Source organism: Roseinatronobacter thiooxidans (assembly GCF_001870675.1).
Taxonomy (GTDB): domain Bacteria; phylum Pseudomonadota; class Alphaproteobacteria; order Rhodobacterales; family Rhodobacteraceae; genus Roseinatronobacter; species Roseinatronobacter thiooxidans.
Genome location: NZ_MEHT01000018.1, coordinates 170,241 through 227,911, shown reverse-complemented (window position 1 = coordinate 227,911; position 57,671 = coordinate 170,241). Strand labels below are relative to the sequence as shown.

The following is a 57,671-nucleotide window of genomic DNA, read 5'->3' as shown; positions in this document are numbered from 1 at the left end:
GGCAATACGCCTGAAGAACCTGTGCCTGGTGCTCCAGATCGAGCTTCTGATCATGGCTCGCGACGCGCGCATATGCGACAGTTTTCCGGGATACGGCATCAGCCTTGCGGTAAAGCTCTGGCTGTAGGCGTGCGAGGTCATACCGGCGCTTTCCGCCCTTGGTAATCATGTCGGGCTTTAGCCGGCCACTCTCATCCCGCCGCCGAAGCGTGAGAGGCGTAACGCCGATGGCTTTGGGTGCCTCACCTATACCGACAAGTTTTATCATAAAATGATAATAAAAGATATAAAAAGATAAAGTCAATAGAAAACTGGTATAGCCCGCCATGAGATGCGGCGTCAGCGTGCGTCTGATGGCGAGTTTCCAAATTTGCGCAGGCATTAACAAAGCCAACTCCCGCAAACCCTTTCGACCGCTCAGTCTGTCTGATGAATATCGAGCCACTCTTAGGAGAACTGGCTGGCGAAGGTGAATTGGGTCTAGATAGCGGTGTTAGTTATCAAGAAGCAAAAAGCTCGGATAACCACTCGCTACTAAAGAAACATACACGAAACGTGTTCCTCAGAGGGCAGCTGATGCACAGAAAAAAGTTTAACAAAACCACGATGTCGATGTTAATCGCCATCTGTATGGTCCCGCAGGTCTTACCGGCAAATGTTGCTGCAGACACACTGATGTTCAATGCAAGTTGGGGTTTTGATAGTCCCGGGAACAGATCAGCCCGCGCCAATGCGCTAGATCTGGAGTTGCGCAAAAAGGGTGGATTTTACGACAGTTTCCAGACGAATATTCTGTATGATGGAAACACATTTATCACCTATGACTGCACGGGTTCGAATGCACGCGCAACCGGAACAGATTCTGTAACATCAAGCGATGCGCGCACGTCTTCACCCTCGACAGGTTCCGAGCTAGCGCTCGACGCGACATCGCGCGGAAACGAGTCTGACATAAGAAGCAGCAATGGACACGGATCTCCCGCGAGTGAGCAGGCGAATGACGGTGACGTCCGCTCGGTCGTCAACTCGGATTTTACCAACATAACCGGACCACTCAATGCCAGCGGTGGGGTGACAAACCAGACCAGCAGAACATCGCAAAACAATTCGGGTGCCGTGAGAGCCAATTCTGAGGGTGGGGTTGGCTGTAATTTCTTCACTCACGATCAGACTGCCGAGAAGCGTCCCCAGCCATGAACATGTTGAGTGTGAGAGCTTTGAAACGAAGCTGTATGGTGATGGCCTGTGCGATCACCCTCTCGGGTTGCGCAATGACAGGAGAGACGGTTACGCGAGGAATAGGCGAAGAGCCGATCCTCTCGGGGCCGCCAGTGACGCGCAACACTACGCCGGTTGATCCGGCATTCGCGTGTTTTGCCGAACAGATCAAGCGGAACGGACGTCGGGGTGTCCGCATGGCTGTCGGCGAGGTTCGTGACCTCACCGGGAAATACATTGAAGCTGAAGGCGGCAGTGTGATCACCCAGGGCGGGGCGCATATGGTGATGTCGGCGCTTGGTAAATTGGACAACTCGATTGTCCTTGTCGAACGGGTTGCCTCGGATATCGCTGAAAGAGAACTTGCCTATATGGATCGCCGTCAACTTGGCGATGGCGGGGTGCATGAGGTTCCCGGCGAAGAGGATACCGTTCCCTGGCTGCCCTATTTTGGCGGAACCATCCTGCGATCGGATTACTTTATCGTCGGGGCCATCACCGAGTTGAACTGGAACCTGTCCTCTAGCGGCATTGAAGGTCGGATCAGTGGTTTTGGCGGGCGCTCACGCAACATGACCATGAATGTGGCTGTTGATCTTCGGATCGTGGACACAAAAACCATGGAGGTCGTGGGCACAACAAGCCTTCAAAAGCAAATCACAGGGCGCGAAGTGGGTGCAGATGTATACCGCTTCTTGGGTGATTACCTGTTCGATCTGAACACAGGCCAGCGCATGCAAGAGCCTGTGCAACTGGCTGTGCGCACCACGCTGGAGCTGGCTGTGCTGGAACTGGCGGGCAAGGTGACAAGGTCTGATCCTGCGCGCTGCGTGGCCCAGGCCGATGCTCTTGTCCTTCAGCAGATCAACGCCGAACAACCTGCACCTCCGCGCTGGCTGCCACGCTCGCAGCTGGCAGCAGGAGGGGGCGCATGAATAACCACGCGAGGGACACAGGATTACTGTCCATAGCCCGCCGCGTGTCACGGAACAGAGCTGTCACATTCTTGGCAGTTTCATGGAGGCGCATAGGCGCGTGTCCGCAATGGACGACCACAACGCAACAGGAGATAAATCCATGACTATCAGACAGACGCGCAGGACGGGCCAAGTTGCCCGACTGCTTGGCGGGGCCAGTATCGCAGTATTGGTGGCCTACGGGCCGGCCATGGCGCAGGTGGTGAACATCACCATCGACAGCACGGTTCCCACACCAGGAGATGCCTTTACTGCAGCCAATGTGACCGGCTTTGATACAACCGCAAACAACACGCAGGAAAGCCGCGCAGCAGTTACAGCGTCAATCGCGGGTGGTGCCTTGACCACCAGTGATACGGGCACTGACGGTAGCTCTGTAGATGTGACAGAGAACCAATTTACTGCCAGTGCGCAGGGCAACCTGTTCACCTTGCAAACGCAAAATCTTGGCAACGTTGGATCGGGCACGCTTGGTGTTCTGACCGGACAGTTTGCTGATGCAACAGTGTCTGCAAACATTACAGGGACAGATGCAACTGTCACTGGAACTGCAGCGGCGTTGCAATCATCGCTTGATGCCAGCAACAACACTTTGACAGCGCGAACCAGCATCAACCAAGCGTCTACGGTGTTTTCCGATGACATTTCGGCGGATCTCGCTTCGCAATTGGCCCAGTCCAATCAATCCTTTGCTGTTGGCACAAACACACCTGAAACACTGACTCGCGGCAATTTCGATGCTCAACTGCTGAATGTGACAGGCGGCGGCAGTGTTGTTGCCAACACCCAGGCTGTCGCAGAAACTGCTTTGGCGTCCAGCGCGCTGATTGATGACAGTGACATCCTAATCGCTGTAACCGGCGTTGCAACCGGCAGTGCCCTCAGCGTTGACAACAACGAGCTGCGCGCCACACTGACTGGAAACCAAGGCGTGACCGGCACGGATGTTTCGGTAGATACGCAGTTCAACTCTTCTGCGGGTGTGTTCAGCCAGCAGCAGATTGGCGCTGGTGCTGGTGATGTCACACTCAGCGCAGGCGTGACCGATTCCGTCCTCGCGGTGTCGCTGACAGACGCGACGAATTCGTCGCTGACTGTTGACGAAAACGTTATCGGCGCACAGGCACGGGGCAATGTCGCCACTTTGGACGGCAATGGGCTGAACGGCCTTGGCAACGAAGGCACTTTCCTGAATGTCAGCGCAAATGACATCACAGCGGCAGGCGTTGCTGGCGGCGTGATCTCGGTAGACAATGCTGGAACGCTGAGCTTTAGCGATGGTGCCACTGCAAGCAGCAGCTTTGGCTTTCTTGCGGCAACACAGCAGGCCGTCGAGAGTGCAGCAAACGGTTCCATCACTGCGACCAACAGTTCAACCGCGCTGAGTGTCTCGGCAAGAACTGTCACCAACTCGGCGATCAATGTCGATGACAACACTTTCTTTGCCATTGCCTCTGCCAATACCGGCGGAACAGGGATCGATCTGAGCGCAACCAGCGTGACCGCATCTGCGGGTCTGGCCAGCGACCAGAGTCTGATCAACACCGGTGTGTCCGCGCTTTTGGGCACGAGCGGCGTACCAGCAGCTTTGACGGCCACTGCAACACTCGATATCAGCGATTCCAGCATCACGCTGGATGACAACATCTTTGTCACAGAGGCGAGCGGCAACACGGGCCGCACCAGCTTGACAGCAAGCGCTGATACCACGCTGCAATCAAGCGACACAAATGACAGAGGGACAGCGGCGCTGGATTTCACAGCCGGGACTGCAACGGCTGCGGCCACTGATTTTGGCACGATCGCCAACCAGTCTATCGATGCTAATTCCGATATCAACGCGCAGGGTTTCACAAGCCTTGGTGTTGTTGCCGGGGCGGATTTGGACGAGGACGATAACGGCAACATCTCTGGCAGCACGCTATCCGTTTCTGACAACGCTCAGAACAGCACTGCAAGTGGCAATACCTTGACCAACCGCATCGCGCTTTCGGGGAATGTTGTTGGGGTTGAAGACCCCGCAGACTTTGCCGACAACGAGGCTGTAACTACCTCGCTTGGGTCTTTGCAGCAGCTCGGCTCTGACGTTACGGCTGGGTCCAATACGAATCTTTCGATCACGCAAGATGGATTTGGGTCAGAATCTCTGACAGATGCTATTGTCTCATCTTCTTTGTTGATCGATGGCAATGACAACCGTGCCCGCGCAACAGGTAACACTGTTGATAGCATCGTCAGCGTAACCGCCGACACAGCTATCATCGGGGCAGATGCCACAGCGGCCACCGCCACGGCGACGACTGGTGCGCCTGCGACATTGACCGCAGGAGGTGGCACAACCCTCAGCACCGGGCAGTTCAGCACTGGCGATGTTATCAGCGCAACTGGTGTGTCCACTGCGCAGATTGCTGGTGATGACTCAGGCGATTCCACACGCAGCATTGTGGGATCGACAGCCTCTATCAGTGACAACATCACAACAGGCACGGCCATTGCCAATATTGGCACATCCAGCATTGTTTTGGATGCCGGAACAGAACTGACAAGCAATGCCGCACTTGCTGCACAACAAGGCAACAGTGCCGATGTTACAGCAACGGCGACGAGCGACTTTGGCAATTCTGCTCTTACGCCATTAGAAAGCGGTATTGAACTTACTGGTGATGTTGCAAACAGCACTCTGGCCATTGACAACAACACAACGCTTGGCACGGCGATGGGTAACATCGCGACAAATGCGCTTTCTGTCACCGCTACAACAATTGATCGTGCAGATAGTACGGCCGAAGGCAGCACCGTTCTAGGGTTCACTACCGCAACAACTTTTGCAACTGGTGCAGATTTTGCAGCGCTGAATCTTCAAACACAAACCGGCGACATTCTTGCCGATGTCGACAATTTCGGCAATGTTGCTGTCGTTGGGACGTTGACAGACAGCAGTGCTTCGCTTTCGGGCAATGCGCTGCAAGGCGATGCGATGTCGAATGATGCAACCAACCGCATCACACTGGATGGCAGCGCCGGGATCACTGACACCACAACCGCTCTTGGTTCGGTGCAGACATCTGTCGGCACCGTTGGCACAGATCTGGACGCAAATTTCCAGATTGTGGCCGATGGGTTGACAACATCTTCGGCAGCGATTGATGGCAATCAAGGCTTCGCGGCGGCAACATCTAATCGTGTTGTCAATGAAGTGTCGCTATCTGGCAATTCAATCAGCGGTGAAGCGACCACCTTCGCCGATGTTGGCGTCACACTGGAACCGCAAGTTGGCTCGCAAGCATTGGCAGACACAAGCCTGTCCAGTGTTCAGACCAGCTTGAGTGGTGTCACAACAGACAGCACAATCGTGGGCCGGATTGGACTTGACACATCCCCCGTTACCGGCAGCAGTGCCTCTGTCAGCGACAACTTCGCCCGCGCCTTTGGTATGGGGAATGAAGGGGTCAACCGTCTGGGGATTGACGCAGATACCAGCTTTGCAGGCACAACCGCACTGACGGGAACGCAGGTGCAGATTGGGGCTGTCAGCGCGTCCGCCTTGGTGGATGCTGATATCATAACCGATGCCGGTGCTTCGTTGACAGGCAGCTCTGCCGCGATTGACAGTAACGTTGCCTTTGCCCGGACTATGGGCAATGATCAGACCAATGCTCTGACAATCGACGCGACAACGATCAGCGGGGTAAGTGGCAATGGAGATACAGGGAGTATCGTTGCCCTTGGGGACCCGACCCTGCCTGACCCGCCCGCTGTTCTTGCCGTTGACCGCGAGTTCACCGGCGATAACATTGTTTCCAACTTCCAAGGTTTGCGTGGCGATGTGACAGGCTCCGCCACTGTGGACGGCGAGATCGTCATTCCGGCGAACATCCTCAACAGCAGCGTTTCGGCCAGCGAAAATATCGCGCAGTCGAATGTCACGGGCAACCGCGGCAATAACCTGCTTGATCTGAATGCCGCAACCTCGGTTACCGGCGTGTCAACACTCGCATCAGAGCAAGGTGGTCGTGCGCCAGGTGCCGAGACCAATATCGTCTCATCCACCGCGACGCTGAACTTCGATATCGATCAGGCTGCGACTACCACAGTCACAAGTGGTGCGCTGAATGTTGATGGAAATGTCGGCTTCTCCAGCGCCTTCGCGAATGATGTGACCAACCGGCTTAACGTCAGCGGCACAAGCGTTGTGGGCCGGAATGATGAACTGTCGGTGGCAGGTATCAGCGCTACGGGTGTAGTAAGCGGTGATGCGGATAACCTGCTGGGCAATTTCCAGTCTCGCAGCAATGAGCAGGCAGTGAACAGTACAGCAACACTGACAGTGGATCTGCTAGGGTCGTCGACGCCTGATGGCACGGCTGACTCGCTGGGCACGAGCAGCGTGTCGGTTCGGGACAACTTCCTCGACTCGACCGCGACCTCGAACCGGGCGCGCAACACGCTGGTGCTGAATGCCGACACCGCACTGACCGCTGGTGGCGCTGTGGTGAACAGCCAGGTCAGCGACAGCCCGGTGACCTCGGATGTCCGGCTGCGGGCAGGCGTGGGAAGTGATAACTTCGGCAACGTGGCAGGCTCGTCTATTGCGTTGCAGGACAACACCGGTATCGCCCGGGCCTCGGGCAACGACGCGGTCAACGTGCTCAACGCGCGCGGCGGCACCGGGATCACCGGTGTGGCCGGGTCCGCTGGCGCCACGTTTGGTGTTGACGCCATGGGCGATCCGGCTCCCGGTGTGCTGAACGCCTCGGGCACCTTCGCCATGGCGAGCAACCAGGTGAACACCGGGGCCGTCAGGGCGCGGGCCGGGTTTGATGGGACCGACACCGAAAGCCTCTTCGAGGCCCGGACCGGCACGCTCACCGGCTCCTCGGTGGCGATCGGCGGCAACCGTCTGGTGGCGGATGCGGTGTCTAACCGTGTCGAAAACCGTCTGACGGTGAACGGCTCGCCCAGCTCTCAGGACGTAACCACGGCCATCACCAGCCGTCAGGTTGCCACTGGTGCCGTGACCTCGCGGGTTGACAGCACGCGCTTGGCAAGTCTGAACGGTGCCGTGAGCAGCAGCTCAGTTGGCCTGAACGGCAACACGCTGAGTGCATCGGCGGGCGGCAACATCGCGACGACGCGTTTGATCCGCGACTGACCACTGCCACGGAGAGGGGGCGCTGCCCTGCACCCTCTCCAAACTTGGGGTGGCGGTCTGGTGTTGTCCGTCCAGTATACACTGCCACCCTTTTTTAGCTGCATGTGCCGTCAAAAGCTTCACGGCACATGCACTTTCCAAACAACGCGCGGCCTTGCGGCTTCAGGAGCAATCAATTCATGTCACAAGATACCGGTTTTCTTCACCGTGTTTACCTAGCAACCTTGCTTGGTACCGTCAGTTTCGCGGCAATTTCACTGGCCTCTGCAGCGCAGAGCCAGACAGTTAATCTTTCATCAGATGCAAATGGGTTTTCCGTGGCAGATGTGCTTAATCGTGGCACAATTTCCATCAACGCTCAGACATTCGATGACTCCATTACGGCAACCATCCTCGACGGTGCGCTGCAGCAATCCTCGGGTGGGGCAGTCGAGAACAGTTCTGTTGTAATTGAAGACAACCAATTGCTCGCCCGCGCTTTCGGGAACCAGTCCGACATGCAGGCCCAGTTGCTGGGATCTGGTGCAAATGGGCGTCTTGGTTTGCTCAGCGGGCAGGATGCTCGCGGTGCAGTGACAGCGAATGTCAATGGCTCAACGCTTACCGCAGAGATCACGACGACAGATAATGCAGCCGGGTCATCATTCACCGCGTCTGCAAACCGGCTCGAAGCTGCGGTAACGGTCAATGAAGCGCGCTCTGTTTTTGCTGATAATGTTTCTGCCGAACTTGTTGCCCAACTGGCAAACGACACTACTGCTTTGTCGACCGTGAGTCTGATCAGTGGATTGGGCGCCCAGCTTGTCGACGTTGACGGCGGCAGCAGTGTTGTGGCTAGTTCACAGGTGATGCGCGATGATGCACTTACATCAAGAGCCACGGTAAATGACAATACCATCGATGTTGATCTGCGCGAGGGCGCACAAATTTCAAATGGCTCCAACAGCGCGCTGTCTGTGGATGGCAACATCCTGCGCGCCACGCTGACGGGCAATACCGCAGTAGCCGGCACCGATCTGTCGGTTGATACGCTGTTCCAAGGGTCGGCTGCGGTTCTGAACCAGCAGCAGATTGGCGATGGAAGCGATGCGATTAATCTGCGGGCAGAAGCGAACAATTCTGCGCTGCGCGTCGATCTGGGGACTGTGACCGACAGCGCTGTGTCGGTGGCCGACAACCGGATCGGTGCTTCGGCAAGTGGGATCGTGGGGCGCAACGGCTCCGGGCCCGGGACGTTCCTGAATGTAGAGGCCAATCAGATCAATGCGGCGGGCGGTGAGGCGTCAGTGTCCTTTGGCGCAGCCGGTGAACTGAACCTCGACGCGTCCTTCGTGCTCGGCACCCAGCAGCTGATCGTCGGAGATGCTGGCGATACATCGGCGATCACCGCACAGGCACTTCGGTCCGGTCTGACCGTGCTGTCGCGGGGCGTAGAGGATTCGGCGCTGGATGTAACCGGCAATACGCTATTTGCGACTGCCGGGGGTAACGAAGGAGGTTCGGAGATCCAGATTTCCGGAACCTCAATCAATGCCAGTGCTGCGCTTGGCAACGAGCAGCGCGTTACCAACACCAGCATCCGCGCCACTCTTGGGAATGGGGGGGCGCAGACGGAACTGTCCGCCACGGTCGAAGGGCAGCTTACCGATTCCAGCATCGCTGTGGATAGCAACCTGTTGCTGGCGCAGGCAGAAGCCAATGTCGGGCGCAACCTGCTGTCTGTGGACTCCGATACAGTGCTGACGCGCACCAGCCCGAACAATCGAGCTGTGATAACGAACGATGACGATGTGGCACGCGGAGGATTGGTTCTGGCCAGTTCGCAGGAGTTTTCGGGTTCAGCGTCTGTCCTGTCTGCGGCCGCTGACAGCGCGCTGTCTGTGACGGTCGGACAGGGTATCGTCGGTGCCATTGGCGGCAGCAGCGTTTCCATCTCCGACAACACCCAGATGGTCATGGCCGAGGCCAACCAGATCGTGAATGCGCTGGAACTTTCGGCGCTTTCGCTCGGAGAGGGTGTCGAAGCGGCAACGTCGATCCTGTCCAACCGCCAGGATGTCGATGTCGACGCGATCACGGCGACTTCGGACCTCACGGCGAGGCTGACCCAAGGGACACCAGTTGTCGGAACTGACCGGATCGCGGGCTCGTCGCTGTCCGTTGATGGCAATGAAAACCGCTCGGTGGTCATGGGGAACGAGGCAGGCAATCTTCTGAGCCTTACTGCCGATACGGTGATCGTGGGCAATCTCGGACAAGAATCTCGGGCAAACTTCGAAGGGAACTTTCCTGTTCTGGCGACATCAGTCCTTGCAAATCGGCAGTCGCTGGAGGCGGACACACTCATCGCTACAGCGACGACTGGCGTGGCGCTTCTAAGTGAGGCAAACATTAACGCTTTCACCAACGGGAGCGACCTTTCGTTAAGTGATAATCGGACCATCGCGGGTGTGACCGGGAATGCTGCGACCTCGCGGATAGAACAGGACGCGGGCACAGCGTCGGGGGCGACGGCTGCCCTGCGCAATCTGCAGACCGGTACCGCAGATGCTACAGCCACAGCTAACGGCAGGTTTGAGCTCAGTATTCGCGGCAATGTGGAGAACACATCGCTTGCAATTGACCGGAACCGTCTGTTTTCGTCGGTGACAGGGAATACATCGCAGAGCACCATTACGGCATCTGCGACGTCATTCGACACTCCGGCGGGCTCCATCGATTATAATGCGCGTTTCGATGGTACAACTGTAGTTGGCCAGGCTCGAGCAGATTTTGCGCTCCTAAGCGATCAGGCTCAGGGTGGCAACCTCGCGGCCAATACTGAAGTGGAAGCGACACTTTTAGTTCAGGGGGCAAGTGGTGGACGGAACTTCACTGGCACCAGCGCGTCCATTGATGACACGCTGGCACGGGCAGATGCGCTGGCAAACGAAGCAGTAAACCGGCTTGACGTCGAAGCCGATGCTGATGCCAACAATGTGACAGGTGCAATCGCGTCGCGGCAACAGTCCACCGATGGAATCAGCGCGGCGGTAACAACCGTGGGTACCGACTTCACTCTGCAAAACCGCGGTAGTCTGACCGACTCCAGAATGTCCATAGACGGGACTTCCTTCATTGCCAGGGCAGGCGCCAACACAGTCGAGAACCAACTCAGTTTCGAGGCGGTATCGCTGACAGGGGCGACTTTGCAATCTGGTTTCAACGCTCTTGGCGCACGGCTAAACTTGGCAGACGATTTGGTGCTGGCCCGGTCGGACGCTAGTATCGCTAACCTACAAGACAGTGGCTCCAGCGTAACTGCAACGGCCAGGTTTGAAGCAGCGGCGAATACACTCGTCGACAATTTGTTACGCTCCAACGCGTCGGTCAGCCGCAGTGCTCTTCAAGCCCAAGCTGCTGGCAACCGGGCAAGCAATCTGGCCGAAATTTTTGCAGATGGATCGGTGACGGGAACCTCCGCTGTGGCGAATGCACAGATCAGCAGAGAGTCAATTATCGCCCTGAGTGACGCCATTGTTCGCATCCGCGTGAACGTCAATCAGTTTGATATTGGCAACGCACTTGACAACAGCGCCATCGCGATTGATGATAATATCGCGCTTACTAGAGCCACTGGGAACATCGCCACCTCGGCGCTGCAGGTCAACGCCACGTCGATCGCTGGGATCTCGGACACCTCGAATATCACCGATATCTTAGTGCCGGACGGCGGGACCGGGAATGTACGGGCGCGGGCAGATTTCGTTGTAGCATCTCAGCAGCTTACGACTGGAGCAGTCTCCGCAGGAACCGATAGCACGCAGTTTGACATGGGACTTCGCCAACTTGTTGCGGGCAATATCTTGGCAAGTGCGGCATCGATCTCGGGCAATATTGGCCAGTCAGTGGCAAACGCCAACCAGGCGACCAATTTGGTCGATCTGGCTGCGGCCACAGAAGTCAGTGGGACGGCGGCTATTGTAAACGATCAGAGTGGCTCTGCTGCAGTCGATGCAAATTTCGATCTCATTGCTGTTCTGAGACAGGACCTGAGCGCGAGCAATCCGGAGCCACAAGTTTCCGCAAGCTCCATCGCTCTTGACGATAACCTGTCGATTTCGGTGGCGCGCGGTAATGATGCAGTAAATAATGTGTCCGTGGCTGGGGCTTCTGTCAGCGGGCGCGATAACACAACGTCTGTGGGCGCGACCGGAAGCACGCTGAACGGGGCAGGGAACGCCCTGCTGGCCAATACCCAAAACCGGACGGCGGGACAGGGCATCACCGCTTCGGCTTCGATCCGGGCCGATGCCCTACTGACCTCAATAAACACAGGTGGCGACCCCGTCGATACACCCTCCAGCCTGACCGACAGCAGCGTGTCCATCTCTGGGAACTTCGTGGATTCGACCGCATCAGCCAACCGGGCGCGCAACACCATGGTTCTGAACGCAGATACTGCGCAGCGTGCTGGCGGCGGGATCGTGACCTCGCAGGGAAGCGACAGCGACGTCACCTCTGACGTGCGGATCACAGCGCGCGCAGGGTCGGATGCGTTCGGGGACATTAGCAGTTCCTCGGTGGCGCTGAACGCAAATATCGGCGTGGCACGCGCAACCGGTAATGAGGCTGTTAGTCGGATGAACGTTCAAGGCGGGACTGCTGTGATCGGGCAGGGCGGGTCAGGAGGAAGCGCGAGCTTCACCGCCAGCCCCGGCGCGCTGAACGCGGCGGGTGACTTTGCTTTGGTGTCGAACCAGGACAACAGCGGTGCAGTTATGGCAAGCGCCGGTGACACCATTGGTGACCGCAGCCTGATCTCGGCCACTACGCAGGGTGCGCTGCTTAACTCCTCCGTGAGCGTGAGCAACAACGCGTTGGTTGCCGATGCGACCTCTAACCGCGCCGATAACCGTATGACCGTTTCGGGCCGGCCTGCCTCAGAAAACGTGACTGTCGCAGTAGCCAGTCGTCAGGTTGCGACAGGCCCCGTGACTGCGCAGGTAAATTCCGGGCGGATGGCAAGCGCCTCGGGTGCGATCACTTCGAGCGCTGTGCGGGTGAGTGGTAACCAGTTCAGCGCAGGCGCTACGGGCAATGTGGCAACCACGCGTCTGACGCGTGACTAAGCAATGTGAGGCCGGGCCGGGAAATCTGTCCGGCCTCACTGTCGACCGGGGGCAAGGACATCCTTCGGGTATCTCAACTGCATCAAAATTTTTCCGAACCAATCGGAAGACACTAGAAAAGGGTAGACAATGCGAAACTCAATCCTGCGGAACGTCTCTGCACTGACACTTATCGGAGCACTTGCTGTTCCATCCCTCTCATCCGCGGCTGATGTGGATGGGAATTACGCGCTTAGAGGTGTCGGCTCTGCGCAATGTTCAGATTATACTGCCGCGCTGAGCGGAAATGGCGCAACGGATGCTCAGGTGTATATTGCTTGGCTCGCGGGCTATATTACTGCACGCAGCCGTCTCGCCGACGAGACATTTGATGTTCTTCCGTTGATTGCAGGGGCTGATGTGGCCGGGCTGATGAACGTCATCTGTACACAGAACCAAGATTCGACTTTTGAAAGCGCCATTGATGCAGCCATACGCCTGTTCGAGCCTGCACGTGTGGTTTCAGACTCGCCACTGCTGGAACTCACGCATGACAACCGGACTGTCTTGGTCCGCCAATCAACCTTCGAGCAAGTACAGAGTGCACTTTCTGCGCAGGGGTTCTATACTGGTGCCATCGATGGTGCATATGGGCCGGGCAGCCGCTCTGCAATCACAGCCTTTCAGGAAAGCCGCAATCTTGCACAATCAGGTCTGCCAGATGCAGATACTTTGGTTGCACTGCTTCTGGGAGCCGAGTGATGACTGCAATCAGCATAAAAACAGGTAGCGGAGGGCGCGATGTTTGAACGTGCCGTAGTTCTGGATAAGCAAAAACATCAACACCTCCGATTTCAGGAGGTGAGCTCCTTCAAATATGCAAGCTCTACAACCGCTGCGCCAATTGCGGCATCCGAATTCTCAAAGGTCGCTCGCGAGTTTCCAATCGCTTTTGCCCGCGAAGGTCGCTTTCTACCCGTCGTCTTCTTGGGGCTACATCAGGGTCGCAACAGCTGTGTCTCTGAGGATGGTCGCTGGACCGCAGACTACATTCCTGCGCACCTGCGGCGGTATCCCTTCGTGCTAGGCGATCAGGGCAATGGCGAAGATTTCTTCGTCATGGCAGACTTGCGCGGGCTCTATAGCGGATTCGAAGGCGAGCCGGTGTTTCCTGAGGATGGAAACTGGAAAGATGGTGTGCTGGGTCGTGCGGAACAGTTTCTGATTTCCTTCGAGCGCGAATTGAAGGCGACGCAGGAGCTGGTGCGCCCATTGCAGGACGCAGATGTTTTGGTCAACAAGACCATCACATTGAGTCGCGCAGATGAGATTGTGGCGCGTGTCAGCAATGTCTCTGTTGTTGACCCTGACCGGATTGCCGCGCTCGATGATGCAACCTTGGCAGCTTGGGTGCGAAGTGGCTTGATGCGTCTGGTTCATTTGCATATCGAGAGCCAGAGGAATTGGGAGCGTTTGGGCTGATATCCTAGGCGCGCTGTCAGCAGACCGCCCTAGGTTATTAGGTAGCCACGTATATGACACGCAAGATTGGCCTTGGGTCAACGCATTTTCTGCGGCCCATTATGATGGTCAGTTGCGCCATCAGTCCGCTGCTTGCACCAGCAGCGGACGCAGATTCTATTTTTGTTGGATCGCGTGTTGGGAGCGGGGATACAATCACTGTACTACAGGAATTTCGCGACGCATCTATCGAGAGCCAGACTGACGGCGCCTTCCGCATCCGTCTCACCGACCCCTCTATGCCGCTAGGTCTTGAGGGGGCGGGGGTTTCGGTGATGGAAAATTTGATTGAGGCGGGTGCAACCGCCAACAGATACTCCCGCAGGGTATTTGTGCAGACGCTAGCTTCAAAGCCCCCCACTCAGTCCTTTCTCGCGCGTGCGTCAGAAGTGAGTATATACGGCGCCAAGCCTGAGGAAGACGTGCTGGGTGGGCACGCGCTGTTCTCGACCCAACATGTTGACGTAAGCACTGCGGCGCAACAGATTTCCGCGCTGGCGCGCGCGCAGGCTGATTTGTCACAAATTGATTTACCAACCTCAACGGGCATGCTGGGCAGTCGGCTATCCGTTGACGGCAATCGGATCTTTGGGCGCGCATCGGCAAACATTGGAGAAAACTGGCTCGCACTTGAGAGCAATACCGCGCTCGATGTGAATGCAGCTCTGCTGTCGGTACAGCAAAACCTTGGAACAGATGTACACGGTAACGCCTTACCAGGCATGTCGGTGCTCGGTCGCGCCATCGCGGATTTTGGAGCCGCTGAGGCAGATCAAGAAACGCTCATCTCGGGCAATGTCCAAAACAGCCTGTTGTCAATTGATACCAATACCGTTTTTGCGCAGGCTGAGGTTAATCGCGCGGATAACCGGATTTCAGCGGCTGGAACACACATCCAAGGCAGGTCAGGATTTCAGAGCGGTGTTTATCTCTCAGGGGTTCAAAGAAACATGCCTGCAACGATCCGGAGCGCAGAAGCTGACCTTGCCCTTCTCAATTCACAACGACAATCAGGCCAGGTCGAGAGCGTGGCAAGCCTGACCGCGCAGCTCGATATTCGGATCGTCGATGGTGGTCGCGACATGCTGATCGACAGTACTATGTCGCTGTTCGATGCGCTGATGCGTTCGGATGCCTTAGCCAATACAGCAATCAATCAGATTATGGTTGAAAGCGTTACAGAGCTTAACGCGGCCTCCGCCAGTCTTGGGAATTATCAGCAAAATGAAGGACGGGTGGTCGCCCGAACGAATGTCTCGGATATAGATGGTGGCGCTGCTCTGCTGTCTCGGAATAAGGACATTTTGCTTTTGACGATGGAGGGTATTAAGCGAAGCCGGGTCAGGATCGACGACACAGTGTTTCTGGCGAACGCCAGTGCCAACCGGGCAACAAACCTCATTCGGATGTCGGGTACGGAAGTGCAACTCGGCCGTGACCCAGCAGCCACGATCAACACATATGCGGATACCGTAGTGTCATCTCTGTCTTCTTTTGCAGTGAACGCAGATGTCACATTGGGCAATTTGCAAATATCAAAGGGGCGAGCCCATGTGCAAAGTGAAGCTGCGCTGCGTGCCAGAATTGAGGTGGGTACAGGCCCAATATTGGACAGCAGCCTGTCCTTGAGCAGAAATTTTGTCCAGAGTGTTGCCACTGATAATGAAGCGACTAACCTTGTTGCAGTGAGCGCAAAGAATGCTCTCGTCGGCACTGTTGGCCTGTCCAATATGCAACTTGCAGACGCCACGGCTGTGCAAGCTGATGCGCAGCTCGACCTGATGGCAAGGCAAATGCCCGGCGATGATCTATCGAACAGCCGTATTGCCTTCGATGGCAACGTTGCCCTCTCGGCTGCAAGCGGCAATGACGCTGAAAACCAAATTTTGGTCTCCGGATCCAAAATCGACGGGCAGTCAATCAAACCTACACCATTGGTGCTTAACGCACCTGCGCAAAAAATGGCCACAGCCAATTTTGTGCTCAGCAATCTGCAGCAACGTTCGGATGACGCCCCAATAGAGGCCCGCGCAACTTTGAGCGCCGCTGCTTTGCTTGCGGCTCCGTCTATAAATGACAGCTCCAGTCTTTCGGTTTATGCTAATGCCGTGGAAGCGTCTTCGGTGTCCAACCGTGCGCGCAATACACTGAGACTTGACGCTGACATACTGAACGCGACTTCAGCAGTGATCAGCAGCACCCAAACGAGTGATGCTTCTGTCGAGGCCGTGGTTAGCCTTGATCAACTTTTGGGGAATATCGATCTTGATGTCGCAGCACAGCTGAGGGTGATAATAGCCGACAACCTTGCCATCGCTCAGGCGCGCGGCAATGACTCTGTCAATATATTGAACGCGCAGGCAGCAGTGATTGCGCCGGAAGAGGACATACCCGCCAACAAGACAGTTCCTCTAAATGCGACCGGTAGCTTCGCCGCTGAAAACATACAGCGCAACACGGGCGGGGTCAGAGCACAGGCCTCTGCTCAGACGGATACAGCTGATGTCACACCAAACCCAGGCGGCGCGCTTAACAGTAGCCAGATTGTCCTGCGAAACGCTGGTCTTGTCGCGGATTCAAGTGGGAACCGATCCGTTACCCAGATCATGATGCGTGGCCCTTCGGGATCAACTGAGGTTTCAATGTCTGCAACCAGCTCACAAATCAACACAGGTTCTGTCACCAGTACTGCTCGCGCAAGTAAATTTAGCAACGCTCCCGCAGGTCAGATTGGCAACAGACCAGCATCGGCATCTGCAAATCCTGTCACGGCTACTGCGACTGGGAACAGCTCAATAACCCAACTCCAGCGCTATTGACGCATTGATATTTTGTTGGGTGTACAAAACGCGTATTCTTAAGCAGCCGGCTGGTCTATCATCTGTAAGAAATCGGTTAAACTACGTCCAACCGCGCGAGCAGCCTCGTGACGTAGGCGCATCTGTTCCACCATTGCAGGATTTCGAAAAACCGAATAGCCACCCATGCCATAAAGGACCACAAGATCACCCACCACAGAAGAAGAAGATAACGCCGTCGCCTCGAAATCTGTAACAACGCATTTGATACCTGCTGGCAGATCTGCTGCCATTTCTTCCAAAGCGCAACGTTGTTGTTGAGCATCTTCCAAGCTCAAACAGCTATATCGGCCCTGGCGCTTCAGGATCGTTTCCAAGGTATGTGAATCGAGAAAAATCCAACCTGTGGCAGTCCGCAAGCTGCCCAAATTGCGTCGTACCAACGACAGCTTCTCAACATAGGCCTCAATATCCTCACGCCCCGCAAGCTCGGCGGCCAGAACTGCGGCAGTCTTGGCGATCTCTGGTATCGAGCTTGGCACATAGACAAAAGGAGCGAATTGGGCGAGACGCCACATGGGCAGATAGACATCTTCCAGTGCCGCGACAGAGTTCTTGTGAAACACACCTCGCAGTGGCAACGCATTTATAGACCGCTGCTGCGATGCATCAAGTTCGGCCACAATGACTTGTCTTAGTCGGTTGATCTGTATTTCGCCGCAATGCGGGAGCTTACGACACTCTGTCAGAAAACTATCTACAGCAAGACGGTTCTCCAACAGGGCGCCTAAAGTCACGCTTTCGAAAAGTGGGTGATTGCGTACGGCCTCACGCAGACGCACATCCGGATGCGCATCTCGCAGCAGGCGCCGTATGGTCCAGTCCCAACGTTCTGATTTTCCCACGCCACGTATAGCTGATGAAAGCGGCCGCTCGTTCTGACGGTCATCGTAATGCAACACGGGTGGAGGAAGGCCTTTAGTGACATACATCTTGTTTAGCTTTCTCGACCAGATTTTTCGGTATTGCAGGGGGGTAAAACCGAATAAATGGGGAAGTATATGTATCACAGGTGATTATTATCAATCGACACATTCACGTTACAGAATTTTAATATTAGGCGCAATCAAAATAGGACCTGGCCTCCAGACCTCGGTAACGGATCTGTCTCTGTCAAGTCATTCAACACAAAAAGACTGATCCAGCCGATGCCCCCTGGGATGCGACTATATTTGCCAAGGCGCTTGGAACGCGGTGGTCGGCACACAGAGGTGGTGATATAGTTCTCGCACGAAGTACTGCTTGACGCATCAAACGATTTCTCGCCGCGTTCTTCCTTCTGTAATTCGCTTGACGGCATATGTCTTTGTCTTTGGGTCATCCCGCATATGAACGACGGCTTAGCGGCATATCGCAGCGTTTGCCTGTCGGTAGCCTCCGCGATTTAGTCGCATGCGATTTGTCTTGCCAGTTGAGGCCGGGATTGGACATACGCCACACATCATGGCCAGCGCGGCTTCGGATTTGATGCGCTCAGGATTGCGTCCTACGCGGATCAGCGTTTCGTCCGCGGTCAGCGTCGAGATGCCATGAGATTCCAGCAGCTCGGGCGCTTTCTCACGGACTGGGTTGTTTGGTCATGGTTGTTTGGCTTCATGTCACCTGCCAGACTTTGCCAGTCTCCAGCTGCTTGACGTAATCGACGGTTGCCCCAGTCCAGTGATATGCGAAATGCCTGCCTTGCGTCAGGGTCGGGATCATATCGGGCCAGAACGCCGCGATGCAACGCCCGCCGGGGGAGCGGGCGCGGGGCCAAGTGATGCCGTTCGACCGTGCTTGCGCGTCGCTCGGCGCCAAAGACCTGTGAGGGGTGATAATCGTCGGGGTCGAGCAGATTGGAGCGGCCGGTGGCGTCGTTCAGATCGGCATCGATCGATCCTATCAGCTCTCGGAACTGCGAGGTCCAGCCTGGGGGATTATCCGTGGCGCGCATGAAACGGGCTTGGTGGAGGTTTTCGGCGATGGCGACTTCGGTGCTGTCGCCCGCGTAGTAGAGGCCAAAGCTGCCATCCGAGAACCGCCCCGGTCGCTGGGACGAGCAAGGAACGAAGGGTGCCATGACCCAGCTCGCACCAGACCCGTCACGCGGCGGGCAACCGGCACCTTGACAAGATCACCGATCCTGTCGCGGATGCGTGGGTTGAACTTGGCCTCGGCGGAAGCCTGCGCCTCCCAGTCAGCGGGGTCGGCGATGTCTTCAACAAGGTCGATAGGCGGATGGATCGAGCGGATGATGCGGGAGGTGCGCGGCCATGTCACGCGGGTGGTGGGCGCTGTCGCGGCCTGCTGGATTAACGCACTGTGAAGGTCCACACGTTTTTGTTAAAAATCTTCGCCAGTGATAAGGATAACTGCGGACATAAACGCCCTATTCTTCACGGAATGCCCTACGGAAGTAATCTGCCAAAGGCCTCGTCAGGTAGTCAACTGGCGAGCGGGCATCGGTTTGAGCAAAGGCAATTACGGGCATCCCAGGCACCAGCTGACGGTCGTCCAGATGCGCGAGGTCGCTTTCATTTATGCGGATCCGGACCCTGTAATGGCTGCTGCGTGTTCGCTCATCCAAGAAGGCATCCGCAGAAACATGGATAATCTCGCCGCCAATTTCCTGCATGGCGCGTGCGCTGAATGCTGGAAACTGCAATGTGACGGGCTGTCCGGCATAAATTCGGTCGATATCATTGGCTTCAATCTGTGCGGCGACAACAAGCGGCTGATCCTGCGGGACGATGGACATTAGCCTTTCCGCAGCCCCTAGAACAGCACCCACTGTGTTGATCTCCAGCCCATGAATCACACCCTCGACCGGCGCGCGTATCTCCAGCCGGCTAATACGATCAGCGAGAACCTGCAGTTGTTCAGACAATTCACGTTGCGCGCCGTGCAAATCGCGCAGCACGGTAACCGCCTCTTCTTGCCGTGTTGAATTCAGGGCAATAGTTTCAAGCGAAACGCCAGTGATACGCTCCAGGGCTTCCGCCTTGCGCGAAACCAGATCACCCAGATCACCCGTCCGCTCTGCAACTTCGCGATGCAAGGCATTCAACCGTGCGTTTGTCGCCAGCCCGCGCTCGGTCAATGATGCTTGGGATACCAATTCATCTTGCGCAATATGCAACTGCGTTTCAACGGCCCCGATCTGGGCATCGATCCCCGCGACGAGACTGTGTACTTGGATCTGACGCTGTTCAAGTTGCTCGATGCGCTGCTGATGTGTTCTCAGGCGGGCGTCAAACAGAGCCTCTTGCCCGATCATCTGCTCGACGACATAAGGCCGATTTTTGGCGGCATCCACCAATGTGTCGGGAAAGCGGACCGTCCCGGCGCCGTCACGCTCGGCCGTCAGACGCCCGATCCGTGCGAGAGTTTCGAAATACTGGGCTTCGACTATGGAATACTCGGCGCGCAAGCGTGTTCCGTCAAGTTCCAGCAGGGTCTGGCCAGCGCCCACATGATCTCCATCCCTGACAAGAATTGACTGAACCATGCCGCCGTCAATATGCTGCACCACCTGCCGTCGCTGTTCGACCTCCAACTCTCCTGCAGCGATGACCGCGCCCGAGATATTGGCCAGCACCGCCCAGGAACCGAAGCCGCCAAGCAGCAATGCAATCGCCAGAAAGCCGATAATATGCGGTTTGCGCAATGATAGGCTAAGTTCCGGTTGCGGCCTGTCAGCGGGGCGCCCACCGACGCGGTGCGGGGTAAGCGCCGCCCGGTCATTTGCCGGAGTGACATCCATGCTTTGCCTGGCGGCGGGAAGATCGCTTACGCCCTTGCTGGCAGCGGGAAGGGTCATGGTGCCGCCCCCATGATGCGGCCCTGAAATTTTGATGGCTTTTTCTTGCCCATATTGGCCATCACTTCTGCATGTGGGCCAAAGGCCACGCGTGTTCCATTCTCAAGGACCAAGAGCAAGTCACATGATTGCAGTGCCGCAGGCCTGTGTGCGATCACCACCACCGTCGTGCCACGCTCGCGGCAATTCTGGATGGTAAGGTCAAGTGCTGCCACGCCCTCGCGGTCGATATGGGCGTCGGGTTCATCCAGAACCAGCAGCGCAGGCGCACCATAAAGCGCGCGCGCCAGCCCCACACGCTGCGCTTGCCCGCCCGACAACCGCCCTCCACGCGCATCAATACGGGTGTCATAGCCTTCTGGCAGGCTCAGGATCAGCTCATGAACCCCTGCATCGCGGGCAGCGTTGATAATGTCATTCGGGTCAGGGTCATGGTCAAAACGACAGATGTTTTCGGCAATCGTGCCTTCAAACAAGGCCACGCGTTGCGGCAAGTAGCCGATCAGCCGACCCAACATATCCGGGTCATACTGATCCAGCGGCGCGCCACCCAGCCGGATCCGCCCGCCTGCCAGCCGCCAGCTGCCCACCAATGCGCGCGCCAGTGTCGACTTGCCCGACCCGCTGGGACCAATCACGCCAAGCGCCTGCCCGGGTTCGAGTGCGAACGCCAACATGCGCAATACATAGCGTGTATCGCCGGGGGGCGTGACCGTAATACTTTGCACATCCAGCCGCCCATCTGGACGCGGCAACGGCGTGCGTTGCGGGGCAGGCGGCACTTCGCGCAGCAGCTGCGAAAGCCTCTGCCAGCCTTCTTGCGCGCGCTGCACACTGGCCCATTGGCCAATGGTGGCATCCACCGGAGCCAGCGCGCGGCCCAGCAGGATCGAGGCCGCAATCATCGCCCCCGGTGTCAGCGCGTTTTGCAACACCAACCACGCCCCCGCCGCCAGAATTGCCGATTGCAGGAACAGCCGGAAGGTGCGCGATGTGGTCGAAAACCCGTCCGCGCGGTCTTTGGCACCAACATCCGCCTCCAATGCGGCGCGGCGAGCCTTTTGCCAGCGACCCATGACGGTTTCCATCATCCCAAGGCTCTGGATCGTCTCGGCCTCGTTCTTGAGCTGGCCTTCCAGCCGCATGGCTTCTTCGGACAGTTGCATTGCTTTTTGCTGGCGGTCCTTGGTCAAGCGCTGGTTCGTCAGCGCGATTGCCACTAGAATTGCGCCACCTGTCAGCGCCACGACCCCCAGAAGCGGATGGAAGATGAAGATTGCAGCCAGAAAGATCGGCGCCCAAGGCATGTCGAACAGCGCCAGAAACACGCGCGAGCCGACAAAGCGGTGAATGCCGTCCAGATCGCGCTGCGCGGTCTGCGCCAGCGGATCGCCCGCCCGCACCGCCAGCCGCTGCATGGTGGCCCCTAGCACGCGCCGGTCCAGCCGATCCTGAAACCGTGCCGCCACCCGCGCCACCAGTAACCCGCGCGAATGGTCCAGCAGCGCCATCATCAGATACAGGAACGCCACCAGCACAAACAGCGCCACCAGCGTGGGTTCCGACCGGCTGGACAGCACCCGGTCATAGATCTGCAGCATGAACAGCGGGCCGGTCAGCATCAACAGGTTGACGAAAACGCTGAATAGGCCAACGCGGGTCAGCAGCCCGCGGTTCTCGGCTCGTGCCGCCTTGAGGTCGTCGGGGTGGTTGGACATGGGAACCCAGAACTTGGATCATGTATGATGGGTCGCATGATTGCGGCCCATCAAATTGGCAGGTGAATGACCAAGCCAGCGCAAAGTGAAATTCACCTGCCATTGCCACCAGACTGCGGGTCAGGCGATGCAGTCTTCCTGATAGAATTCGTAGAAATCGTCATACTGGTACTCGGTGGTGCCAGGCCCTGTGTTCATAGTAGGCCCTTCGTCCGGCTCCGGCCCGTTCTCGTCGTTTTCGATGGCGAAGAACAGGTCCGGACCAGTTCCGCCCTTGATCGAAACACCGATCAGCGTGGAGTCGTCATCGACGCGATCATCCACCTTCTTGATATACTCGAACATGCAGGCATAGAAATCGTCCATGTCATTGCTGATCCAGCCGATTTCCTCACTGTCGGGGAATTCATCGATCTTTACGGCCACGTCCCATTTTCCGTCACCAGTCGTGTCAATGTAAAACACGGCGTTGGAAATGTCCTGCGGCCATTCCGGGAAGAAATCGTTATCGTCATCATCCTCAGGATGATACTCGCCCACCGCTCCGATTTTTAGGCTGCCTTCGCCATCATCGCCCGTGCTGGTCGCCCGGATGCCGATTTCGGTTTCGGCAAAGGCTTCCATCAGGCCCGCGCCGTCAGTCAATTCACCGTCTTCATTATAGAAGTCGCCAAACCCGAATTCTATCAGCTGTTTGGCGGTGAAGGTGATCGAACCCTCGGTGTTTGCACCATCCTTCAGGCCCGCCTTGCCTTCCTCGAAAGCCGCATCGAATCCGTCGCCATAGCCCTTCATGTTGTTGGCGCTGCCGCCCCTGCCGTTGCCGGCCGTGTCAAGGTCACCACCATCATTGAAGAAGTCGAAATAAACGCCGATGATGTCTGCATCGGCTGAGTCTTCGCCCAGTTCATAGTCGACGGTGATCGAACCGTCATCATTCAGGGTCGCCGTCACATTTATGATGACTTTCGTGCCATCGCTCGAAGTTCCAGTGATTTGCCAGGTTACCGTTCCAGCCATTGCATTCACTCCATAGTTTTCATGTGAATTTTGCATCTGCGATAGCCATGAAGGGTGGCGTCCACAGCATTTTACCCATGTTGGCATTGCCTGAGTGATCAAATGTTTTGCTAATCATCACAGTCCTCCATCCAACCGGTGTCCCTGTTGCTCCTCACCACTCGGGAAACGGAGTTCCCCAAAAACATTCAGAGAGTTCTCAACTCTTCGACATGGTCAATTATTGCTCGCGTGGTCTGGGCACCGCGCATATTTTCAACGGAGACAGAGCCCATAACGGGGTAATGATCGGATTGTTCCCAGCAAGGCCCTAAAATTTTTCATCCGGTAGAGTTTCAGGAAACTTGCGCGCTTGAAGATTCAGCGCCAGTTGCGTCTGACGCTGGCGACGATGCCCGCCGACCTGGTCACGGAACTCGATGCGGCAATCGAAGCGCTGGGGCTGATTGCGTTCCGGGGCAAGGTGGTTAACCCCAGAAGTCAGAAAGCATTTCATCATCGAATATGCTTGCATTCCCCATAGCACCAGTGTTGCTTGCGGCCTGCAGTGATGATGTTGACCGGCTTGGTGGTGATGATGACGCTGTTGCGTTCGTATAGATTGGTTCAACAACCGGCGCCTGCTTGGCCCCATTGGACACATCCCGACAGCAAAGGCTGAAGAGAACTTCTATGCACAGCGGGACGTGCTTGATATGGTCGCGAGAAATGAAGCTATAGGTCTCCAATAAAACCGGGGCGGTTCAGTCGTGGGCGGCACCCCGATCAGGGCCAGGGACCGGCGGACTGGAAGGTGAGAGCAAGGGAGACAACAATGAGAATGTCCGCCCGGTCGCTCCTACATGCCTTGCCTGCTCGGCGAGGGCAGAGGCACGCATGGTTTTGAGGGTCGTTTGGTCAGACAACAATCGGCTTATATTCGCAGTAAGCTCCGGCCCGTTTCGCACGGTGATAACCGCACCAGAGGCGCATAATGTGTCATATGCGGTTCTGAAATTCTCTACATATGGTCCTGACAGGACGGCACAGCCAAGTTGCGCAGGCTCATAGGGTGTATGGCCGCCTATTCCGTCCAGAAGCGAGCCACCAATAACCGCCAGATCGGCAACCCTATAAACTGTGCCCAAATCCCCGATGGTATCCAGCAGATGCACCTGTGTTTCCGGGGCTGGCCGTGTTGCGGCGCTCTGCCGTGAAAACACAATTCCCCGACGGATAAGCTCGGCCGCGATGGCGTCGCCCCGCTCGGGGTGACGTGGCACCAGGATCAGCAGACTGTCGCGCACCATTGCGCCAAAAGCATCCAGAATGATCTCTTCCTCGCCAGGATGGGTCGAGGCGGCGGCCCAGATCGGACGCCTTGTTGCGGCGGCCCTGAATTGCTGAGCCAGCGCCTCGTCCACGCGCGGTGGTGGAATATCTGCCTTGAGGTTGCCCGGTGCGTTGATCCGTGTTGACGCAAGGCCAAGATCGATAAACTCTTGTACAAGTGTGACATCCTGTACAGTGATCAGGCTGAAATCATGCAAAAGCACGCGCATGCTGCGCGGTGCGCGCTTGCGCGTCTTGGATGGGCGCGCGTTGAGCAATGCCCGCGGCACAGACTGCGCGGCAAGCCTGCGCAGCAGGCGTGGCCAGAGATCGGCTTCAACAAACAGGGCGGCATCCGGACGCCAATGTATAAAAAACCGGTTTACCGCAGCGGGCGTGTCGATGGGCAAAAACTGATGCAATGCATCCGGCAGGCGCGCCGCAGCGGTTTTTGCTCCGGTCGCGGTTGTCGTCGTAATCAGGATCTGTGCTTTGGTCTGTGCGGCGATCAGGCGCGCAAGTGCCGATACGGAAATCACCTCGCCGACAGACGCGGCATGTATCCAGATCAACTGCCCGTCTGGCCGGTTGACGCTTGCGCGTCCGAAACGCTCACCCAGACGTGCCGGATCGGCCCCTTGGCGCAGATGGGCGCGACGGATCAGGGCATCAAACAGTCCCGGCACCATCCGTGTCAGCCCAAACCAGAGGCGCAGCAAAAGGGTAGGCTTCATTTTTTGTGCCATGTCAGCGCGCATGTTTCAGACGAATTGGTCTTGAAATGGCGCATGATTCATCTCCGGAGGGTAAGCTTGTGGTAGAATGCAATGATTTTGTTGCGCCAAAGGCGTTCCTGTTTTGCGAAACCATAATACCAGCTACGTCCATGCGCTTTTCTGGTGGCGCCATCACCGTCGATATCGCTCGACATACCGATTTGGCGTGTGATTGCAGGCCAGATCGCAAAGCCAAGGTCGCGCTTAACCATGATTTCGCGAAACTGTGTGTCAACCGGCATGGTGATGGTCCGGTGATGGTCAAGAATATTTTGCGCGCCTTGGCGCGACCACAAAAGAGCAGTGGTCATCATCGGGAAGTAATGCGCTTTCACAAGATCGTGACCACCTCCCAGCGGCTCTAGCCGAGAGTATATCTTCAATCGACCGGCACCCAGATGGATCAAATCCCAATGCCGCTTCGTCTTTTCCATTATATCTATGGACGCCGCGATAACTTGCAGGAAATCATCGTCGATCGCCGCATCATCCTCGAGCACTATTCCATACGGGCTGTCGGTGGCAAGAAATCGTTCGATGCAATCGAGATGGCTGCGGTAGCAGCCATATTCTGCACCACGCAAAGGTCGGCCAAGAAACCGGTGTGCCGCCCTAAGATCACAATCTGTGGTTTGCGTCAAATCTACGCCTCGCCCGTCAAAGGCCGAGACTCTGGTCGCATTCGTTACTCCGGCTTTGCGTAGCCCCGCTTCAATCGAGCCACGCCGATCTTCACTCGAGTCAAGATTGATATAGTAGACTGGGATTTTACCACTCATCATTGCAAACTCTGTTCACGAAGCTTCCAGAAGGGAAAGTGCCACCATAATTTTCAGCAACATAACGCGTCAAATGGCTTGCCCAAAGATGTACAGCATAAGCATCTGCTGGCGCATCCTTTGCCGTATACGCTCCGGGGTCTGCGAAACGGCGGGCCTCTGCCAGAGGGATTGAATAAAAGGCACTGACTGGGAGGGCATGCGAAATCTCACCACTTTTTCTCAGTTCTAGCGTGAGCAATTTGGGGCCAATTGCGCCCCAAGGCCATCTGTCGATTGGCAGGCCACCGGAGAGAATGTTCCGCAGTTGATACTTCAGCTTCCGAAGGCCGGTCAGATGCGGGGGCAATCCCTTAGTATTCACAGTGACTGTCGCAAGGCTTCTCAAGGCAAATGAATCCGAGGGTAGCCGGAGTACTGCCCCATTCAGCCAGTATTCTGCCTCATATCCAAATATGTGATCGCTGGGAAAGTCGAAGGGTCGTAATGCAATGATATCCAGATCAACCCAAATAAACTCAGTTTTGCATATAAGAGTGTAGCGGAAAATATCCGAGTGCAAAGCTGGGCTACCGGTTTTCTGATGCCTAATGATACGGCCTGTATCCAGTATTTCGCGTGCATCACGGAAAATGACATCAGGGGGGCGATTTTCGATCTCTTCATAAGCGAAAAGCGTGAACTCATGGCCCAGCCTGACAAATGAACGGATAGCAGCCAATTCAATAGGTCCGAGCCTTGAGCCGATCCAGAGGCTTGCAACTTTTTTCAGCACTGTCGAATACCTTATGGCTACAATTACAGGGTTTAGATAGCTTACAGGCGGGGAAGAATATACCCCCCCGACATGTCAGGCATAGGATAGCTGCCCTTTGGCCAGTTCTTCCCTATACCCCGCAAGCAGCGTCTGCCAGGCGTCATCATCCCAGTGCAATCTGGGCAGCTTGCCCTTTTCTTTATCGAATGACCGCTTCAGCCGGACAAGATTTTGTTCCATCCAGGCGCCGGGTTTTCGCTGTGCGCATTTGTCGAAATCTATCAGCCACACCGTTTTTCCATTCTCAATCAATATATTGCGCGCGTTGAGGTCCGAGTGGTGTACCCCGATCCGATGCATGGACCCGATCACCCTGCCGGTTTCCCGCCAGATAGCAGGTGGCAAAAAGTTTTCCTCCAAGCATTCGGCCATGGGGCGGCTGTTGGGAATGCGTCCAGTGATGATGTCAGCACGATAAAAGACGCCCGCTGGCTGGAACCGCGCCGCAATAGGGCGGGGAACTGGCAGCCCTTGATCCCGCATCCACTGGAGAAGCATGAATTCCTGCATGGCACGACTGCGCGCAACCGGAACCCTGAGGTAAAGGTCGTGATTGAACTTTCCGATCAGCCCGCCGCGCCAGAAATGCCGCAGCACCATATCGTGACCGGCATAATGCAGAAAATATGCCGCGTTGCGGCCCTGCGAGCTGCCAACAAGCGCGCCCGATTGTTGCAGCCAGTCCGGCGCGAATATCTCTGGGGTGACGGGATCAAGCACCGAACTGTCATACCAGATCGCAGCATTCCCGAAGGTTGTCTTGATGAGCATGACTGGCAGTCCAGACCTGTTTTGCGTTTCGGGGCGTCATCTGGGCCGCCCCTGTCGCTCATTTAACGCCATAGTTCCCTGACCCAGTCAACCGGCAGAACCCGACGATACCATTTCCCGCTCCGTCCGATAATGGCATCTGGCGGATTGGGCTTGCCATGAAACACAACCACTTTTGCCCCCTCCGGAATTCGCGCGGGCTTGAAAAAGCCCATGATGCCCCGATGCATACAATGACGTTTGAAGCTGACACACCAGCTTTTCGGCCAGTAGCTGATCTTGCCCTGTCGGGAAAACCACGATGTAACGAACTCCTGCTCGTTGCGATAATCACGTTGCACGGTGTCCAGCGATTTGGCGAGATCAGCAATCAGCGCAGCATGTGCCCCGGCTGTGAAGCGGAAAACCGATGTATTTCCAGTCTCGTCACGCTTATCCCATTCCTTGATGACGATAAAGTCTCCCGGAGGATCGAAGAACTCATCCAAAGCGCCAGTGATCACGATGTCCACATCCAGAAACAATGTGGGGCCAGTCAGGTCATAAAGAGGGACTGCGAATACAGTAACCTTCAGCCAACCATGCAAGCGTGTCCATCCGGTTGCTGCATCGAATTCCGGAATGCCAATAGGCGGCAGTGCAAAGGTTTCAATCGCAGGATCGATGCCTGTCTCATCGTCGGTCAGGCACACGAAGCGATAGGGGCGCGACATGTTTCGCTGCACCATAGAATGCAGCTTGTTGACATACTCCGGACCGTATTTGGTGCCCCATTTCACACAAAGAATATTGACAGGATCCAAGCCAACCTCCACCGTGTAGCCCGAGGCGCGGGTCTACACTCAACCACTGCAACCCTTTTGGCGGCTATCAGACCAGCATTGATGCTGTCAATGTGCGACACCCCCTCATCTTGACGAAGCATCGGCAGGAAGGGCCGCTGGCAGCGATCTCCGACCTCTGGTATTCAGGGGGCGGTTATGGCGCTGCTGTCTGACGATGTCCCATGTCGATTGCGCCCGTCTGGCGTGGTTCAGGGCATGTCCGGATCGAGCCGGATCGAAAGCGCTTCACACTGTCATTGTCGCCAGACCTGCGTGTGGTCTGGTTTGTCGCCGGGTCCAGCTGCCTTTGCCGCCCGGCAATCATACCACACTCATGATATGAATCCTTAACCGGAATTCGCGTGTAAAGCCCCCCTTGCCAACTGCTGCTATCGGATTTACCTATCGCGCCAGACAACCGTTGGGGTGCCCTGTTACAGGGGCTGAGAGGCGCGAGCCAACCCATCGAACCTGATCCGGGTCATACCGGCGTAGGGAACGGTGATGAACAGATGCACAGCATCTCTGCCCCGTTTCCTTGCGTTCGACCCATTAGCAAGGAGGGGCACAGTGGTTCCCATCGCATTGACTATCGCAGGCTCTGACTCGGGGGGCGGCGCTGGTATTCAGGCGGATTTGAAGACATTTTCGGCGCTGGGCGTCTATGGTGCATCGGTCGTCACGGCGCTGACGGCGCAAAACACCCGCGCGGTCACGATGGTCGAGGGGGCGTCCCCTGCCATGATCGCGGCGCAGATTGCGGCGGTGTTCGATGATCTGGATATACGCGCGCTGAAACTGGGCATGCTGGGCGGGGCAGAGGCCATCGGGACTGTCGCGCACGCGCTTGCAGGGCGGGCGCTGCCGCTGGTGCTGGACCCTGTAATGGTGGCGAAATCCGGCGACCGTTTGTTGCCGCCCGCGGCGTTGCAGACCTTGCGCGGCGCGCTGGTGCCCATGGCCACGCTGCTGACGCCGAACCTGCCCGAAGCCGCCGATCTGCTGGGCACGACCCCCGCCCGGACCGAGGAAGAGATGATCGCGCAAGGCCACGCGCTGCGCGATCTGGGCGCGGGGGCCGTGCTCATGAAAGGCGGGCATGGCACGGGTTCTGTCTGTGTGGATATGTTGATCGAGGGCAGCGCCATCACTCGCCTGACCGCGCCGCGCCGCGCCACGCAAAATACCCATGGCACAGGCTGCACCCTGTCTGCCGCGATTGCGGCAGGACTTGCGCAGGGGATGGCGCTGGCCGATGCGGTGCGCCGTGCGCATGGCTATCTGCAAGGCGCGATTGCGGGCGCGGATGGCTTGGGCGTCGGCACGGGGCATGGCCCTGTGCATCACTTCCACAAGGTCTGGGCACATGGCTGATATCACCATCATCGGTGCCGGTGTCGCAGGGCTTTGGGCTGCGTGGGAGTTGCGCAAGGCGGGGCTTACCCCGCGCATACTGGACCGCAACGGCCCGCCGGGGCCGCATGGCTGTTCGTGGTGGGCGGGGGGCATGCTGGCCCCTTATTGCGAGGGGGCCGTGTCCGAGCCTGCCATCGTCGCGCATGGCCAGCGCGCCGCGCAGGCATGGGCCGAGGTGACGCAGGTCAGCCATCGCGGCTCGCTTGTTGTGACCTTGCAGCGCGACCGCGCTGAGCTGGCGCGTTTTGCACAGCGCACAAGAGGCCACCGGCTGTTGGGCGCGGAACTGCGCGAGGTGGAACCCGACCTGAGCACGGCCGATCAGGCCCTGTTCTTCGAGAGCGAAGCGCATCTTGACCCGCGCGCCGCGCTGCTGGACCTGACCGCTGCGTTGCAAGCTCACGGCGTGACCATTGAACAGACCGAGGCCACGCTCGAGGATATCGCCGGCCCTGTGATTGATGCGCGCGGTTTGGCGGCGGGTTTGGCCGGTTTGCGCGGTGTGCGCGGCGAAATGGTTGTGCTGCGCGCGCCAGATATCCGGCTGTCGCGCCCTGTGCGCCTGCTGCACCCGCGCCACCCGCTGTACATCGTGCCGCGTGCAGGCGGGCTTTTCATGCTGGGCGCGACCCAGATTGAAAGCGCGGACAGGCGCGGGATTTCCGCGCGCTCTACGCTGGAATTGCTGTCTGCGGCCTATGCGCTGGACCCCCGCTTTGCCGAGGCGGAACTGTTGGAGACCGGCACCGACCTGCGCCCTGCTTTCGCCGATAACGTGCCGCGTGTGCTGGCGCGGGGCCGCGTGCTGCACCTGAACGGGTTGTTCCGGCACGGCTATCTGCTGGCCCCTGCGCTGGCGCGGCAGGCGGCAGAATATCTGACCCAAGGGATCAAGGGGGATCTGGTTCATGAAGATTGAGGTGAATGGAGAGATGCGCGAGATCGCAGCCGACACGCTGGAGGGCGCCTTGAGCGAGTTGGATTGGGGCACCGCGCGCGTGGCAACAGCGCTGAACGGGGCGTTTGTGCCCAAATCCGCGCGCGCGGACACGCGCCTGCAAAATGGCGACCGGCTGGAAGTGCTGGCCCCCATGCAGGGGGGCTGAGCGGATGCCGGGGTTGAGGGGGACCAACCGAGAGGCGCCCGCGCAGGTGCGGGCGCTGCGTTGCGCCTGCTGCCTGCGCCCCGCGCCCCAGAAAAATGGAGAGAGATGATGCGCGATTTTTATGGTGTCACGCTGGAGACACCCTTGATGCTGGGGACAGCGCAATACCCCTCGCCCGCAGTGCTGGAGGATGCGTTTCGCGCCTCTCGGGCGTCCGTCGCCACGGTGTCGCTGCGCCGTGAAGCGGGGCAGGGGCAGGCATTCTGGCAGATTATTCGCAGCCTTGGCGTGCATGTCCTGCCCAATACGGCTGGCTGCTACAGTGCGAAAGAGGCGATCACCACCGCCCATATGGCGCGCGAGATGTTCGAGACGAACTGGATCAAGCTGGAAGTGATCGGCCATGCCGACACATTGCAGCCCGACCCGTTCGGCCTGTTGGCGGCGACCGAAGCGCTGGCCGCAGACGGGTTCGAGGTGTTTCCCTATACCACCGAGGATCAGGTTCTGGCCGCGCGCCTGCTGGAAGCGGGCGCAAAGGTGCTGATGCCTTGGGGCGCGCCCATCGGCTCTGGCCTTGGGTTGAACAACCGCTACGGGCTGCGCACCCTGCGCGCGGCGTTTCCGGATGTGCCGATGGTCATTGATGCGGGCCTTGGCCTGCCCAGCCATGCAGCGGATGCGATGGAAATGGGCTTTGACGCGGTCTTGCTGAACACCGCCGTTGCGCAAGCGGGCGATCCTGTCGCAATGGCGCGCGCGTTCGCGCTGGCCGCACAGGCGGGCGCGCTGGCCCATACGGCCGACCCGATGGCCCCGCGTGACATGGCGGCCCCCTCAACCCCTGTCATTGGAAAGGCATGGCTATGAACCTGCCCCGGTTTTACCCGATTTTCGACAGTGCCGACTGGCTGGAACGCGCGCTGCCCCTTGGCGTGAAATTCGTTCAACTGCGCATCAAGGACCGCAGCCCCGACGCTTTGCGGCTGGATATTCGCGTGGGGCTGGCGATGGCGCGGGCGCATGGCGCGGCGCTGGTTGTCAATGACCATTGGCAAATGGCGATCGAGGAAGGGGCCGAATGGCTGCATCTGGGCCAAGAGGATCTGGACGCGGCTGATCTGCCTGCGATCCGGCGCGCGGGGATCAAGCTGGGCCTGTCCACGCATGATCATGCAGAACTGGACCGCGCGCTTGCCCTTGCACCGGAATATGTCGCGTTGGGGCCGGTTTACCCCACCATCCTGAAACAGATGAAATGGCACCAGCAGGGGTTGGAGCGGGTCAGCGAATGGAAACGGCTGGTGGGCGACACCCCATTGGTGGCTATCGGCGGCATGTCGGTGGAACGTGCGGCGGGCGCGTTTGCGGCGGGCGCGGATATCGTCTCGGCTGTCACTGACATTACCCTAAACCCAAACCCGGAGGCGCGCATGCGTGAATGGCTTGGGGTCTGCGCATGACGCGCTATGCCCGCCAGATGATCTTGCCTGAAATCGGCACGCAGGGGCAAGCGCGGCTGGGGCGCGCGCATGTGCTGGTGGTTGGGGCAGGGGGGCTGGGCGTTCCTGTGGTGCAGTATCTGGCAGGCGCGGGTGTTGGGCGGATCACGCTGGTCGATGCCGATGCGGTGGCCGCGCATAACCTGCACCGCCAGCCGCTGTACCGGATGGACCAGATCGGCCAGCCAAAGGCCCATGCCGCCGCCGCCGCGTTGCAGGCGCTGAACCCCGATGTGAATGTCACCGCGCTGACCGACTGGCTGGACCCTGCCAATGCCCCCACGCTGGTGGCGGCGGCCGACTTGGTGCTGGATTGCGCCGATACCTTCGCGGCCAGCCTGATACTGTCGGACACTTGCCGCGAGAGGGGCAAGCCGCTGATCACAGCCTCGGCGCTGGCGCTGTCGGGCTATGTGGCGGGGTGCTGCGGCGCGGCCCCGTCCTTGCGCGCCATCTTCCCCGACCTGCCCGAACGCGGGGCCACCTGTGCGACTGCCGGTGTGATGGGGCCGGTGGTGGGCAGCATCGGGGCATTGCAGGCGCAGATGGCCTTATCGGTGCTGCTGGGCCTGACCCCTTCACCGCTGGGCCAACTTGTCAGCCTTGACGCGGCGCGCTGGCGGATGGGGGGCTTTCGGTTTGATGCCGCACCCGAACCCTTGCAGCCCTTGCCCTTTATCGCGCGCAGCCAGACCCGCGCGGATGACCTGCTGATCGACCTGCGCCACGAGGCCGCGCCCTTTCGCGCAGAGGCGCGCCATATCCCCCCCCATGCGATCACCACCCTTGCGCCGCCTTCAGGCGCGCGCGTTGTGCTGGCCTGTGCCACAGGCCTGCGCGCCCATAATGCGGGCCAAACCCTGCAATCCCACTGGTCGGGCGATATTGCCCTGCTGGCCCTGAACGAGTGAAAGGACCGCCCATGAAACACCTGTTTGCAACCACGCTTTTGGCCACCACCCTCGCCCTGCCCGCCCATGCCCAAGACCGCCTGAGCGTGATGTTGGACTGGTTCGTGAACCCCGACCACGCGCCCATCATTCTGGCGCAGGGACTGGGCTATTTCACCGATGCAGGGCTGGAGGTGGAAACCGTCACCCCGTCAGACCCCAACGCCCCGCCGCGCATGGCCGCTGCGGGGCGGGTGGATATAGCGATCAGCTACCAGCCGCAACTGCACCTTAGCCGCCATAACGACCTGCCCTTGCGCCGTGTCGGTACGCTGATTTCCACCCCGCTGACCTGCCTTGTGGTGCTGGCAGATGGGCCGGTGCAGGAGATGGCGGATTTGCGCGGCGGCAAAGTGGGCTTTGCCGTGGCAGGCGTGCAGGAGGTGATGCTGGATGCGATGCTGGCCCATCATGGCATGGTGCCGGGCGATGTCGAGCAGATCAATATCGGCTGGTCTATCTCGCCCGCGCTGATGTCGGGGCAGGTCGATGGCGTGATCGGCGCGTTTCGCAATTTCGAGCTGAACCAACTGGCGATTGAAGGCACCGAGGGGCGCTGTTTCTACCCCGAATCCGAGGGCGTGCCCAGCTATGACGAGTTGATCTATGTCGCCAACCCCGACCGGATGGATGCCGATGTCATCGCGCGTTTTCTGGATGCGACCGAACGCGCGACAGGCTTTATCCTGAACAACCCCGATCAGGCTTGGCAGATTTTCTCTGCCGCCGCATCCGAGTTGCAGACCGAATTGAACACCCGCGCATGGGGCGATACATGGCCGCGCTTTGCCACCCGCCCTGCCGCACTGGATGCAGGCCGCTATGCGCGGTTCGAGGCGTTTTTGGCCGAACGCGGGGCCACTGCGGGCGGGTTGTCGGTCGATGCTTTGGCGCTGGACGTTACTGCAAGGGCCGCGAAATGAGCGCGCCGGAATATGGCCGCGCCTTCACTCTCTGGCGCAAGGCCGCGCCGGAATGGGACGCCTATACGCGGCATGAATTTGTCGAGGCGCTGCGGCGGGGTGATCTGCCGCGCCAGGATTTCCTGCATTACTTGCGGCAGGATTATGTGTTCCTGATCCATTTCGCGCGGGCTTGGGCGCTGGCGGCGGCCAAGGCGGGCACTTTGGCGGAAATGCAGGCGGCATCCGCCACGGTGCAGGCGCTGGTGCATCATGAAATGCCATTGCATGTGCAGGTCTGTGCGCGCGCAGGTATTGATGCGCCCGCGTTGGAGGCGACAGTCGAAGCACCCGCCAACCTTGCCTATACCCGCTATGTGCTGGAGGCAGGCTATTCGGGCGATTTTCTGGACCTGATGGCCGCCCTTGCGCCCTGCGTGCTGGGCTATGGCGAAATCGGCACGCGGCTGGCGGGCAGTGGCGGGCCATATTCAGACTGGATCGAGACTTATGCAGGGGCAGAGTATCAGGCGCTGTGCCATGATGTGGGCGGCTTGATCGATGGCGCGCTGGCCTACAGGCTGGGGCCGGATTGGGCCGGCTCGCCGCGCTTTGACCATCTGGCGCAGCGCTTTGCCACGGCCACGCGGCTGGAAGTGGGCTTTTGGCAGATGGGTCTGGACGGCGCATGAGCACCCTGCGCCTGAGCGGTGATCTGTGGATGGGCGATGCGCCCCTGATCCGCAATCTGGCGCTGGAGTTTCCGGCGGCGCGCTGGTCCTGCCTGCTTGGCCGCTCTGGTGTGGGAAAATCCACCCTTGCGCGGTTGATCGCAGGTCTGCCCGGCCCTTACCGGCTGGAGGGGGAGCTTGCCGGAAACGGCAGGGCGCTGGCAGGCCATGTGGCAATGATGGCGCAGGATGCGCAGCTTTTGCCTTGGGCGGATTGTGTGCAAAACGTCACCATCGGCGCGCGGCTGCGGGGTGCGCGGCCTGATCTGGCCCGCGCCCGCGCGCTGCTGGCGCAGGTCGGGCTTGCGGGGCTGGAGGGGCGGCGGCCCGCCGCCCTGTCGGGTGGCCAGCGCCAGCGCGTGGCCTTGGCCCGCGTGCTGATGGAAGATTGCCCCATCGTTGTGCTGGACGAGCCGTTTTCCGCGCTGGACACTGTCACACGGCTGGCTATGCAGGATCTGGCGGCGAAGCTGTTGCAGGGGCGCTGCGTGATCCTGATCACTCATGACCCGTTAGAGGCTATCCGCCTGTCGGATCATGCCTATCTGCTTGGCCCCCTTGGGGCGGAATCGCTGGCCCTGCCCGCCAGCCCCACTCCGCGCGATTTCACCGCGCCCGAAACACTGGCCGCACAAGCGCAACTGCTCGCGCGCCTGCACAGTTTGGGGCCTGTCTTATGCGCTGGCTGAACACCCCAATTCTGCGCGCTCTGCTGGCTTTGGGCTTTGCGCTGGGCGTGTGGCAAGTGGTGGTCTGGGCCAGCGGGGTGCCGCATTTCATCTTGCCGGGGCCGGGGCGCGTGGGGGCCAGCCTATGGGCCAATGCGCCGCTTTTGTGGGAACATGCGCGCTTTACAGCGGTCAATCTGGGCATAGGGTTGGTCGCAGGGGTGGCGCTGGGGGTGGCAACTGCGCTTAATCTGGCGCTGTCGCCCGGTGCGCGGCTGTTGCTGCGCCCCATGCTGATCTTTGCCCAAGCCGTGCCCGTCTTTGCACTGGCCCCGATCCTGACGCTATGGTTGGGCTATGGCGCGGCGTCCAAGATCGTGATTGTCATGCTGGTGATCTATTTTCCCGTCACCTCGGCGTTTTTCGACGGGCTGATGCGCTTGCCTGCACCGCTGGCCGATCTGGCACAGATGATGCGCGCAACACCCTTGCGCCGCCTGTTCCTGTTGCAACTGCCCAATGCGCTGCCCGCGCTGGCCTCTGGCCTGCGTTTGGCGGTGGTTTATGCGCCTTTCGCAGTGGTGATTGGCGAATGGGTGGGGTCGTCGCGGGGCTTGGGGTATCTGATGCTGATGGCCAACGGGCGCGGGCAGACGGACCTGATGTTTGCGGCCCTTCTGGTGCTGGCGGCGCAAAGCCTGATCCTGTTTGCGCTGTTTGAGGCATTGGCGCGGGGCAGAACGGAACAGGCCGGACGCTAAGCGTCCGGCCTGTTCAATCTCTCAGCGTTTGCCGCGCTTTGGCGGTTCTGCCCCGCCGGGGCGTGCGGTGGCACGCGGTTTGCGCGCGGCGGGTTTCGCCTGTCCGGGCGGTGTGAACCGCTTGGAGCTGTCGCGCGCATCACCGATGGGGGCAGGCTTGCCCATGGGTTTGGGCTTTGGCTTGTCCCGTGCCACTGGGTCAGGCCGGTCGAACTTGGCCTTGGCGCGCGGGCCATCGGGTTTGTCCTTCGGCTTGTAGCTGTCCTTGGCGCGGGGGCTGTCCGCCCTGTCTTTGGGCTTGTAGCTGTCCTTGGGACGCGGCCCTTCAGGCTTGTCCTTCGGGCGGTAGGTGTCTGGCTTGAACCCTTCGGGCTTGTCCTTCGGCTTATAGGCATCGGGCTTGCTTTTGGTGGTTGCGCTGTGGCGCGGCTTGCGCTCGCCCTCTGCGCGGGCGGCGGGGGCGGGGCGGTCGTACCCGCCTGCAGGGCGGGGGTGTGCAGGGGCTTCGGCGCGGGGCGCGCGCGGGGCGCGTGGCGCGTCAGATGGCCTGCCGCCGCCCGAGTTTCTGTCGGGCGCCGAGTCCATCGGGCGCGCGATGATCCCGTCTTCCAGCACCCCGCCTGCGCCCAAAGTGGCCATGAAGCCAGCGGCGCTGGCCTCTGTCAACTCGACATGCGTCTCGTTATCCTGCACGCGGATCGCGCCGATGGCGGTCTTGTCCAGATTGCCCGCGCGGCACAATAGCGGCAGAATCCAGCGCGGTTCTGCCTTGTCATCGCGCCCGACCGACAGGGCGAACCAACGGCTTGGGCCGAATTCGCGGTGTTCGCGCGCGGCGGGTTTCGTCTCTGGTGGCAGCAAATCTTCGGGTGCGGCGTTGCGTTGCTGATACAGGCGCAAATAGGCGGCGGCCACCACCTCTGGCGCATGCAGGGCCAGCAGTTTGGCCGCGAAGGTCTGTTCATCCTCGGTCAAAGGCGTGGTCCATGCCGGATCGGCCAGCAGGCGTTCTTCATCCTTTTGCAAGATATCCTCGACCGATGGCGCGGTGGTCCATTCTGCCGAAATCTTGGCCCATTTCAGCAGATTTTCAGCCTTGCGCACAGCCCGTGGCGGCACGATCAGCGCCGAGATACCCTTGCGCCCCGCGCGCCCTGTCCGGCCAGAGCGGTGCAGCAGGCTTTCGGTATTGCTGGGCAGATCGGCATGGATGACAAGGTTCAGGTTTGGCAGGTCAATCCCGCGCGCGGCCACATCGGTGGCCACACAAACCCGCGCGCGCCCATCGCGCATGGCTTGCAGGGCGTGGGTGCGTTCGGTCTGGCTTAACTCGCCCGACAGCGTGACAGTGGCCAGCCCGCGATTGGTCAGGCGGGCCGACAGGTGGCTGACGGCTGCGCGCGTATTGGCAAAGACAATCGCGCTTTCTTCGGCATGAAAGCGCAGCAGGTTGAAAATGGCATGTTCGCTGTCAGATGCCGCCACGCGCAGCGCCTGATAGGAAATATCAGCATGCTGGTCAGTGCTGCCCAGTGTGCTGATCCGGCGCGCATCGCGCTGGTATTGCTTGGCCAGTTTGGCGATCATCGGCGATACGGTGGCCGAGAACATCAGCGTGCGGCGTTCTGCGGGTGACTTTGACAGCATGAATTCAAGGTCTTCACGAAAGCCCATATCCAGCATCTCGTCGGCCTCATCCAGCACGACGGCGCGCAATTCGCCCAGATCAAGGGCGTTGCGCTCGATATGGTCGCGCAAGCGCCCCGGTGTGCCGACAACGATATGCGCGCCGCGTTCCAGCGCGCGGCGTTCCTGCCGGCTGTCCATGCCGCCCACACAAGATGTGACAATCGCGCCGGTTTTCGCATAAAGCCATGTCAGCTCGCGCATGACCTGAAAAGCCAGCTCGCGCGTGGGGGCGATGACCAGCGCCAAGGGCGCGGCTGCGGGGCCAAAGCGTTCTTCCGTGCCCAGCAATGTGGGGGCGATGGCCATGCCAAAGCCCACGGTCTTGCCCGACCCGGTTTGCGCTGACACCAGCAAATCCTGATCCATGATATCGTCGGCTGTGACGGCGTTCTGGACAGGGGTGAGTTTGTCGAAGCCGCGTTCTGCAAGGGCTTCGGACAGGGGAGTGATCATAGCGAATATATATCCATAGTGTTTTGGCAGGGTCTGCCGTTGAGATGGGTCAACGCGACATCTATCGGACCCATCACCGAACGTCACATTGGAAGAAATTGCACAAAGCACAGCATGGTGCTGATATGCGTCCTTGCGTCTTGTCAACACGGCAAGGGCGGGAATGTATCACTCTCGACACGCTTGCGCGCGTCAGACCGATGGCCCCTCTCTCGCTGCGATTTGCGGATATGTCAAGGTCATGTGGGGTCAATGGCTGCGGGTGTGGCGCTCTGGCCAAAGGGGGGTGGGCGCCCCTGTGCCTGTCCCGCGCGGAGTTGACATGGATCAGTGACGCGCGGCTGTTGTCATGGTCAGATATGGCATGACCACTTTGGCATCTCGCCGCCCATGACAGCCCAGCCACGCGGCGGCGCATCTCCGGTTTGCCCGTCCGAATGCCCCCCTCCAGCACAAGGCCACAGCATGACCCCGAAGCCCAAGCGCCCCAAACCCGCACGCGTTGACCTGTCGCCAGCCCCCCCGCCGCGGCCCGTGCCCGCACCCACCCCGCCACAAGGCCCCCGCGATGGCCCGCCCCATGCGCATGCAGCCCTGGACCGCAGCGCCATGGCCAGTCTGGCGCGCATGACTTCGGGCCTGTCGCCCCATGCGATACTGGATGCATGGGGCGATTGGGCGATGCATCTGGGCCGCGCACCGGGCCGCCAGATCGAGTTGATGGAGCGTGCGCAGGAAAACTGGATCAAGCTGGCCCAATTCGCCACTGCCGCAACGCTGGGCCAGACCAAGGACAAACCCTTTGCGCCGGGGCGCTATGATACGCGCTGGTCGCATGCGGGCTGGGACAAACCCCCTTTTGCGGTCTGGCAACAAGGTTTTCTGGGCGCACAGGACTGGTGGCAGGCCGCCACTTCAGATCTGCGCGGGCTGAAACGGCAGAACGCGCAGCGCACAGGCTTCATGATGCGCCAGCTGCTGGACACAGTGTCGCCTGCGAATTTCCCGGCCATAAACCCCGAGATTTTGGAAAAGACATGGGCAACGGGCGCGCGCAACCTTGTTGATGGTGCGCTGCATTTTGCCGATGATGCGCAGCATGTTCTGGCCCATGAACACCGGCCTGTGCCGCAGGAATTTGCCTTGGGCAAGGTGCTGGCCTGCACACCGGGCGAGGTGGTGTACCGCAACGCGCTGATGGAACTGATCCAGTACAGCCCGACCACCGACAAGGTGCAGGCAGAGCCGGTGCTGATCGTGCCTGCATGGATCATGAAATACTATATTCTGGACCTTTCGCCGGAAAACTCGTTGATCCGCTGGCTGGTGGGGCAGGGCTACACGGTGTTTTGCATCTCTTGGCGCAATCCGGGGGCCGAGCATGCGGAATGGTCGCTGGAAGATTACCGCCTTCAGGGCGTCATGCAGGCGCTGGATGTGGTGAATGGCATTGTGCCCGATCAAAAGGTCCATGCGAATGGCTATTGTCTGGGCGGCACCTTGCTGGCGATCACTGCCGCGACAATGGCGCGCGATTGTGACGCGCGGCTGGCCTCTGTCACGCTGATGGCGGCGCAGGTGGATTTCGTTGAAGCGGGCGAATTGCTGCTGTTTCTGGATGAAAGTCAGGTCGCCTATCTGGAAGACATGATGTGGGCGCAAGGCTATCTGGACCGCCCCCAGATGTCGGGCGCATTCGCCGCGATCCGCTCCGAAGACCTGATCTGGTCGCGCGCGGTGCGGCGATATTTTCTGGGAGAGCCGGATTTGCCCACGGATATGAGTGTGTGGGTCAATGACACCACCCGCATGCCCGCGCGGATGCATTCGGAATATCTGCGCGGCGTGTTTCTGGAAAACCGCATCACGGCAGGGCGCTTTGCGGTTGAGGGGCGTGTGATTGCGCTGAAAGATATTGACGCGCCCATGTTCGTTGTCGCCACAGAGACGGACCATATCGCGCCGTGGCGCTCGGTCTACAAGACCGCCTTGTTCACCGATTGCGACATGCATCTGGTGCTGACCAAAGGCGGGCATAATGGCGGCATTCTGTCTGAACCGGGGCATAAGGGGCGGCATTACCGCGTGGGGCACAGACCGCCCGGCGCGCATTATGTCGGCCCCGACAGGTGGCTTGCCACGCATGACCCGGTTGGGGGGTCTTGGTGGCCGGAATGGGCGCGCTGGCTGGAGGATCAAAGCAGCGGCCTTGTGGCCGCGCGAAAGCCTGCGGCAAGCTTGGCTGCGGCACCGGGGGAGTATATTCACCAGAGTTAGCTTTTGGCGCATCATATAGTGTGCCTTGCGTATCTGGTTTGTTTGGGGTGCGGTTAAAACCCGCCTTTCGATTGAGTGCGATTGCGCGGAATCAAGGCGCACAGCGCCGCCGCGCATCGCCGGGCCGCACCGACGACACGGCGATTTGGCTGGCCGATGTGCACAGCTTTGATCTTACGCGGATTTGGCTGGCATAAAGTTATCCAGCATAGATCGGGGATCGCCGCACCGCGGCTCGACGCTGCGCGGCTTGTCTTCTTCTCCGTCCCTAGCTCTTAAACCGATGGCACAGGCCGGTTGTCGCGCACGCGGAAGGTGTTGATCTTGCGCCGTTCCTCGTCTGGCGTCAGGCCATAGGTTTCCAGATAGCGCTGGCGGAAGGGGCTGGCGCTGGCATAGCCGATGGCCTGCGCCACCTCGTTCATGGATTTGTTGGAATACATCACCAGTTGCCGCGCCGCCGCCAGCCGCAGGTTGCGATAATAGACAAGCGGGCTTTTGCCCGTCAGCGTTTTGAACAGCCGTTCCAGATGGCGCGGCGACAGGTCGATCTGCGCGCAGATATCGGCAATGCTGACCGGCTCTGCCAGATTTTCCGACATGATCCGCACCGCGCGGCCTACAGGCTCGGGCAGCATGTCGGATGTGGCGGCGGCGCGCAGCGCGGGGATTTTCTGCCGCTCGCCTGCGCCGCGCACCTGCGGGTGCTGGAACCAGCAGGCCACTTCGGTCATGACCTCGCGCCCAAGGCGCTGGTCAATCAGCATCAGGGCGGCATCGAACGCCGCCGCCGCCCCCGAGACTGTCAGCCGCCGCCCTTGGGCTGCGATCACCTCATCCGTGGTGGGGTGGTCGGGGAATTCATCGGCAAAGGCGCTGGCATAGCACCAATGCACCGAGGTGACATGCCCCTCCAGCAGCCCCGCCCGCGCCAGCGGAAACACCCCCCCACTAACACCCCCCAGAACTGTGCCGTGGCGTGCCAGCGCGCGCAGCGCGCCATTGCCCTGCCGCGGGTTGGCAAACCGCCCATTTGGCGGCGAAAGCAGGACGATATGATCCACCCCCCGCACGCCAGCAAGTTTGGCAGAGGGGTGAAACGCAACTTTCGCGCTGCTTTCCACCGCTGCCCCATCTTCCGAGATCAGCGACCAGCGAAACGCCTCGCGCCCCGAAATCTCGTTTGCGGCCCGCAAGGGTTCAATCATCGAGGTCAGACAGGCCATCGGAAAGCCTGAAAAGATCAGAAACCCCAGATGCAGGCATGCATGCTGACCCGCGCTGTCCGCTTGTTGATGGCCCATCGCCCCTCGCTCCTTCAGGTCGAATATTTCGCGCAGCCCGCTTTGGCTGGTTTGCCTTTGGCACCACAGAACCACGCTGCGGTCGACCCTGTCCAGCCGCATCATTGACTTCGGTATCAGGTGAAAACTATAGGCATTTCAAGCATAAGCGCGAGAGCAGAACACAGGATAGCCGCGATGGATACAGTCCAGATACCCCCGGATGCCGCGATTGCGCTGGTTGTTGCGGCATTTGCAGCGGCAGGCATGCCCGAAAAACTGGCACGCCCCGCCGCACAGGCCTTGGTTCAGGCCGAGCAGGAGGGGCTGCCCTCGCACGGGTTGGCGCGCGCGCCGTTCTATGCAGACCAGATGCGCACCGGCAAGGTTCAGGCCCAAGCCGAACCTGTTATCACGCGCGATGGTGCAGTGCTGCGGGTTGATGCCGGATACGGGCTGGCCTTTGCCGCAATCGCGGCAGGCGCACAGGCGGCGCGCGCTGTCGCACGGGAACTGGGCGTGGCGGTTGTGTCGGTCACGCATTCGCATCATTTTGGTGTGGCAGGGCAGGCGGTCGAACCCTTTGCGCGAGAGGGGTTGATCGCCATGGCGCTTGCCAATGCGCCCGCAGCAATGGCCCCTTGGGGCGGCAATCGCCCGCTCTATGGCACCAATCCCATCGCATTCGCGGCCCCGCGCGCAAGCGGTGCGCCGCTGGTGATTGACCTGTCACTTAGCCATGTGGCGCGCGGCAAGGTAATGCTGGCGCAAAAAGCAGGCACACCTATTCCCGAAGGCTGGGCAATGGATGTGGCAGGCAACCCGACAACCGATGCCGACGCTGCGATGGCGGGCACAATGGTCCCTTCTGGCGGGGCCAAGGGCGCCGCACTTGCGCTGATGGTCGAATTGCTGACAGCGGGGCTGGCGGGCGCGAATTTCGCCTATCAGGCCAGTTCGCTGTTTGATGACAAAGGCCCTGCGCCCGATCTGGCGCATTTCATCCTTGTGCTGGACCCCGCACGCTTTGCGCCCGGCTTCACCGACCGCGCCGAGGCGATGTTTGCCGCGATTGAGGGGCAGGAGGGCGCGCGCCTGCCCGGTGCCCGCCGCATGGCCGAGCGTGCGGCCCGTGCAACCATGATCGCGCTGCCACGCCCTTTGCATGACACACTGACAGCGCTGGCCCGTGGCTAGGCCAAAGCGCGCCCATCCAAGGCTTGGCCCCTTCTGGCGATGGGGGTGTCACGCGCTGGCGGCTGGACCGAGGTACAGGGCATTATCGGTTTGAAAGCGCCGTGGCGCGCGTTAACTCCCGCCATGCGGGTAGGTGGTCCATCAGGGGAATATGGTGCAGGGCGATAAGTTACATTCAGATGTGCTGGTCATCGGGGCGGGCATGGCAGGGATCACCTGCGCGCGCGCCCTTGCCGGTGCGGGGCAATCGGTTATGGTTCTGGACAAGGGGCGCGGCATTGGCGGGCGCATCGCCACGCGGCGCGTTGCCTTGCCTGCGGGCGAGGTCAGCTTCGATCACGGCGCGCAATATGTGAACCCGCGCGATGCAGGCTTTGCGCGCGAACTGGAACAGGCCGGTGCGGCGCTGTGGCAAGACGGGGCCGATGCGCCCCATCTGGTGGGCGCGCCGGGTATGACAGCGCTGGCGCGGGCCATGGCGGCGGGGCTGGATATCCGGCAAAGCTGCGAGGTGACAGCACTGGTGCAGGCAAGGGACGGCTGGCAGGTTTCAACGGCGCAAGGGGTGTTTTTGGCCCCGCGCGTCATCGTCACCATCCCTGCGCCCCAAGTGGCGGGCCTGCTGGGTGCGGATCACCCGCTTGTGGAGGGTGTGGCCGCCCTGCGGATGCAGCCCTGCCTGACCCTGATGGCCGCTTTCCCGCCCGACAGCCCGCGCCCGTTCATGCACAGATACGACACAGCCCACCCTCTGGCATGGATCGCGCAGAATAGTAGCAAACCGGCGCGCAGCGCTGTGGCAACCACATGGGTTGCGCAGGCGGGCGCGGACTGGTCTGCCGCGCATCTGGAACTGACGCCCGACCAGATTGCGGCGGAACTGCTGCCGCTATTATGCGATGCGATAGGGGCCGACCCCCGTCATGCAACCTATGCCAGCGCGCATCGCTGGCGCTATGCGCGGGTGGCGCAGCCCTTGGGCCAGCCGTTCCTGCATTCTGCCGATCGCAGCCTGTATCTGGGCGGTGACTGGTGCCTTGGCGCGCGGGTCGAGGATGCTTGGGCCAGCGGGCGCGCGATTGCTCGCGCTATCTTGGGCCAAGCCCATGTGGGATGACCCGCGCGTCACTGGCCTGTTGCGTCTGATCCGCGCCGCCGCGCGCCCGCCCGCAGGGGCGGGGCGCATTGCACTGGCGCTGGTGCTGGGGCTGACCACGCATCTGGTCTTCGCGCTGGCCGTGCTGGCCATGATCGTGGCCATGTTCTTTGGCTTAAGCGAAAGCTTCGGGCAGGTGCCGCAGCCCTATGCCTGGGCGGCGAATATCGCGCTGATCGCGCAATTCCCGCTGGCGCATTCGCTGTTTCTGACAGCCAAAGGCAGCCGCCTGCTGGCGCGGCTGGTTCCCGGCCCGCATGGGGCCACGCTGGCAACCACGACCTATGCGCTGATCGCGTCCTTGCAATTGCTGGCGTTATTCGCGCTCTGGACACCATCCGGCATTGTCTGGTGGCGCGCAGAGGGGGTGGCCTTTGTGCTTGTCTGCGCAGCTTATGGCGCGTCATGGCTGATCTTGCTGAAAGCCAGTTTCGATGCGGGGGCCGAAGTGCAATCGGGCGCGCTGGGCTGGATGTCGCTGATGGGGCGCATCGCCCCGCGCTTTCCCGACATGCCCACGCGCGGGCTGTTCCGCCTGATCCGCCAGCCGATCTATGTGGCTTTTGCCCTGACGCTGTGGACCGTGCCTGTCTGGACACCGGACCAGTTGCTTCTGGCCATCAGCTATACTGCCTATTGTCTGCTGGCCCCACGCCTGAAAGAACGCCGCTTCGCTGCCCGCTATGGCGACAGGTTTGCCCAGTATCGCGCCCGCACCCCCTATGCCCTGCCAAGGATTCCGTCCAATGACCCGAAATGACCTGACAATCTATGACAAGGTGGCCGATCACTGGTGGTCGGACGAGATACGCTGGGTGCGGACGCTGAAAGCCATGGTGCCGGGGCGGCTGTCATGGTTCGATCGCCAGATCGACTGGGCGGGCAAGCGCGTGCTGGATCTGGGCTGCGCGGGCGGCTTCATGGCCGAGGCACTGGCCGCGCGCGGCGCGCAAGTGACTGGCATTGACCCCGCCGCGCAGGCAGTGGAGGCCGCGCGCGCCCATGCCGCGCAGATGGGCCATGATATCCGCTATGATGTGGGCGTGGGCGAAGCGCTGCCCTACGAACCGGAAAGTTTCGATGCGGTGGTCTGCGTCGATGTGCTGGAACATGTGCAGGACTTGCCCCTTGTCATGTCCGAGGTGGCGCGCGTGCTGGTCCCTGACGGGATGTTCCTGTTCGACACGATCAACCGCAACCCGCTTGCGCGTCTGGTGACCATTACCATGGCCGAAGATGTGCTGCGCATTCTGCCCAAAGGCACGCATGACCCCGCCATGTTCATCAAACCGGCAGAGTTGCGCGCGGCGCTGACAGCGGCAGGGCTGGAACCGGGGCCACTGACAGGGCTTGGCCCGCGCGGCATAAACTTGCGCGGCGATCTGAAATTCGGCCGCCTGCCGCTGACATCGATCCTGTATATGGGCACGGCGAGGAATACGGGCAGCCGCGCGGGGTGAAGTGCGGCGGGCTTTGAGATTCGTAGTTTGCCCAGTTTTCGGTCATATTTTCATTTAGCGCAAAATATTCAGGCATATAGCGCTAGCTTGAAATGTGCAGCATGTCCTGCCTGCGCCATTGCGCGGCGTTGGTTTCAGGCGGAAATTTCAGGTTTTTCATATACATGAGCTTTGGAAGCGCTGGTTTCAAAGGCTCGAATGCCCCGCTTGACGCCTCGCCCCGCGCGGGTATGACAAATTCATAGAAACATCATACCCTCGGCAATAGGACATCTTTCATGCACCGGCTTGCTGCCTGTTTTGGCCTTGTCCTGACGCTGGGTATCAGCGCCCCGATGGCCGCGCATAGCCACGCCGCGGTGATCGAGGTTGAAACCGCCCAAGCCATCCGCCTGCATGCCCGCTATGACACAGGCGCGCCGATGGCCCATGCGCAGGTCATCATCTACGCCCCCGATGCACCGACTGAAGTCTGGGGACAGGGCGTCGCGGATCGTGATGGCCGGTTCGAGTTCATCCCCGATGCCATAGCAGGGGCTTGGGCGGTGCAGATGCGGCAGGCGGGGCATGGGGTGACCACATCGGTCGAGATTGGCGGGGCTGCCCCTGCCAGCCTAGCGCGTGCCCCCGCGCAGACATGGACCCAACGCGCGCTGATGGTGGCGCTGGTCGCGTGGGGGGCGCTGGGAACGGGCCTGTATATCCGCGCGCGCAAAGGGGGAAGCGATGCATCTGCCTGATGGTATTGTTCCGGTGCAGATGGCGCTGGCGGGCTATGGCGGCGCGGGGCTGCTGGCCGCGGTGGCGCTGTCGCGCATCAAGCAGATGGCAGACCCGTCCGCCGCTATCCCGCGCGCGGCCATGCTGACAACTGTGTTCTTCGCGGCCTCTCTGGTGGCAATACCTGTGCCGCCTGCCTCGGTGCATCTGGTGCTGGCGGGGCTGTTGGGGGTGATGCTGGGCTGGTTCGCCGTGCCTGCCATTCTGGTGGGCCTGTTTTTGCAAGCGGTGCTGTTCGGGCATGGCGGGCTGACCACGTTGGGGCTGAATGGGCTGATCCTTGGGCTGCCTGCGCTGCTCTCCTTTGGCATCTGGCAGGTGGGGGGCACGCGCTGGCCTGATCTCGCCGCGCTCTGCGCGGGCTGTGGCGCGGTTCTGGCCGCTGTTGCGATTTTCGCGGGCCTTGTGCTGGCGGGCCTGCCGGTGGCGCTGGACCCTGCGGCAGAACGGGCAGCGCTTCAGGCCTTCGCCTTGGCGCATATCCCCCTGATGCTGGCCGAGGGGGTGATTGTGGTGGCTGTCTTGCGCGTCTTGCGCCGCGCCGCGCCGTACTTGCTGTCTTATGGCTAGGGCGGTCGCCACCCCAGTGTCCGCGCGTGCGCGGCTGGTTGCCGCTTTCGTGCTGGCATTCGGCTTTGCCGCTGTGCAAACCCTTGACACCCTGCTTGCGCTGGGGGCCATCGCCGCTGTGGCGGTGTTAGCCGCTGGCCTGTCATGGCGCGAATTGGCGCGGCTTCGGGGCGCTGTGGTGCTGGCCTGCGGGTTTATGGTGGTTTTGCCGATGATCGCGGGCGAGACAGTGTTTGCCCGCATCGGCCCGCTTACTCTGTATCTGGAGGGGGCGCAGGCAGGCGCGCTGATTGCCGCGCGCTTGCTGGCCATTGTTGCGCTGACGCTGGCGCTGCTCTCTCCAGTGCCGGTGCTGCAACTGGTTGCCGCCATGCGCGCGCTGGGCGTGCCTGCGCTGATGGCCGATCTCGCGTTGCTGACATTGCGCTATATGGACGAGGTCGCGGCGCAACTGGCCCGCGCACGCCTTGCGAGACGGTTGCGCGGGGGCAGATCGGGGTGGCGGGCCTTGCCCGAACATGCGCTGCTGCTGGCCACCAGCCTGATCCGCGCGCAGGCGCGGTCCGAACAGCTCTGGGCGGCAATGCGTTTGCGCGGCTATAGTTCAGGGCTGGCGGCCCCTGCGCCGCCGCTGCTTGCGCGCGATTGGGGTTTCATGGCGGGCGCGCTGGTGCTGGCGCTGTTTGTCCTGTGGCTGGACCGCTTATGAGCCTGCTGGAACTCGACACTGTGTCAGTGGGCTGGCCGGGGCAGGGGCCGGTGCTGGAAGATGTAAGTTTCACGCTGGAGCGGGGCGCGCGTGTGGGGCTGGTGGGGCCGAATGGCGCGGGCAAGACCAGCCTGTTTCACACGATTGCGGGCATTCTGCCCCCCCAAAGCGGCGCGTTGCGCCTCTCGGGCCAGCCTGTGCGCAAAGGCCAGTTCCAACCGGATGTGGCGCTGGTGTTCCAACAGGCCGATGACCAGCTGTTTTGCCCCACCCTGATCGAGGATGTCGCCTTTGGCGCGCGCAATCTGGGCCTGCCCGCGCCCGAGGTGGCAGCCCGTGTCGCGGATGCTTTGGACGCTTGCGGGCTAAGCGGGCTGGAGGATCGGCCCGTCACCCAGTTGTCCGGTGGCGAAAAGCGCCGCGCCTGCATCGCGGGGGCGCTGGTGATGCAGCCCGCGCTGATGCTGCTGGACGAACCCTCTGCCGCGCTGGACCTGCGCAGCCGCCGCCGCCTGATCACGCTGCTGGCAGGCATGGAGCAGGCGATGCTGATTGCCAGCCATGATCTGGAACTGCTGCTGGACCTGTGCCCGCGCGTGATCGTGCTGGACGCAGGGCGCATCTGCGCCGATGGCCCTGCGCGCGAGGTGTTGGGCAATGCGGCGTTGATGGCCGCGCATGGGCAAGAGGTTCCGCATTCCCTGACACCGCATGACGCGGCCAGCCACGGTCACAGTCCGCAAGCCACGGCCTAGGTGGTGCGGTGTGTCCATCTGATGCCGTTTATGGCCGTTTCATATGAGCGATGCCTTGGGCGCGTGCCGCGTGCGGCTTCGTTGGTATGAGCGCTTTGCCGACGCAAGCAATCACAACTAGAAAACAGCTATAGTGGCCAGGTTCGATCTGTTAGCCGCTCTTTTTTCACGTAGTGAGCGCGATTATAAAGTGAACTGACAAGACTTGCAGTTACCATACCAAATCGCTGTTTCGGGTCATCCACACGTGACTTGTGCCCATTTTCAAGTGCGTCGAGGGTGGACATTCCTACCTTTAGCGCACTAGCCCAACTTTTGATTTTATCATTGTCGAATGAACACATTACGCTGTGCGCAAAAGCATTACGTATTTTCCGAACCAACTCGATATCTCTGAATTCTTCGGCTGATATTAGCCCGAGCGCTCGGCTAGCCGAAGCCTTTGATGAAAGTGTAGATAGTGGGGCGTTTGGATCGTCAAACAGTTTCTTTGTCGCCGAGTCAGCCAAGAAAAAGCCCCGCAGAACCTCTTCGAGCATTTCCTCGATCAATGAAGCTGCGACAAGGGCGCGCCCCCTTTCGGTCTCACCCTTAGTCGCATTTAGAAATGTGTGCAGGCGTTCATAGAAAGGATCGTCCAGACCGCGTTTTCCCATCTTTGCCCTCTTTGTCGATTGAAAGTTTGCAAGAATCTATCTGGAAAAAATCCTATACCATCTGATAACCAAAGCAACAGACTGGTCAAACTTCTGATCTCTCTGGATTTATGCACAGATGTATCGAACGTCCGCTCCGTCCGCAGACCGCCCTTCGCGCATCCGCTGCACCTGCATCTCTGCCTGTCTCGCCAATGCAGACACCCGCGCAAAAGCCAGAGACACAGCGAATCCTATATCACGGCCGAAGCCTAAAAGCTGTCTTTCACATGCAGATGCTCATGGTGGTCTGCGCCGTGGCCATGGTCATGGGTGTGCACGCGCGCTTCAATCGGGATCAGGAACAGATTGCCATGCAGGACGCCGCGCTGGCCCAGAACGCCATCGGCATAGGCGCGCAAAGCCGCGACAGGGCCGCGCAGAATGGCGGTTTCCAGACATGTGTCATGGTCCAGATGGACATGGCTTGTGGTGATGCTCAGCGTATGGTGGTCATGGTGATGGTGCATCAGACGGCTGGCCAGATCGCGGGTGTGATGGTCATAGACATAAGACAGAACACCCATCGCCGTGCCGGTCTGCGCAGGGGCGGCGGTGTCGCGCAGGGCTGTGCGCAGCAGGTCGCGCACGGCCTCAGAGCGGTTGTCATAGCGCCTGTCCGCAACATGGCGGTCCAATTCCGTGCATAACGGGCCGGGCAAGGTGATTGTGACACGTTGCACGCGCAGTTTCCTTTCTCAGAGGCCGTCTTTGCAAAACCCAGCTTGCGTGGTGTAGTCTTGCACAAGCCTGTATCCTGCCGCAAGGTTTTGCAGGCACATCAGCATGCACGCGCACCAGAACGCGGCATATGCAAGCCGTAGACAGTCTGGAAGGAAGAATGCCCATGACCACCCCCTGCATCATCGCGGTCGCCATCACAGGCTCGGTGCCGACCAAGGCCAATAATCCGGCTGTGCCGATCACAGTGGCCGAGCAGATTGAAAGCACGCAGGCCGCTTTTGAGGCAGGCGCCAGCATCGCGCATTGTCATGTTCGCAATGACGATGAAACGCCCTCATCCGACCCAGAGAAATTCGCCCGCCTGAAAGAGGGGCTGGAGAAACATTGCCCCGGCATGATCATCCAGTTCTCGACAGGGGGGCGGTCCGGGGCGGGGCAGGCGCGGGGCGGCATGCTGCCGCTGCGCCCTGACATGGCATCGCTCTCGGTCGGGTCCAACAATTTCCCGACCCGCGTCTATGAGAATCCGCCCGATCTGGTGGACTGGCTGGCAGTAGAGATGCAAAAATATGATGTCATGCCGGAAATCGAGGCGTTTGACCTGAGCCATATCATTCAGGCTGCGAAAATGGCCGATGACGGGCGTTTGAAGCGCCCTCTCTATGTGCAATTCGTGATGGGGGTGAAAAACGCCATGATCGCGGATGAACGGATACTGGATATCTATATCGAAACGCTGGCCCGCTTTGCGCCGGATGCGCTGTGGTGCGCGGCGGGGATTGGACCCAACCAGATCGTGGTCAATGACTGGGCGATTGCGCGTGGCGGGCATACCCGCACGGGGCTGGAGGATAATATGCGGCTGGACCGCGACCGCCTTGCGCCGTCCAATGCGGCATTGGTCGCGCGCACCGCCGAGATATGCGCGACATATGACCGTCCCGTAGCCAGCTGGCAGCAGGCGCGCGCCATTCTGGGGCTGCGCGCACCGAAGTGACCCCCGCGCCACGCAAACCCGGCCGCAGAGCCGGGTTCTCTATGCTGGCCTCAAGGCACCGCCCGCGAGGTCCCGGGTCAAGCCCGGGACGGCCGCGCGCCCGTTGTGCGCAGTCAGCTTATTCGCGGAAGTTACGCACTGTCTCGATCATCAGGGCCACATTCTCGGGGTCTGCATCAGGGGTGATGCCATGACCGAGGTTGAAGATATGCGGCCCGTTGCGGAAAGCGCGCACAACACGTTCGGTCGCATCGACCAGCGCCTGCCCGCCTGTCACCATATGGCTGGAGGCCAGATTGCCCTGCACACAACCATCCACCTGCACATGCTCTGCCGCCCATTCGGGGGTGATCGAATTGTCCAGCGCCACGCAATCGGCCCCTGTCGCTTTGCCAAAACCGATATAGCCGTCCCCTGCCTCGCGCGGGAAGGCGATGACGGGAATGCCGGGATGGCGGGCTTTCAGCGCGGCCGTGATCTGGCGCGCGGGTTCCAGCGAATATTTCAGGAACGCGTCACCCTTCAACGAGCCTGCCCAGCTGTCAAAGATTTTCACCACTTCGGCCCCTGCATCGATCTGCATGGACAGATATTCGATTGTCGCCACCGTGATCCGGTTGATCAGCGCATCAAACGCCTCTGGCGCGGCTTCGCGCATGGCATGGGCGGGCGCTTGGTCCGGCGTGCCGCGACCGGCGATCATATAGGTGGCCACAGTCCATGGCGCACCGGCAAAGCCGATCAATGTCGTCTCGGCGGGCAATTCGCGCGACAGGATTTTCACGGTTTCATACACCGGCGACAGCGTGTCGTGAATCGCCTCCACAGGTTTCAGCGCCTCGACCCCTGCCATGTCATTGAGCGTGGACAGGCGTGGCCCCTCGCCGGTGACAAACCACAAATCCGCCCCCAGCGCCTGCGGGATCAGCAGGATATCGGCAAACAGAATCGCGGCATCGAACCCGTAGCGGCGAATGGGCTGCAAGGTCACTTCGGCGGCCAGTTCGGGGTTATAGCACAGAGACAGGAAATCGCCTGCCTGCGCGCGCGTGGCCTTGTATTCAGGCAGGTAACGCCCCGCCTGACGCATCATCCAGATGGGGGGTGTGGGCAGTGTTTCGCCCGCAAGGGCGCGCAAAATGGTCTTTGTGGGGGCAGTCGCAGTCATATGGCTCTCTCCTTGGTCTTGTTCTCGTCCCAAGACAGGCGCGCAATGTCAAGTCTGCGATACACTCTGCGCTTGTCAGAGGCGCAGAGCACGGCTAATCAGGGCATATGACACACAGCTACCCGACCCCCGACCAGCCCCTGAAGATCGGCACACGCGGCTCTCCGCTGGCCTTGGCACAGGCCCATGAGACCCGCGCGCGCCTGATGGCGGCCCATGACCTGCCAGAGGCGGCGTTCGAGATTGTGGTCATCAAGACCACAGGCGATGACCGCACGCTGATAGATGCCGACCGCCCGCTAAAGGAAATCGGCAACAAGGGGCTGTTCACCAAGGAAATCGAAGAGGCGATGATCGAGGGGCGCATCGACATTGCCGTCCATTCGATGAAGGACATGCCGACCGTGCAACCCGACGGGCTGCTGCTGGATTGCTACCTTCCGCGCGAAGACACGCGCGATGCTTTCATCTCGCGCCATGTCAAAACCCTGGCCGATCTGGCACCGGGGCAGGTTGTCGGCACCTCCAGCCTGCGCCGCCGCGCGCAGCTGCTCAGCCGCCGCCCCGACCTGAACGTGGTCGAATTTCGTGGCAATGTGCAGACACGGCTGAAAAAGCTGGATGATGGCGTGGCCGATTGCACCTTTCTGGCCATGGCCGGGCTGCACCGCCTGAACATGGTCGATGTCGCCCAATCCGCCATCGCGCCCGAAGACATGCTGCCCGCCATCGCCCAAGGGGCCATCGGGATTGAACGGCGCGCAGATGACGCGCGCATGGCCGAAATGCTGGCCCCGCTGAACGACCTTGCCACAACCCAGCGTCTGGCCGCCGAGCGTGCCTTTCTCGCAGCCCTTGACGGGTCATGCGAAACCCCGATTGCCGGCCTTGCCGTGATCGAGGGGGGTGAAATCTGGCTGCGCGGCGAGATCCTGCGCCCTGACGGGTCAGAGCGCCTGTCCGAGGAAGGCCGCGCGCCGATAGCAGATGGTGCCGATCTGGGCCGCGACCTGGCCGCCAAACTGCGCGCCCGCGCGCCCGCGGATTTCTTTTCCTGGCTGTGATACTGGCAACCCCCGCCCTGCCCCCTTATCTGTGATTACGACAAGGGGGCAGGCAATGGTGATCGGTAGACTTGCAGATGGGGTTTTGCGCGGCGTGGACCGCGTGACCAGCGGCGTGACCGGCACCATTTCCGAGACATTCTTTGAACCAACCCTGCGCCTTGGTGTGACGGGCCTTAGTCAGGCCGGAAAGACGGTGTTCATCACCTCGCTGGTGGCCAATCTGCTGGACCGCGGGCGCATGGGCCGGATGGGGGCCGTTGCAGGCGGCCATATCGAGGCCGCGTTCCTGCAACCTCAACCCGATGACACCCTGCCGCGGTTCGAATATGAGCGCCATCTGGCCGCGCTCAGCGGCCCAAACCCCCATTGGCCCGACAGCACACGCCACATCTCGCAATTGCGCCTGTCCTTTCGCATCCGCCCCGGCGGGTTGCTGGGCGGAATGCGCGGGGCCAAGGTGCGCCATATCGATATCATCGACTACCCCGGCGAATGGCTGCTCGATCTGGTGCTGCTGGACAAAACCTATGCGCAATGGAGCGCCGAAGTGCTGGCGCGCATGAAAAAACGCGATTTTGCCGCTGATATTCTGGCGCAACTCCAAGCAACTGACGCCACCGCCCGCCATGATGAGGGGACGGCCCAAGCGCTGACCGAAGCCTTCACCAACTATCTCAATCAGGCCCGCGCATTGGGCCTGCCTGACATAACGCCGGGCCGCTTTCTGTTGCCGGGCGATCTGGCAGGCTCGCCCGTGCTGACCTTTGTGCCGCTGGCAGATGCAGGCGGGCGTGGCTCGCTCGCGCGTGAAATGGCGCGGCGCTTTGAGGCCTATAAATCGCAAGTGATCCGCCCCTTTTTCCGCGACCATTTCGCCCGCATAGACCGTCAGGTGGTGCTGGCCGATGTTCTGGGCGCGATCCATGCAGGGCCAGAGGCTGTGGACAGGCTTGGCCAGACCCTGACCGAATTGCTGGCCGCCTTTCGACCCGGCCGCAACGCATGGCTGACACGGCTTCTCGGGAGCAAACGGGTGGAGCGCATCCTGTTTGCGGCCACCAAGGCCGATCACCTGCATCACAGCCAGCATGCGCGGCTGACGGCAATCATGGCCGCATTGCTGCGCCAGTCGCGCGACCGTGCCGATTTCGCAGGCGCAAAAACACAGGCGCTGGCCCTCGCCGCCCTGCGTGCCACGGTGGAAGAAACGCATGAACGTGACGGGCAGGCGCTGGATTGCGTGCGCGGGTGCTTGCTGGACACAGGACGGCAGGCCGCCTTCTATGCAGGCGATCTGCCCGATGATCCGATGCAGGTCGTGGGGCCTGCGCGCGCGGGTGCTGCGCATTGGCTGGATGCCGATTATCAGATCATGCGCTTTGCCCCCGCCCCCCTGACCCGCGCGCCGGGCGACGGGCTGCCCCATATCCGGCTGGATGCGGCAGCCGATTTCCTGATGGGGGATGTGTTGCAATGACAAAATCAAAACCCCTGCTGATCGACCTGCCCGACGGGGCCGAGTTTGACCCGGGCACGGCCCCGCCCCCCCCCGATGACGATCTGCCGCCCCCCGAAGGGCGCGCCATGCAGATGGCGCTGCGCGCAGGCCGCGCGCGGCTGTCGCTTTGGGCGCGGCTGGGCCTGTCGGCACTGGCCGGTTTCATCACGCTTGCCGCCAGTGTGGCCGCGTGGGATTTCGTCACCGCTCTGGTCGCGCGCAACACAGCGCTTGGCTATCTGGCATTGGCACTGTTGGTCGTGATTACAGGTGCCGCGCTGGTTCTGGCATGGCGCGAATGGGCCGGTTTCCGCCGCCTGCGCCAGATCGATGCACTCCGTAGGCATGCCGCAGAGGCGCGCGACCAGCCCAGCCGCGCGGGCGCCGAAAATGTCGTGCTGGCGCTGAACAGCTTTTACAGCACCCGCACCGACATGGCATGGCCGCGCGCGCGCCTGACAGAAATGGCGCCCGACCAACTCGATCCCGACGGGCTTCTGGCCCTGACCGAGACGACGCTTCTCGCCGCACTCGATGCCCGCGCGCGGCGCGAGGTGGAAGCGGCGGCGCGTCAGGTCGCCTTGCTGACAGCTCTCATCCCCCTTGCCCTGATCGATGTTCTGGCAGCCCTTGTGACCAATCTGCGCATGATCCGGCGTATTGCAGAAATCTATGGCGGGCGCGCAGGCACCTTGGGCAGCCTGCGGCTGCTGCGCGGTGTTATCACCCATCTGCTGGCCACAGGGGCCGTGGCTGTGGGCGAAGACATGATCGGCTCGGTGGCCTCGGGCAGTGTGCTGTCAAAATTCTCGCGCCGCTTTGGCGAAGGGGTGGTCAATGGGGCACTCACCGCACGGCTGGGCATTGCCGCAATGGAAATCTGCCGCCCCTTGCCGTTTCAGGCGCTGCCAAGGCCCCGTACCAGCCATGTCATGAGCCGCGCGCTTAGCGGCGTGTTTGACAAAACCGACCGACCATAGACCGAAGCCTCCATTTTCTTGCCGGAAATACTCACAGGGGGTTTCCCAAGGGGGGGCGTGCGCCCCCTTGGGGCGGGGGGTTCAGCTCTGGTCGCAGACCAGAGATGCCGGGGGGCAGCCGCCCCCCGTCCCCCCTTTCACCCTGCGCGCGCGCTCAGCGGGCTTGCGCGTGATACTCCGGGTTCGGTTCCATCCCTGTGGCAGAGGCCACGCGGTTCGTCATCGAGAAGAACCCGACAACTGCAATAATGTCGAAAATATCGCGGTCTGAAAATTCATGCGCGCGAAGCGCCTCGCGGTCTGCATCGCTCACTTTCGCGCTGGCCTCGGTCACAAGGGCGGCAAAATCCAGCATGGCGCGGGTGCGCGCGTTCAAAGGGGCTGCGCGGTAATTCATCACCATCGCTTCACCCAAGGCCGGATCGCCGGACAATTCGCGCACTGCCGCCCCGTGCGCCACCTGACAATACCAACAGCGGTTGATCGAGGACACAACCACCGCGATCATCTCGCGTTCCAGCTTGCTCAAGCCGCTCTCGCCCAGCATCAGGTCGTTATACATGCCCACAAAGGCGTCGAATTTCGCCATGTCGAACAGATAGGCGCGCAGCACATTGGGCACCATGCCCAGCTTTTCTTCGCAGATCTCCAGATAGCGCTGTGTGCGTTCCTGTATGTCATTCGTCGCGGGCAGATCCAGCCGCGTGACTTGCTGTGTCATCTCTCACCCTCTCCGCTGCTGGCTTGTCGGTAGTGATAGCGGGCGCAGACTTGCAGCCCAAGCCTGTCATACAAGGCGCAAGCCCCCTTATTCGCATCGGTTACCGCCAGCGCCAGCACTGCTGCGCCCTGTGCCTGTGCCCACCATGCAGCCCCCTGCACGACCAGCTTGCCCACCCCTTTGCGCCGCATATGGGGCAGAACCTCGATTGCGTGGACCATTGCAATGCCCTCATGGATTGCGCAAAACGCAACCCCGGCGGCGCGATCCTCGATCCGCGCGACAAAGCCTGTTTTGGGCGCGGGTGCGCGTGCCATCACGGCCAGACGCGCGGGGCCAATGCCGCCCCCGTTCCAGATATCACGCATGATCGCCAAAGGGGGCCAGATATCGAACAGTTGCACATGGCCCGGTTTGCGCGCGCAGTCTGCGGCCAAGCCTGCATATATGCGCGTGGGGTCCAGCATCTGGTAGCCGCGCCCTGTCAGTGTGGCGTCAATCGCGCTGTCTGCCGCGCCCAGCCGGAACAGGGGCGCGTGTCCGCGCGCGCGCATCCAGTCTTCTGCTAGGGTGATCGGCGCATCCTCAGACAGCGGGCTTGCCGCCGAGACGCGCTTGCCGCCACCCGCGCCATCGCGCACCAGCCAGCCATCTTGTCTGTGGGTGGTTTGCGCGGGCCATGTCGCATCCAGTGCGGCCATCAGGCTGGCCGCATCGGGCAGGGTCATGCCACCGCCTCTGGGAATAATCCGGCCAGTTTGACAAGGGCTGCATCCACTTGGGCCTTGTCTTCGCCGCGTACAACTACTGTGGCCCCATATGCCCCGTCACGCTGGAACGGATAGCAGCCGATGGACAATTCGGA

The 57,671-nt window shown here is 60.3% G+C and carries 51 protein-coding genes and 1 riboswitch (2 of these 52 cut by a window edge); of the genes, 30 read left to right on the top strand and 21 right to left on the bottom strand.

Annotated elements, in window-relative coordinates; all coding sequences use genetic code 11:
- Positions 1 to 268: the beginning of an IS607 family transposase gene (locus BG455_RS10460; protein WP_071469961.1), read on the bottom strand. The gene continues 365 nt to the left of window position 1, outside the view; 268 of the gene's 633 nt are visible here — the first part of the coding sequence; it begins with the start codon at positions 266 to 268; its stop codon lies beyond the left edge, outside the window.
- Positions 269 to 429: 161 nt separating this feature from the next.
- Between BG455_RS10460 and BG455_RS17130 the strand changes: the two genes are divergently transcribed.
- The 7 genes from BG455_RS17130 to BG455_RS10425 all read left to right on the top strand — a co-directional run bounded on the left by BG455_RS17130 (position 430) and on the right by BG455_RS10425 (position 16,777).
- A complete protein-coding gene (locus BG455_RS17130) occupies positions 430 to 1,197 on the top strand; it encodes a hypothetical protein (RefSeq protein WP_143079914.1) in 768 nt (255 codons plus the stop codon).
- Between the two features lie 35 nt (positions 1,198 to 1,232).
- Positions 1,233 to 2,153, top strand: a complete 921-nt coding sequence (locus BG455_RS10450; RefSeq protein WP_177190879.1) for a CsgG/HfaB family protein — start codon at positions 1,233 to 1,235, stop codon at positions 2,151 to 2,153.
- A 232-nt stretch (positions 2,154 to 2,385) separates the two neighbouring features.
- Complete coding sequence (locus tag BG455_RS10445) at positions 2,386 to 7,347, top strand: beta strand repeat-containing protein (protein WP_143079913.1); 4,962 nt, start codon at positions 2,386 to 2,388, stop codon at positions 7,345 to 7,347.
- Between the two features lie 179 nt (positions 7,348 to 7,526).
- Positions 7,527 to 12,458: a beta strand repeat-containing protein gene (locus BG455_RS10440; RefSeq protein WP_071469919.1), complete on the top strand. Its 4,932-nt coding sequence runs from the start codon at positions 7,527 to 7,529 to the stop codon at positions 12,456 to 12,458.
- 129 nt (positions 12,459 to 12,587) lie between these two features.
- The gene (locus BG455_RS10435) at positions 12,588 to 13,199 is read left to right on the top strand and encodes a peptidoglycan-binding domain-containing protein (RefSeq protein ID WP_084386252.1); all 612 of its coding nucleotides are present in this window, start codon (positions 12,588 to 12,590) and stop codon (positions 13,197 to 13,199) included.
- 39 nt (positions 13,200 to 13,238) lie between these two features.
- Positions 13,239 to 13,919: a SapC family protein gene (locus BG455_RS10430; RefSeq protein ID WP_084386250.1), complete on the top strand. Its 681-nt coding sequence runs from the start codon at positions 13,239 to 13,241 to the stop codon at positions 13,917 to 13,919.
- Between the two features lie 53 nt (positions 13,920 to 13,972).
- Entirely contained in the window at positions 13,973 to 16,777 is a 2,805-nt protein-coding gene (locus BG455_RS10425; RefSeq protein WP_071469916.1) for a hypothetical protein, read from the top strand.
- Between the two features lie 38 nt (positions 16,778 to 16,815).
- Here BG455_RS10425 and BG455_RS10420 read toward each other — a convergent pair whose 3' ends face one another.
- The 12 genes from BG455_RS10420 to BG455_RS10375 form a co-directional block, all read right to left on the bottom strand.
- Entirely contained in the window at positions 16,816 to 17,661 is an 846-nt protein-coding gene (locus tag BG455_RS10420; RefSeq protein WP_143079912.1) for a hypothetical protein, read from the bottom strand.
- A gap of 495 nt (positions 17,662 to 18,156) precedes the next feature.
- Positions 18,157 to 18,312 carry a transposase gene (locus BG455_RS16885; RefSeq protein WP_245735526.1) on the bottom strand — a complete coding sequence of 52 codons (156 nt, stop codon included), beginning with the start codon at positions 18,310 to 18,312 and terminating at the stop codon, positions 18,157 to 18,159.
- 17 nt (positions 18,313 to 18,329) lie between these two features.
- Positions 18,330 to 18,875, bottom strand: a complete 546-nt coding sequence (locus tag BG455_RS16880; RefSeq protein ID WP_425438734.1) for an RES family NAD+ phosphorylase — start codon at positions 18,873 to 18,875, stop codon at positions 18,330 to 18,332.
- A gap of 309 nt (positions 18,876 to 19,184) precedes the next feature.
- Positions 19,185 to 20,615: an HlyD family type I secretion periplasmic adaptor subunit gene (locus tag BG455_RS10410; RefSeq protein ID WP_084386246.1), complete on the bottom strand. Its 1,431-nt coding sequence runs from the start codon at positions 20,613 to 20,615 to the stop codon at positions 19,185 to 19,187.
- Positions 20,612 to 22,333, bottom strand: coding sequence for a type I secretion system permease/ATPase (locus tag BG455_RS10405; RefSeq protein WP_071469913.1), 1,722 nt, complete (start codon positions 22,331 to 22,333; stop codon positions 20,612 to 20,614). The genes BG455_RS10410 and BG455_RS10405 overlap by 4 nt, the downstream gene beginning before the upstream one ends.
- 120 nt (positions 22,334 to 22,453) lie before the next feature.
- Positions 22,454 to 23,353, bottom strand: coding sequence for a hypothetical protein (locus BG455_RS10400; protein WP_071469912.1), 900 nt, complete (start codon positions 23,351 to 23,353; stop codon positions 22,454 to 22,456).
- Between the two features lie 310 nt (positions 23,354 to 23,663).
- The gene (locus BG455_RS17325) at positions 23,664 to 23,867 is read right to left on the bottom strand and encodes a hypothetical protein (protein WP_071469911.1); all 204 of its coding nucleotides are present in this window, start codon (positions 23,865 to 23,867) and stop codon (positions 23,664 to 23,666) included.
- Positions 23,868 to 24,096: 229 nt separating this feature from the next.
- Positions 24,097 to 25,398 (bottom strand): 3-deoxy-D-manno-octulosonic acid transferase, encoded by a 1,302-nt coding sequence (locus BG455_RS10390; protein ID WP_170124736.1) that lies wholly within the window; start codon positions 25,396 to 25,398, stop codon positions 24,097 to 24,099.
- A gap of 59 nt (positions 25,399 to 25,457) precedes the next feature.
- On the bottom strand, positions 25,458 to 26,219 hold the full coding sequence (locus BG455_RS10385; protein ID WP_170124735.1) for a glycosyltransferase family 25 protein: 762 nt from the start codon (positions 26,217 to 26,219) through the stop codon (positions 25,458 to 25,460).
- Positions 26,209 to 26,994, bottom strand: a complete 786-nt coding sequence (locus tag BG455_RS17125; RefSeq protein WP_143079911.1) for a hypothetical protein — start codon at positions 26,992 to 26,994, stop codon at positions 26,209 to 26,211. The genes BG455_RS10385 and BG455_RS17125 overlap by 11 nt, the downstream gene beginning before the upstream one ends.
- Positions 26,995 to 27,069: 75 nt before the next feature.
- A complete protein-coding gene (locus BG455_RS10380) occupies positions 27,070 to 27,807 on the bottom strand; it encodes a 3-deoxy-D-manno-octulosonic acid kinase (RefSeq protein WP_071469909.1) in 738 nt (245 codons plus the stop codon).
- Positions 27,808 to 27,869: 62 nt separating this feature from the next.
- Positions 27,870 to 28,610 (bottom strand): glycosyltransferase, encoded by a 741-nt coding sequence (locus tag BG455_RS10375; protein ID WP_071469908.1) that lies wholly within the window; start codon positions 28,608 to 28,610, stop codon positions 27,870 to 27,872.
- A gap of 433 nt (positions 28,611 to 29,043) precedes the next feature.
- Positions 29,044 to 29,146: riboswitch (TPP riboswitch) on the top strand.
- Positions 29,147 to 29,201: 55 nt separating this feature from the next.
- On the opposite strand from BG455_RS10375, the gene thiD reads away from it, so the two are divergent.
- From thiD to BG455_RS10325, 10 genes are all read left to right on the top strand, one after another.
- Positions 29,202 to 30,005, top strand: a complete 804-nt coding sequence (thiD, locus tag BG455_RS10370; protein WP_071469907.1) for a bifunctional hydroxymethylpyrimidine kinase/phosphomethylpyrimidine kinase — start codon at positions 29,202 to 29,204, stop codon at positions 30,003 to 30,005.
- A complete protein-coding gene (locus tag BG455_RS10365; protein WP_071469906.1) occupies positions 29,998 to 30,966 on the top strand; it encodes an FAD-dependent oxidoreductase in 969 nt (322 codons plus the stop codon). The genes thiD and BG455_RS10365 overlap by 8 nt, the downstream gene beginning before the upstream one ends.
- Positions 30,956 to 31,153, top strand: a complete 198-nt coding sequence (gene thiS, locus BG455_RS10360; RefSeq protein WP_071469905.1) for a sulfur carrier protein ThiS — start codon at positions 30,956 to 30,958, stop codon at positions 31,151 to 31,153. Before BG455_RS10365 ends, thiS begins: the two co-directional genes overlap by 11 nt.
- Before the next feature lie 108 nt (positions 31,154 to 31,261).
- Entirely contained in the window at positions 31,262 to 32,023 is a 762-nt protein-coding gene (locus BG455_RS10355; RefSeq protein ID WP_071469957.1) for a thiazole synthase, read from the top strand.
- A complete protein-coding gene (locus BG455_RS10350; RefSeq protein WP_071469904.1) occupies positions 32,020 to 32,616 on the top strand; it encodes a thiamine phosphate synthase in 597 nt (198 codons plus the stop codon). Before BG455_RS10355 ends, BG455_RS10350 begins: the two co-directional genes overlap by 4 nt.
- Positions 32,613 to 33,566, top strand: a complete 954-nt coding sequence (locus BG455_RS10345) for a HesA/MoeB/ThiF family protein (protein WP_071469958.1) — start codon at positions 32,613 to 32,615, stop codon at positions 33,564 to 33,566. Before BG455_RS10350 ends, BG455_RS10345 begins: the two co-directional genes overlap by 4 nt.
- An 11-nt stretch (positions 33,567 to 33,577) precedes the next feature.
- Entirely contained in the window at positions 33,578 to 34,528 is a 951-nt protein-coding gene (locus BG455_RS10340; protein ID WP_071469903.1) for an ABC transporter substrate-binding protein, read from the top strand.
- Positions 34,525 to 35,199, top strand: a complete 675-nt coding sequence (gene tenA / locus BG455_RS10335; protein WP_071469902.1) for a thiaminase II — start codon at positions 34,525 to 34,527, stop codon at positions 35,197 to 35,199. Before BG455_RS10340 ends, tenA begins: the two co-directional genes overlap by 4 nt.
- Positions 35,196 to 35,927 carry an ABC transporter ATP-binding protein gene (locus BG455_RS10330; RefSeq protein WP_071469901.1) on the top strand — a complete coding sequence of 244 codons (732 nt, stop codon included), beginning with the start codon at positions 35,196 to 35,198 and terminating at the stop codon, positions 35,925 to 35,927. The genes tenA and BG455_RS10330 overlap by 4 nt, the downstream gene beginning before the upstream one ends.
- Positions 35,915 to 36,667, top strand: a complete 753-nt coding sequence (locus tag BG455_RS10325; protein WP_071469900.1) for an ABC transporter permease — start codon at positions 35,915 to 35,917, stop codon at positions 36,665 to 36,667. The genes BG455_RS10330 and BG455_RS10325 overlap by 13 nt, the downstream gene beginning before the upstream one ends.
- A gap of 21 nt (positions 36,668 to 36,688) precedes the next feature.
- Here the strand turns inward: BG455_RS10325 and BG455_RS10320 are convergent, their stop codons facing one another.
- On the bottom strand, positions 36,689 to 38,809 hold the full coding sequence (locus tag BG455_RS10320) for a DEAD/DEAH box helicase (protein ID WP_071469899.1): 2,121 nt from the start codon (positions 38,807 to 38,809) through the stop codon (positions 36,689 to 36,691).
- A 465-nt stretch (positions 38,810 to 39,274) separates the two neighbouring features.
- On the opposite strand from BG455_RS10320, the gene BG455_RS10315 reads away from it, so the two are divergent.
- Entirely contained in the window at positions 39,275 to 41,086 is a 1,812-nt protein-coding gene (locus BG455_RS10315) for a PHA/PHB synthase family protein (protein WP_084386241.1), read from the top strand.
- A 275-nt stretch (positions 41,087 to 41,361) separates the two neighbouring features.
- On the opposite strand, the gene BG455_RS10310 is transcribed toward BG455_RS10315, so the two are convergent.
- Positions 41,362 to 42,492, bottom strand: coding sequence for a GlxA family transcriptional regulator (locus BG455_RS10310; protein ID WP_245735522.1), 1,131 nt, complete (start codon positions 42,490 to 42,492; stop codon positions 41,362 to 41,364).
- Positions 42,493 to 42,567: 75 nt separating this feature from the next.
- On the opposite strand from BG455_RS10310, the gene BG455_RS10305 reads away from it, so the two are divergent.
- The 8 genes from BG455_RS10305 (at position 42,568) to BG455_RS10270 (ending at position 48,996) form a co-directional block, all read left to right on the top strand.
- Positions 42,568 to 43,566 (top strand): Ldh family oxidoreductase, encoded by a 999-nt coding sequence (locus BG455_RS10305; protein ID WP_071469898.1) that lies wholly within the window; start codon positions 42,568 to 42,570, stop codon positions 43,564 to 43,566.
- A 154-nt stretch (positions 43,567 to 43,720) separates the two neighbouring features.
- A complete protein-coding gene (locus BG455_RS10300) occupies positions 43,721 to 44,683 on the top strand; it encodes an NAD(P)/FAD-dependent oxidoreductase (RefSeq protein ID WP_245735521.1) in 963 nt (320 codons plus the stop codon).
- Positions 44,673 to 45,482 carry a methyltransferase family protein gene (locus BG455_RS10295; RefSeq protein ID WP_071469896.1) on the top strand — a complete coding sequence of 270 codons (810 nt, stop codon included), beginning with the start codon at positions 44,673 to 44,675 and terminating at the stop codon, positions 45,480 to 45,482. The genes BG455_RS10300 and BG455_RS10295 overlap by 11 nt, the downstream gene beginning before the upstream one ends.
- Positions 45,469 to 46,182, top strand: coding sequence for a bifunctional 2-polyprenyl-6-hydroxyphenol methylase/3-demethylubiquinol 3-O-methyltransferase UbiG (gene ubiG, locus BG455_RS10290; RefSeq protein ID WP_111361244.1), 714 nt, complete (start codon positions 45,469 to 45,471; stop codon positions 46,180 to 46,182). The genes BG455_RS10295 and ubiG overlap by 14 nt, the downstream gene beginning before the upstream one ends.
- Positions 46,183 to 46,460: 278 nt before the next feature.
- Positions 46,461 to 46,922, top strand: coding sequence for a hypothetical protein (locus tag BG455_RS10285; RefSeq protein ID WP_071469894.1), 462 nt, complete (start codon positions 46,461 to 46,463; stop codon positions 46,920 to 46,922).
- The gene (gene cbiM / locus BG455_RS10280; protein ID WP_071469893.1) at positions 46,909 to 47,532 is read left to right on the top strand and encodes a cobalt transporter CbiM; all 624 of its coding nucleotides are present in this window, start codon (positions 46,909 to 46,911) and stop codon (positions 47,530 to 47,532) included. The genes BG455_RS10285 and cbiM overlap by 14 nt, the downstream gene beginning before the upstream one ends.
- Positions 47,525 to 48,241: an energy-coupling factor transporter transmembrane component T family protein gene (locus BG455_RS10275; RefSeq protein WP_084386240.1), complete on the top strand. Its 717-nt coding sequence runs from the start codon at positions 47,525 to 47,527 to the stop codon at positions 48,239 to 48,241. The genes cbiM and BG455_RS10275 overlap by 8 nt, the downstream gene beginning before the upstream one ends.
- Positions 48,238 to 48,996 carry an energy-coupling factor ABC transporter ATP-binding protein gene (locus BG455_RS10270; protein WP_071469891.1) on the top strand — a complete coding sequence of 253 codons (759 nt, stop codon included), beginning with the start codon at positions 48,238 to 48,240 and terminating at the stop codon, positions 48,994 to 48,996. The genes BG455_RS10275 and BG455_RS10270 overlap by 4 nt, the downstream gene beginning before the upstream one ends.
- A gap of 128 nt (positions 48,997 to 49,124) precedes the next feature.
- On the opposite strand, the gene BG455_RS10265 is transcribed toward BG455_RS10270, so the two are convergent.
- Positions 49,125 to 49,652, bottom strand: a complete 528-nt coding sequence (locus BG455_RS10265) for a hypothetical protein (RefSeq protein ID WP_071469890.1) — start codon at positions 49,650 to 49,652, stop codon at positions 49,125 to 49,127.
- A 251-nt stretch (positions 49,653 to 49,903) separates the two neighbouring features.
- Entirely contained in the window at positions 49,904 to 50,374 is a 471-nt protein-coding gene (nikR, locus tag BG455_RS10260; RefSeq protein ID WP_071469889.1) for a nickel-responsive transcriptional regulator NikR, read from the bottom strand.
- 164 nt (positions 50,375 to 50,538) lie between these two features.
- On the opposite strand from nikR, the gene BG455_RS10255 reads away from it, so the two are divergent.
- Positions 50,539 to 51,372, top strand: a complete 834-nt coding sequence (locus tag BG455_RS10255) for a 3-oxoadipate:acetyl-CoA acetyltransferase (protein ID WP_071469888.1) — start codon at positions 50,539 to 50,541, stop codon at positions 51,370 to 51,372.
- A 118-nt stretch (positions 51,373 to 51,490) separates the two neighbouring features.
- Here BG455_RS10255 and hemE read toward each other — a convergent pair whose 3' ends face one another.
- Positions 51,491 to 52,540 carry a uroporphyrinogen decarboxylase gene (gene hemE / locus BG455_RS10250; RefSeq protein ID WP_071469887.1) on the bottom strand — a complete coding sequence of 350 codons (1,050 nt, stop codon included), beginning with the start codon at positions 52,538 to 52,540 and terminating at the stop codon, positions 51,491 to 51,493.
- Positions 52,541 to 52,647: 107 nt separating this feature from the next.
- Here hemE and hemC point away from each other — a divergent pair, with 107 nt between their 5' ends.
- The 3 genes from hemC to BG455_RS10235 are packed head-to-tail and all read left to right on the top strand — an operon-like array spanning position 52,648 to position 56,085.
- Positions 52,648 to 53,604 carry a hydroxymethylbilane synthase gene (gene hemC / locus BG455_RS10245; protein WP_071469886.1) on the top strand — a complete coding sequence of 319 codons (957 nt, stop codon included), beginning with the start codon at positions 52,648 to 52,650 and terminating at the stop codon, positions 53,602 to 53,604.
- 55 nt (positions 53,605 to 53,659) lie between these two features.
- The gene (locus BG455_RS10240; protein WP_071469885.1) at positions 53,660 to 55,084 is read left to right on the top strand and encodes a YcjX family GTP-binding protein; all 1,425 of its coding nucleotides are present in this window, start codon (positions 53,660 to 53,662) and stop codon (positions 55,082 to 55,084) included.
- Positions 55,081 to 56,085 (top strand): YcjF family protein, encoded by a 1,005-nt coding sequence (locus tag BG455_RS10235; protein ID WP_071469884.1) that lies wholly within the window; start codon positions 55,081 to 55,083, stop codon positions 56,083 to 56,085. Before BG455_RS10240 ends, BG455_RS10235 begins: the two co-directional genes overlap by 4 nt.
- A gap of 154 nt (positions 56,086 to 56,239) precedes the next feature.
- On the opposite strand, the gene BG455_RS10230 is transcribed toward BG455_RS10235, so the two are convergent.
- The 3 genes in view from BG455_RS10230 to BG455_RS10220 are tightly spaced (each overlapping or abutting the next) and all read right to left on the bottom strand, a layout consistent with a single transcriptional unit that may run on beyond the window.
- Complete coding sequence (locus BG455_RS10230; protein WP_071469883.1) at positions 56,240 to 56,806, bottom strand: peroxidase-related enzyme; 567 nt, start codon at positions 56,804 to 56,806, stop codon at positions 56,240 to 56,242.
- Entirely contained in the window at positions 56,803 to 57,534 is a 732-nt protein-coding gene (locus tag BG455_RS10225; RefSeq protein ID WP_071469882.1) for a GNAT family N-acetyltransferase, read from the bottom strand. Before BG455_RS10225 ends, BG455_RS10230 begins: the two co-directional genes overlap by 4 nt.
- Positions 57,531 to 57,671: the 3' end of a competence/damage-inducible protein A gene (locus BG455_RS10220; protein ID WP_071469881.1), read on the bottom strand. Its footprint extends 591 nt past the window's final position; only the last 141 of its 732 coding nucleotides appear in the window; the start codon falls outside the window, past its right edge; it ends in the stop codon at positions 57,531 to 57,533. Before BG455_RS10220 ends, BG455_RS10225 begins: the two co-directional genes overlap by 4 nt.

Excerpts from the sequence above, each read along its gene's own strand:
- BG455_RS17130 (WP_143079914.1), top strand. The coding sequence starts at position 430 with ATGAATATCGAGCCACTCTTAGGAGAACTGGCTGGCGAAGGTGAATTG.
- BG455_RS10450 (WP_177190879.1), top strand. The coding sequence starts at position 1,233 with ATGGTGATGGCCTGTGCGATCACCCTCTCGGGTTGCGCAATGACAGGA.
- BG455_RS10445 (WP_143079913.1), top strand. The coding sequence starts at position 2,386 with ATGGCGCAGGTGGTGAACATCACCATCGACAGCACGGTTCCCACACCA.
- BG455_RS10440 (WP_071469919.1), top strand. The coding sequence starts at position 7,527 with ATGTCACAAGATACCGGTTTTCTTCACCGTGTTTACCTAGCAACCTTG.
- BG455_RS10435 (WP_084386252.1), top strand. The coding sequence starts at position 12,588 with ATGCGAAACTCAATCCTGCGGAACGTCTCTGCACTGACACTTATCGGA.
- BG455_RS10430 (WP_084386250.1), top strand. The coding sequence starts at position 13,239 with ATGTTTGAACGTGCCGTAGTTCTGGATAAGCAAAAACATCAACACCTC.
- BG455_RS10425 (WP_071469916.1), top strand. The coding sequence starts at position 13,973 with ATGACACGCAAGATTGGCCTTGGGTCAACGCATTTTCTGCGGCCCATT.
- BG455_RS16880 (WP_425438734.1), bottom strand. The coding sequence starts at position 18,875 with ATGGCACCCTTCGTTCCTTGCTCGTCCCAGCGACCGGGGCGGTTCTCG.
- BG455_RS10410 (WP_084386246.1), bottom strand. The coding sequence starts at position 20,615 with ATGACCCTTCCCGCTGCCAGCAAGGGCGTAAGCGATCTTCCCGCCGCC.
- BG455_RS10405 (WP_071469913.1), bottom strand. The coding sequence starts at position 22,333 with ATGTCCAACCACCCCGACGACCTCAAGGCGGCACGAGCCGAGAACCGC.
- BG455_RS10400 (WP_071469912.1), bottom strand. The coding sequence starts at position 23,353 with ATGGCTGGAACGGTAACCTGGCAAATCACTGGAACTTCGAGCGATGGC.
- BG455_RS17325 (WP_071469911.1), bottom strand. The coding sequence starts at position 23,867 with ATGCAAGCATATTCGATGATGAAATGCTTTCTGACTTCTGGGGTTAAC.
- BG455_RS10390 (WP_170124736.1), bottom strand. The coding sequence starts at position 25,398 with ATGAAGCCTACCCTTTTGCTGCGCCTCTGGTTTGGGCTGACACGGATG.
- BG455_RS10385 (WP_170124735.1), bottom strand. The coding sequence starts at position 26,219 with ATGAGTGGTAAAATCCCAGTCTACTATATCAATCTTGACTCGAGTGAA.
- BG455_RS10380 (WP_071469909.1), bottom strand. The coding sequence starts at position 27,807 with ATGCTCATCAAGACAACCTTCGGGAATGCTGCGATCTGGTATGACAGT.
- BG455_RS10365 (WP_071469906.1), top strand. The coding sequence starts at position 29,998 with ATGGCTGATATCACCATCATCGGTGCCGGTGTCGCAGGGCTTTGGGCT.
- thiS (WP_071469905.1), top strand. The coding sequence starts at position 30,956 with ATGAAGATTGAGGTGAATGGAGAGATGCGCGAGATCGCAGCCGACACG.
- BG455_RS10355 (WP_071469957.1), top strand. The coding sequence starts at position 31,262 with ATGCGCGATTTTTATGGTGTCACGCTGGAGACACCCTTGATGCTGGGG.
- BG455_RS10350 (WP_071469904.1), top strand. The coding sequence starts at position 32,020 with ATGAACCTGCCCCGGTTTTACCCGATTTTCGACAGTGCCGACTGGCTG.
- BG455_RS10345 (WP_071469958.1), top strand. The coding sequence starts at position 32,613 with ATGACGCGCTATGCCCGCCAGATGATCTTGCCTGAAATCGGCACGCAG.
- BG455_RS10340 (WP_071469903.1), top strand. The coding sequence starts at position 33,578 with ATGAAACACCTGTTTGCAACCACGCTTTTGGCCACCACCCTCGCCCTG.
- tenA (WP_071469902.1), top strand. The coding sequence starts at position 34,525 with ATGAGCGCGCCGGAATATGGCCGCGCCTTCACTCTCTGGCGCAAGGCC.
- BG455_RS10330 (WP_071469901.1), top strand. The coding sequence starts at position 35,196 with ATGAGCACCCTGCGCCTGAGCGGTGATCTGTGGATGGGCGATGCGCCC.
- BG455_RS10325 (WP_071469900.1), top strand. The coding sequence starts at position 35,915 with ATGCGCTGGCTGAACACCCCAATTCTGCGCGCTCTGCTGGCTTTGGGC.
- BG455_RS10320 (WP_071469899.1), bottom strand. The coding sequence starts at position 38,809 with ATGATCACTCCCCTGTCCGAAGCCCTTGCAGAACGCGGCTTCGACAAA.
- BG455_RS10315 (WP_084386241.1), top strand. The coding sequence starts at position 39,275 with ATGACCCCGAAGCCCAAGCGCCCCAAACCCGCACGCGTTGACCTGTCG.
- BG455_RS10310 (WP_245735522.1), bottom strand. The coding sequence starts at position 42,492 with ATGCGGCTGGACAGGGTCGACCGCAGCGTGGTTCTGTGGTGCCAAAGG.
- BG455_RS10305 (WP_071469898.1), top strand. The coding sequence starts at position 42,568 with ATGGATACAGTCCAGATACCCCCGGATGCCGCGATTGCGCTGGTTGTT.
- BG455_RS10295 (WP_071469896.1), top strand. The coding sequence starts at position 44,673 with ATGTGGGATGACCCGCGCGTCACTGGCCTGTTGCGTCTGATCCGCGCC.
- ubiG (WP_111361244.1), top strand. The coding sequence starts at position 45,469 with ATGACCCGAAATGACCTGACAATCTATGACAAGGTGGCCGATCACTGG.
- BG455_RS10285 (WP_071469894.1), top strand. The coding sequence starts at position 46,461 with ATGCACCGGCTTGCTGCCTGTTTTGGCCTTGTCCTGACGCTGGGTATC.
- cbiM (WP_071469893.1), top strand. The coding sequence starts at position 46,909 with ATGCATCTGCCTGATGGTATTGTTCCGGTGCAGATGGCGCTGGCGGGC.
- BG455_RS10275 (WP_084386240.1), top strand. The coding sequence starts at position 47,525 with ATGGCTAGGGCGGTCGCCACCCCAGTGTCCGCGCGTGCGCGGCTGGTT.
- BG455_RS10270 (WP_071469891.1), top strand. The coding sequence starts at position 48,238 with ATGAGCCTGCTGGAACTCGACACTGTGTCAGTGGGCTGGCCGGGGCAG.
- BG455_RS10265 (WP_071469890.1), bottom strand. The coding sequence starts at position 49,652 with ATGGGAAAACGCGGTCTGGACGATCCTTTCTATGAACGCCTGCACACA.
- BG455_RS10255 (WP_071469888.1), top strand. The coding sequence starts at position 50,539 with ATGACCACCCCCTGCATCATCGCGGTCGCCATCACAGGCTCGGTGCCG.
- hemE (WP_071469887.1), bottom strand. The coding sequence starts at position 52,540 with ATGACTGCGACTGCCCCCACAAAGACCATTTTGCGCGCCCTTGCGGGC.
- hemC (WP_071469886.1), top strand. The coding sequence starts at position 52,648 with ATGACACACAGCTACCCGACCCCCGACCAGCCCCTGAAGATCGGCACA.
- BG455_RS10240 (WP_071469885.1), top strand. The coding sequence starts at position 53,660 with ATGGTGATCGGTAGACTTGCAGATGGGGTTTTGCGCGGCGTGGACCGC.
- BG455_RS10235 (WP_071469884.1), top strand. The coding sequence starts at position 55,081 with ATGACAAAATCAAAACCCCTGCTGATCGACCTGCCCGACGGGGCCGAG.
- BG455_RS10230 (WP_071469883.1), bottom strand. The coding sequence starts at position 56,806 with ATGACACAGCAAGTCACGCGGCTGGATCTGCCCGCGACGAATGACATA.
- BG455_RS10225 (WP_071469882.1), bottom strand. The coding sequence starts at position 57,534 with ATGACCCTGCCCGATGCGGCCAGCCTGATGGCCGCACTGGATGCGACA.